The 57,671-nt window shown below is 61.6% G+C and carries 45 protein-coding genes and 2 pseudogenes (1 of these 47 running past the window's edge); 30 read left to right on the top strand and 17 right to left on the bottom strand.

All coding sequences use genetic code 11. The features are described 5' to 3' along the window. Window positions 1-211: the 5' portion of a transposase gene (locus M8523_RS26170; protein ID WP_282587836.1), read on the bottom strand. Its footprint begins 113 nt before the window's first position; the window shows 211 of its 324 coding nt (coding positions 1-211); its start codon is at window positions 209-211; its stop codon lies beyond the left edge, outside the window. A 59-nt stretch (window positions 212-270) separates the two neighbouring features. Here M8523_RS26170 and M8523_RS36850 point away from each other — a divergent pair, with 59 nt between their 5' ends. Next, on the top strand, window positions 271-747 hold the full coding sequence (locus tag M8523_RS36850) for a transposase (RefSeq protein ID WP_428351331.1): 477 nt from the start codon (window positions 271-273) through the stop codon (window positions 745-747). A 321-nt stretch (window positions 748-1,068) separates the two neighbouring features. On the opposite strand, the pseudogene M8523_RS36845 reads toward M8523_RS36850, so the two are convergent. The 5 genes and pseudogenes from M8523_RS36845 to M8523_RS26135 form a co-directional block, all read right to left on the bottom strand. Then, window positions 1,069-1,325: pseudogene (locus M8523_RS36845) on the bottom strand (transposase); the annotation flags it as partial. A gap of 111 nt (window positions 1,326-1,436) precedes the next feature. Continuing rightward, window positions 1,437-2,600 carry a tricarballylate utilization 4Fe-4S protein TcuB gene (tcuB, locus tag M8523_RS26150; RefSeq protein WP_282587834.1) on the bottom strand — a complete coding sequence of 388 codons (1,164 nt, stop codon included), beginning with the start codon at window positions 2,598-2,600 and terminating at the stop codon, window positions 1,437-1,439. Then, on the bottom strand, window positions 2,587-3,966 hold the full coding sequence (gene tcuA / locus M8523_RS26145) for an FAD-dependent tricarballylate dehydrogenase TcuA (protein WP_282587833.1): 1,380 nt from the start codon (window positions 3,964-3,966) through the stop codon (window positions 2,587-2,589). Before tcuA ends, tcuB begins: the two co-directional genes overlap by 14 nt. Window positions 3,967-4,225: 259 nt before the next feature. After that, window positions 4,226-4,891, bottom strand: coding sequence for a GntR family transcriptional regulator (locus M8523_RS26140; protein ID WP_282587832.1), 666 nt, complete (start codon window positions 4,889-4,891; stop codon window positions 4,226-4,228). Between the two features lie 292 nt (window positions 4,892-5,183). Further along, complete coding sequence (locus M8523_RS26135; protein ID WP_282587831.1) at window positions 5,184-6,680, bottom strand: aldehyde dehydrogenase family protein; 1,497 nt, start codon at window positions 6,678-6,680, stop codon at window positions 5,184-5,186. Between the two features lie 189 nt (window positions 6,681-6,869). Between M8523_RS26135 and M8523_RS26130 the strand changes: the two genes are divergently transcribed. Genes M8523_RS26130 through M8523_RS26115 form a run of 4 tightly spaced genes read left to right on the top strand, consistent with a single transcriptional unit; the run spans window position 6,870 to window position 11,122 of the window. Then, a complete protein-coding gene (locus M8523_RS26130; protein WP_345894303.1) occupies window positions 6,870-8,243 on the top strand; it encodes an MmgE/PrpD family protein in 1,374 nt (457 codons plus the stop codon). 55 nt (window positions 8,244-8,298) lie between these two features. Continuing rightward, window positions 8,299-9,405, top strand: coding sequence for an ABC transporter ATP-binding protein (locus M8523_RS26125; protein WP_282587830.1), 1,107 nt, complete (start codon window positions 8,299-8,301; stop codon window positions 9,403-9,405). Further along, complete coding sequence (locus M8523_RS26120) at window positions 9,402-10,283, top strand: ABC transporter permease (protein ID WP_282587829.1); 882 nt, start codon at window positions 9,402-9,404, stop codon at window positions 10,281-10,283. The genes M8523_RS26125 and M8523_RS26120 overlap by 4 nt, the downstream gene beginning before the upstream one ends. 5 nt (window positions 10,284-10,288) lie before the next feature. After that, on the top strand, window positions 10,289-11,122 hold the full coding sequence (locus M8523_RS26115) for an ABC transporter permease (RefSeq protein ID WP_282587828.1): 834 nt from the start codon (window positions 10,289-10,291) through the stop codon (window positions 11,120-11,122). Here the strand turns inward: M8523_RS26115 and M8523_RS26110 are convergent. Next, on the bottom strand, window positions 11,104-12,153 hold the full coding sequence (locus M8523_RS26110; RefSeq protein ID WP_282587827.1) for an extracellular solute-binding protein: 1,050 nt from the start codon (window positions 12,151-12,153) through the stop codon (window positions 11,104-11,106). The genes M8523_RS26115 and M8523_RS26110 overlap by 19 nt on opposite strands. A 388-nt stretch (window positions 12,154-12,541) precedes the next feature. Beyond that, on the bottom strand, window positions 12,542-13,273 hold the full coding sequence (locus tag M8523_RS26105; RefSeq protein ID WP_282587826.1) for a short-chain dehydrogenase/reductase: 732 nt from the start codon (window positions 13,271-13,273) through the stop codon (window positions 12,542-12,544). Window positions 13,274-13,538: 265 nt separating this feature from the next. Here M8523_RS26105 and M8523_RS26100 point away from each other — a divergent pair, with 265 nt between their 5' ends. From M8523_RS26100 to M8523_RS26075, 6 genes and pseudogenes are all read left to right on the top strand, one after another. After that, window positions 13,539-14,951, top strand: coding sequence for an aminotransferase (locus M8523_RS26100; protein WP_282587825.1), 1,413 nt, complete (start codon window positions 13,539-13,541; stop codon window positions 14,949-14,951). Window positions 14,952-15,120: 169 nt separating this feature from the next. After that, entirely contained in the window at window positions 15,121-16,011 is an 891-nt protein-coding gene (locus M8523_RS26095) for a polysaccharide deacetylase family protein (RefSeq protein ID WP_282587824.1), read from the top strand. Between the two features lie 420 nt (window positions 16,012-16,431). Next, window positions 16,432-16,791 (top strand): annotated as a pseudogene (locus M8523_RS26090) (class II aldolase/adducin family protein); the annotation flags it as partial. Further along, window positions 16,785-16,943, top strand: a complete 159-nt coding sequence (locus M8523_RS26085) for a hypothetical protein (protein ID WP_282587822.1) — start codon at window positions 16,785-16,787, stop codon at window positions 16,941-16,943. The pseudogene M8523_RS26090 and the gene M8523_RS26085, both read left to right, overlap by 7 nt. Next, window positions 16,940-17,155: a hypothetical protein gene (locus tag M8523_RS26080; RefSeq protein WP_282587821.1), complete on the top strand. Its 216-nt coding sequence runs from the start codon at window positions 16,940-16,942 to the stop codon at window positions 17,153-17,155. Before M8523_RS26085 ends, M8523_RS26080 begins: the two co-directional genes overlap by 4 nt. Before the next feature lie 2 nt (window positions 17,156-17,157). Further along, window positions 17,158-18,537: an amidase gene (locus M8523_RS26075; protein WP_282587820.1), complete on the top strand. Its 1,380-nt coding sequence runs from the start codon at window positions 17,158-17,160 to the stop codon at window positions 18,535-18,537. Window positions 18,538-18,781: 244 nt separating this feature from the next. Here M8523_RS26075 and M8523_RS26070 read toward each other — a convergent pair whose 3' ends face one another. Further along, a complete protein-coding gene (locus M8523_RS26070) occupies window positions 18,782-19,168 on the bottom strand; it encodes an Lrp/AsnC family transcriptional regulator (RefSeq protein WP_282587843.1) in 387 nt (128 codons plus the stop codon). A 416-nt stretch (window positions 19,169-19,584) separates the two neighbouring features. Here M8523_RS26070 and M8523_RS26065 point away from each other — a divergent pair, with 416 nt between their 5' ends. Then, a complete protein-coding gene (locus M8523_RS26065) occupies window positions 19,585-19,935 on the top strand; it encodes an MDR/zinc-dependent alcohol dehydrogenase-like family protein (RefSeq protein ID WP_282587819.1) in 351 nt (116 codons plus the stop codon). A 203-nt stretch (window positions 19,936-20,138) separates the two neighbouring features. On the opposite strand, the gene M8523_RS26060 is transcribed toward M8523_RS26065, so the two are convergent. Then, window positions 20,139-20,522, bottom strand: a complete 384-nt coding sequence (locus tag M8523_RS26060) for a hypothetical protein (RefSeq protein WP_282587818.1) — start codon at window positions 20,520-20,522, stop codon at window positions 20,139-20,141. Window positions 20,523-20,652: 130 nt separating this feature from the next. On the opposite strand from M8523_RS26060, the gene M8523_RS26055 reads away from it, so the two are divergent. Further along, window positions 20,653-20,871, top strand: a complete 219-nt coding sequence (locus tag M8523_RS26055) for a hypothetical protein (protein WP_282587817.1) — start codon at window positions 20,653-20,655, stop codon at window positions 20,869-20,871. Beyond that, window positions 20,864-21,880, top strand: coding sequence for a glycosyltransferase family protein (locus tag M8523_RS26050; protein ID WP_282587816.1), 1,017 nt, complete (start codon window positions 20,864-20,866; stop codon window positions 21,878-21,880). The genes M8523_RS26055 and M8523_RS26050 overlap by 8 nt, the downstream gene beginning before the upstream one ends. A gap of 113 nt (window positions 21,881-21,993) precedes the next feature. On the opposite strand, the gene M8523_RS26045 is transcribed toward M8523_RS26050, so the two are convergent. Beyond that, window positions 21,994-24,111, bottom strand: a complete 2,118-nt coding sequence (locus M8523_RS26045; protein ID WP_282587815.1) for an EAL domain-containing protein — start codon at window positions 24,109-24,111, stop codon at window positions 21,994-21,996. A gap of 287 nt (window positions 24,112-24,398) precedes the next feature. Beyond that, entirely contained in the window at window positions 24,399-25,460 is a 1,062-nt protein-coding gene (locus tag M8523_RS26040) for an acyltransferase family protein (RefSeq protein ID WP_282587814.1), read from the bottom strand. 66 nt (window positions 25,461-25,526) lie between these two features. On the opposite strand from M8523_RS26040, the gene M8523_RS26035 reads away from it, so the two are divergent. The 15 genes from M8523_RS26035 to M8523_RS25965 all read left to right on the top strand — a co-directional run bounded on the left by M8523_RS26035 (window position 25,527) and on the right by M8523_RS25965 (window position 46,006). Further along, the gene (locus M8523_RS26035; protein WP_282587813.1) at window positions 25,527-26,624 is read left to right on the top strand and encodes an acyltransferase family protein; all 1,098 of its coding nucleotides are present in this window, start codon (window positions 25,527-25,529) and stop codon (window positions 26,622-26,624) included. 37 nt (window positions 26,625-26,661) lie between these two features. Beyond that, window positions 26,662-27,867, top strand: coding sequence for an acyltransferase family protein (locus M8523_RS26030; RefSeq protein WP_282587812.1), 1,206 nt, complete (start codon window positions 26,662-26,664; stop codon window positions 27,865-27,867). Between the two features lie 70 nt (window positions 27,868-27,937). Beyond that, complete coding sequence (locus M8523_RS26025; protein WP_282587811.1) at window positions 27,938-29,176, top strand: glycosyltransferase family 4 protein; 1,239 nt, start codon at window positions 27,938-27,940, stop codon at window positions 29,174-29,176. Window positions 29,177-29,261: 85 nt separating this feature from the next. Further along, window positions 29,262-30,110: a glycosyltransferase gene (locus M8523_RS26020; RefSeq protein WP_282587810.1), complete on the top strand. Its 849-nt coding sequence runs from the start codon at window positions 29,262-29,264 to the stop codon at window positions 30,108-30,110. 40 nt (window positions 30,111-30,150) lie between these two features. Further along, window positions 30,151-30,750 carry a class I SAM-dependent methyltransferase gene (locus tag M8523_RS26015; RefSeq protein WP_282587809.1) on the top strand — a complete coding sequence of 200 codons (600 nt, stop codon included), beginning with the start codon at window positions 30,151-30,153 and terminating at the stop codon, window positions 30,748-30,750. A gap of 352 nt (window positions 30,751-31,102) precedes the next feature. Next, window positions 31,103-32,653 carry a beta strand repeat-containing protein gene (locus M8523_RS26010; protein ID WP_282587808.1) on the top strand — a complete coding sequence of 517 codons (1,551 nt, stop codon included), beginning with the start codon at window positions 31,103-31,105 and terminating at the stop codon, window positions 32,651-32,653. Window positions 32,654-32,734: 81 nt separating this feature from the next. Then, a complete protein-coding gene (locus M8523_RS26005; protein WP_282587807.1) occupies window positions 32,735-34,384 on the top strand; it encodes a glycosyltransferase family 4 protein in 1,650 nt (549 codons plus the stop codon). A gap of 327 nt (window positions 34,385-34,711) precedes the next feature. Further along, window positions 34,712-35,428, top strand: coding sequence for a coiled-coil domain-containing protein (locus tag M8523_RS26000; protein ID WP_282587806.1), 717 nt, complete (start codon window positions 34,712-34,714; stop codon window positions 35,426-35,428). After that, on the top strand, window positions 35,428-36,726 hold the full coding sequence (locus M8523_RS25995) for a CgeB family protein (RefSeq protein WP_282587805.1): 1,299 nt from the start codon (window positions 35,428-35,430) through the stop codon (window positions 36,724-36,726). The genes M8523_RS26000 and M8523_RS25995 overlap by 1 nt, the downstream gene beginning before the upstream one ends. Continuing rightward, the gene (locus M8523_RS25990) at window positions 36,726-37,490 is read left to right on the top strand and encodes a glycosyltransferase family 2 protein (RefSeq protein ID WP_282587804.1); all 765 of its coding nucleotides are present in this window, start codon (window positions 36,726-36,728) and stop codon (window positions 37,488-37,490) included. The genes M8523_RS25995 and M8523_RS25990 overlap by 1 nt, the downstream gene beginning before the upstream one ends. 107 nt (window positions 37,491-37,597) lie before the next feature. Further along, window positions 37,598-38,713 carry a 2OG-Fe(II) oxygenase gene (locus M8523_RS25985; protein WP_282587803.1) on the top strand — a complete coding sequence of 372 codons (1,116 nt, stop codon included), beginning with the start codon at window positions 37,598-37,600 and terminating at the stop codon, window positions 38,711-38,713. Between the two features lie 167 nt (window positions 38,714-38,880). Further along, on the top strand, window positions 38,881-41,052 hold the full coding sequence (locus tag M8523_RS25980; protein WP_282587802.1) for a type I secretion system permease/ATPase: 2,172 nt from the start codon (window positions 38,881-38,883) through the stop codon (window positions 41,050-41,052). Further along, window positions 41,049-42,554: an HlyD family type I secretion periplasmic adaptor subunit gene (locus M8523_RS25975; protein WP_282587801.1), complete on the top strand. Its 1,506-nt coding sequence runs from the start codon at window positions 41,049-41,051 to the stop codon at window positions 42,552-42,554. The genes M8523_RS25980 and M8523_RS25975 overlap by 4 nt, the downstream gene beginning before the upstream one ends. Window positions 42,555-42,656: 102 nt before the next feature. Next, window positions 42,657-44,012: a sulfotransferase family protein gene (locus M8523_RS25970; protein ID WP_282587800.1), complete on the top strand. Its 1,356-nt coding sequence runs from the start codon at window positions 42,657-42,659 to the stop codon at window positions 44,010-44,012. After that, complete coding sequence (locus tag M8523_RS25965) at window positions 43,955-46,006, top strand: glycosyltransferase (protein ID WP_345894302.1); 2,052 nt, start codon at window positions 43,955-43,957, stop codon at window positions 46,004-46,006. Before M8523_RS25970 ends, M8523_RS25965 begins: the two co-directional genes overlap by 58 nt. Before the next feature lie 6 nt (window positions 46,007-46,012). Here the strand turns inward: M8523_RS25965 and M8523_RS25960 are convergent, their stop codons facing one another. Then, window positions 46,013-46,348 carry a hypothetical protein gene (locus M8523_RS25960; protein WP_282587798.1) on the bottom strand — a complete coding sequence of 112 codons (336 nt, stop codon included), beginning with the start codon at window positions 46,346-46,348 and terminating at the stop codon, window positions 46,013-46,015. 889 nt (window positions 46,349-47,237) lie between these two features. Between M8523_RS25960 and M8523_RS25955 the strand changes: the two genes are divergently transcribed. Continuing rightward, entirely contained in the window at window positions 47,238-49,148 is a 1,911-nt protein-coding gene (locus M8523_RS25955; protein ID WP_282587797.1) for a glycosyltransferase family 2 protein, read from the top strand. Window positions 49,149-49,247: 99 nt separating this feature from the next. Here the strand turns inward: M8523_RS25955 and M8523_RS25950 are convergent, their stop codons facing one another. From M8523_RS25950 to M8523_RS25935, 4 genes are all read right to left on the bottom strand, one after another. Next, entirely contained in the window at window positions 49,248-50,285 is a 1,038-nt protein-coding gene (locus M8523_RS25950; protein ID WP_282587796.1) for a glycosyltransferase family 2 protein, read from the bottom strand. Window positions 50,286-50,460: 175 nt separating this feature from the next. Beyond that, window positions 50,461-52,707, bottom strand: a complete 2,247-nt coding sequence (locus M8523_RS25945) for a hypothetical protein (RefSeq protein ID WP_282587795.1) — start codon at window positions 52,705-52,707, stop codon at window positions 50,461-50,463. Window positions 52,708-53,210: 503 nt separating this feature from the next. After that, the gene (locus tag M8523_RS25940; RefSeq protein WP_282587794.1) at window positions 53,211-54,962 is read right to left on the bottom strand and encodes an HAD family hydrolase; all 1,752 of its coding nucleotides are present in this window, start codon (window positions 54,960-54,962) and stop codon (window positions 53,211-53,213) included. Between the two features lie 86 nt (window positions 54,963-55,048). Next, a complete protein-coding gene (locus M8523_RS25935; protein ID WP_282587793.1) occupies window positions 55,049-56,800 on the bottom strand; it encodes a glycosyltransferase family 2 protein in 1,752 nt (583 codons plus the stop codon). Between the last annotated feature and the right edge of the window lie 871 nt (window positions 56,801-57,671).

Genomic DNA, 57,671 nt, shown 5'->3' with positions numbered 1-57,671 from the left:
GAACCAGTTCGTCCCGCTCGGCCACGCCCAGAGCAGGCACCACCTCTTCCCGCCGACTCTCTTGTCGGTCCGGCGCCGCGGTCCAATTGCGGATCGACTGCCCGGTCGGCTCGAACTCTCGGGCAAGATCATCAGGATCGCGACCTGCACGAACAAGATCGATCATCTGACGACGAAACTCAGGCGAATACGCCGCGCGCGTCTTGGGCATCGGGAACACCTTTGGCAAAAGCTTCAGGGTGTCCACCAAACCGGGGCAATCCCAATCCCATGCTGCTTCTGCCGGAAGCGGTGGACGACTATGTCGGAACGGACAATCCGGTCCGGTTCATCGAGGCCTTTGTCGACGGGCTGGATCTTGCGGCAGCGTGGTTCGCCCGTGTCCTGCCGAAGGCGACGGGACGCCCCGGCTACGATCCGGCCGACCTGCTGAAGCTGTACGTCTACGGCTATCTGAACCGGGTCCGGTCGAGCCGGCGCCTGGAGGCCGAAACCCATCGCAACGTCGAGGTGATCTGGCTGTTGCGGCACCTGAAGCCGGACAGCCCCGACATCCTCGATCGCCGGCGCGAGACCGTCGAGCATCCGTTCGGCACCATCAAACAATGGATGGGGCAAGGTGCCTTCCTGATGCGGCGGCTGGAAAACGTGCGTGGCGAGTTCAGCCTGACGGCGCTCGCCTACAACATCCGGCGGACTATCACCCTGGTCGGGGTGCCGGACCTGATCGCTACCGCAAGGGCATGAGACACGCCCGTTTTGTTCCTAGTCACGCGCTCGCGGACCGCTATCAGGCTTCCAGCGACCTCACGACGCCCAACAGTGCAATCAGACGCCGAATGCACCTCCTCGCGCAAATGCCGAGCCGTGCTGCACCCAAAACCTCAGGATCAGGAGTTTCCACACGGTCTGCAGGAATTTCGCACGGGATTTAGGCTGTTTTGCATCAATCGTTTACCCTGGGCGTAATTCACGTGCGAATAGGAGAACGACTCAGGTGGCGATCGTCGGCTACGCCAGGTGTCCACGGACGGCCGATCGGTCGAGGCACAGGTGGTCGAACTAGGGTCCCAGGAACCGCATGAACGACAGCGTGACCTTGATCAGGGCCTCGGTCAGCTCGTCCGACGGCGAGCGGCTCGCCTGCAGGATCAGCATCTTCCACATGATCGAAAGGGGGACGGCCACCCTTGCTGCCATCCGAGCGAGCAAATCGAACCGAACGCCTCGAAATCGACGATCGCGTTGAGCTGCACAAGATCGTCGCCTTTGGCCGAGATTTCCTTCAGGCGCTCGTCAATATTGAAAGAACCTAGCCTGGCCACGCATCGCCCTGCCTCCAGGCCGGATCGGTCGCGGCGAGCACAAAGGGGGGGGGGTGGGCCGGCGGCTCTATAACTTGACGTGGCGCCCAAGATCGCCAGCGGGGGCTTGGCTTATGGAACTGTCCCGTGCAGTGCTTTTCGCTCTTGGGCATAGCGCACAAGCGCCGCATAGCGGTAGATGCCGTGCACGAACTTGCCGTACGGCATCGTGATGAAAAAGCCGAACACGAAGCCGAGATGGATCGCCAGCAGCGTTCCCATGGCAGGTGTGGCCCTCAGCGGAAGCAGCACCAAGCCGGTAAGCCCGAGGCCGAAAAGCATCAGGGTAAAGGCGGCTTCCATGCTGCGGCCACTCGGCTCGCGCATCACCGGGTCGCGCACCGCCTTTTGTCGCATCAGTCCGAGAGGCCCGATCAGGAGCCCGATGCCGCCGAGCGTTCCGAGCACCACGGGCAGGTCCCACCACGGGTACGGCGCCTCGCGCGCGAGAACGTAATGGTAGAGCGTCGCGGTCGAGGTCGAGCTGAAGCAGAGCAAAAAACCGTAGAAGGTCAGGTGGTGGTAAAGCTTCCGCCGATCCTTCTCAGGCTGGCGGTCCTCGTTCATGCAGCCCGCACCGCCACCGTCGAGGTAGCGCAGGCTCGCCGTATCCTGCGCCGCCTGCCAATTATCACCGGGATCGCGCATCATGCCGCTCGGCGCGCCTATGTCCTGCCGGAAGGCGCGTAGGCCGAGCCCGATCGCCAGGATCGCATAGAGGAACGCGGCGCCGAACAGCAGCGCCATCACGTTGTGCGGCATCAGTCGATAAAAGGCGCCTTCGCCAGCCTGGACCCCAAACATCACCGCCCGATCGTTGAGGGCCATGAAGCCGAACAGGAACGCCGCCACCGAAACTGCCGCCGCAATGGCGATCGCCATGCCGTTCCGGGCAAAGAGGGGCGCCAGGGCGCGAGGCCAGACGTATTGGGCGTAGGACTCGTTGCGCACCTCGGCAAGGACGCGGGGCACGTTCACCGCGAAGGCGTGCGGTGGCGAGAACTGACAATCGGAGTAGCAGGCGCCGCATGAATGGCAGAGGTTGGCGAGGTAGTTCAGATCGCCGTCGGCGAAAGAGCGCCGCATCTCCATCGCGGGAAACACCGCGCAAAGGCCCTCGCAATATCGGCAGGAGTTGCAGACCGTCATCAGTCTGTCCGCCTCGGCCAGGGCGGCGCTGGCATGGGCGGCGGTCGTGCCCGACGTCTGGGCGGGTGCGAGCTCAATTGCGGGCATTGCGCGCGGCCTCCCGTCCTGCGATGCGTCCGAACACTGCTCCTATGGTCATGCCGATCCCAGCGGCGTAACCCTCTCCCAGCACGTTCCCGGCCATGATCTCGCCTGCCGCAAACATGTTGGCGGCCGGACGGGCATCAGCCATCACCATGCGGGCGTCCTTGTTCACCCGCGTACCCAGATAGGTGAAGGTGATCCCCGGCCGGACCGGATAGGCGTAGAAGGGACCCGTTTCGATGCGGCGCGCCCAATGCGACTTCGGCGGCGTCAAACCGTCCGTGCGGCAGTCGTCGAGAATTTTGTAGTCGAACGTGCCGGGGCGAACCGCCTCGTTGAAGGCCGACACGGTGCCTTGGAGCGCGGCCGGGTCGAGGCCGAGTTTCTGCGCGAGTTCCCCGATGGTGGGCGCCTGGATGGGCGGATAAAGCGACGGCATGAAGAGTGTCAGCGAGGATGCGTCGAAAACGATGTAGGCGATCTGGTCAGGCTGTGCAGCCACTAGGCGCCCCCAGATCGCGTAGCGCTTGGGCCAGATATCCTCGCCCTCGTCATAGAAGCGCTGGGCGTTCTTGTTGACGACGATCCCGAACACGACGCAATCGAGCCGGGTGATGATCCCGCCGTCATACTTCGGCGCCCGGGCATCGATGGCGACGGCATGGCACTGTGTCGGATCGCCTACTTCCTGAACCCCGTTGTCGAGCAGGAGCTTGAGGATCGTGCCCTTGTTATTGCTCGTGCCACGGATGATGAAGTTGTCGGCGGCGTCGCCCCAATAACGTTTGAGCCACTCGATGTTGGACTCGAAGCCGCCAGCGGCCGCGACGAGCGACCGTGCCTCGATGCGCTCGGCCGTCGATCCGATGGTAGCGGAAAGAAACATGCCGTCGTCGATCTCGATGTCTGTCACTTCCGCCTCGTACCGGATCTCCACGCCGAGCCGCTCCGCAGTCGCGTAGAGTGCGTTCAGCATGGCGCGGCCACCGCCGAGGAAAAACGCGTTCGTGCGTCCCAAGGAGAGCGTACCGCCCAAAGAGGGCTGCCAGCGCACCCCCTGTTCGGCGATCCACGTCAGCATCTCCTTTGATTCGTGGATCATGTGACGGGCCAACGTCTCGTCCGTCTGTCCGTTGGTGACCCTCAGGAGGTCCTCGAAGAACTCATCCTCGAAGTACGGTCCCGTGAGGATTTCAGTCGCCTGGTCATGCGCGCAACGCATATTGCGCGTGTGTCGCGTATTGCCGCCTCGCCAGAACGCGTTCGAGGCTTCGAGGACCAGAACCCGCGCCCCTTCCCGACTCGCGGCGATCGCCGCACAAAGAGCCGCGTTTCCACCTCCGATGACCAGAACGTCCACCGCCGACATGCAACAGCCTCCCCCAGCACCGGCATACGATCGTATACAAAATCGTGCAAGCGATGTCTTGGTCGGCGAGGTCGCAGGTCATCAGCAGGGGCCGATTAGCCGATCGGTATGCGAAATCTTCCCGCTGCCGGACTGGCTATCAGGATGCACGCGGCATGCGCCAACGCCGCTCCCTGAGTTATGATATTGACGCGAGGCTCTGGCCCACCCGAGGCGGGCGCAGCCGATTGCGCGCTGGCGGCCCCTCGGGGCCATACCGTCAATGATGGGTGCCTTCGTCGGCGCGGATCATCGTGAGACGGGTCCCCAGCGACGACTTGATGTGATTCCGGGCGGCTTCAGCCGCCGCGGGTGCGTCCCTCAGGGCGATAGCCGCGAGGATGGCGATATGCTCCTCCGATGCGACCTCGACCCGCCCGTTTTGCGTGAAGGTCGTGCAACGCAGGAGCGTGATGGTCTCCTGAAGATCCTCCACGGCGGCCTGCAAATATCGATTACGCGCGGCCGCGTAGAGGAGGGCGTGGAAAACCCTGTTCAGCTTCGCCGCATCGTTTGGGACACGAGCGGCCCCGAACTGAAGGTTGACCCGGCGCATGTTCTCGATCTCGGCGTCGGTTGCGTGCTGTGCAGCGAAGCGGGCCACCACGGCCTCAAGTTCACCGCGCATCGCATACAGCTCAAACACCTTTTCCGTCGTGAGGGTGGCAATGGCGAGGCCCCTGCCCGGCGCGGCCTCCAAGAGCCCTTTTTCCTGAAGGCGTCCCATGGCCTCGCGCACCGGCGTGCGGCTGACCCCCAGATGCTCTGCAACCTCCTGTTCACGCAGGTGGTCCCCCGGAGAATACACGCCTTCGCGGATGGACTCGAGAATGGCGCGGTAGGCGTTCTGCCCTAATAAATTGCGCGACGCCGTTGCCGCCATCATCCTGCTCCTTGCACGCCCATTCACGCGCCTGAGAAGCGTCTTAGCAAAGGCTGGCCGGACCGTCTTGCCGCTTGAGGCAGGCCCACCGTCGCAGATGCCGCAGAAGAACAGAGCGGTGTTGCCTGTGACGGCTGCGTCCGCGATGGGTGCGCGGCGGGGCCTGACGAGCCCCGACGCCCCATCGACTATGCGGGATCAGATCCGAACCTGCGGATTACGTTGGCAGGACGTCAGCGCCGCAACAGGCACAATCTCAAACAAGCATCGCGGCTCATTTGGCAGCACATCCGGTCTAAGCCGTCTTGATCCAAACCGACTTCACATTGAGATACTCGTCAACGTGCTGCTTGCCGCTTTCGCGACCATAGCCGCTCATCTTGTAGCCGCCGAACGGTACGGCCGGATCCATCGCCTGGTAGCAGTTGATCCAGACGGACCCGGCGCTGATCCGCGCGGCCATCCTGTGCGCTCTGGAGAGGTCGCGGGTCCACACCCCGCTGCCGAGGCCAAACGTCGTCTTGTTCGCCCGCTCGATCACCTCGTCGAAGTCGGTGAACGGGATGGCGGAGATGACGGGGCCGAAAATCTCTTCCTGGGCGATGCGCATGTCGTCTTTCACGTCCGCGAAGACGGTGGGTGGCACGAAGAAGCCCTTCGCCATGTCGCCTTCGGTCAGTTGCGCGCCGCCTGACAGGGCGCGTGCGCCCTCCTGTTGGCCGAGCGACAGATAGCCGGTGACGCGGTCCAGCTGCTCGGACGACACGAGCGGACCGATTTGCGTTTCCGAGTCCATGCTGTTGCCCACACGAAGGGTTCGGCTGAAATCCGCCACGCGGGCCGTAAACTCCTCGTAGATCTTTTGCTCCACAAACAGCCTGGTGCCGGCGCTGCAGATCTGGCCGGAATTCGCAAACACCGCCATGGCAGCGCCCGGCACCGCAGCGTCGAGATCGGCATCCGCGAAGACGACGTCCGGCGACTTGCCGCCGAGTTCCAGCGACAAGCGCTTCAGGTTGCCAGCCGATGCCTGGATGATCTTCTGGCCGGTCACATGCGAGCCTGTGAACGCCACCTTGTCCACATCGAGATGCCGGGTCAGGGCCGATCCGGCCGTCTCACCGTAGCCGGTGACTACGTTGACGACGCCGGGCGGGATCCCCGCTTCCTGGCACAGCTCGGCAAGGCGCAGCGGCGACAGCGACGCTTCCTCGGCAGGCTTCAAGACCACCGTGCAGCCCGTCGCCAGAACGGGTCCGATCTTCCAGACGCTCGAGATGAGCGGACTGTTCCACGGGATGATCGCGCCGACGACGCCGAGCGGCTCCTTCAGCGTGTAGCTCACATACTCCCCCGGCAACGAGTTCTCGATCGTTTCGCCGTGGATCGATGTCGCCTGTCCGGCGTAGTAGCGCAAAAGACCCAGCACACGCTGGCGGCTGCCGCCCGTGCGCGCGATGGGCGCGCCCATGTCGAGCGTGTCGAGCGTCGCCAGTTCGTCTAAGTGGGCCTCGATCAGATCGGCCAGCTTCAACAGCAGCGCTTGACGTGCATAAGGCTTGAACTTGCGCCAGGGGCCATTGAAGGCGCGCCGGGCGGCAGCCACAGCCCGATCGATGTCCGCGCTATCGCCTTCGGCAACCGAGGCCAGCACGTCGCCCGTGGACGGGTTGTGGGTCTCGAAGGTCTTGCCGGACACGGCTTCGACCCACTTGCCATCGATGAAAAGGCGCTTCGGCTTGCCGGTGAGGAACGGATGGCGATCAGCAATCATGGGACTGATGACATTCATGGCAGCGTTTCCGTGTGGGTCATCGACCGAGACCAAAAAGACCTCGTCACGCCCCTTGAACCTTTCGTATATTTATGTGTACATTCGTATTCAATGTCAACGGAAGCTCGCTAGGGCTTCACTCAAACTGCGGTTTGGATGGGTCGTCGCTTGTCGACGCGAGCCGCTGCAACGTAAGGAGACGACAAACTGGATCGCACTCAAGATGGCTCCGCGGACGACTACCTGACCGTTCTCGCCAACTTTGCGTGCACGACTCAGATTGCCGACTTGCCAGACAGCTTGCTGCAGCGCGGCCGCTGGATCATTGCGGACTGTATAGGTGCGGTCGCTGGCGGCATGCAGACTCCTGAGATGCGGGCCTTCGTGGCTCGACACTTGACCGGGCGTGCCGCGGGGGCGGCGTCCGTGATCGGCGCCGGGGTTGCCGCCGACCCACGCGACGCGGCGCTTCTCAACGGCACCGCAGGCACCTGGCAGGAGCAGGACGAAGGCAATCTTCACGCCAAGGGCCATCCCGGAATCCAGGTCGTCCCTGCCGCCATCGCGGTCGCGCAGGCCCGGCGTCTTTCGGGCGCCGACACGCTGCTCGCGGTGCTCCTCGGCTACGAGATCTCGGCGCGCATCAACCGCGCATCCAACTCGCGGTTCGCCTTTCATCCGCACGGGACTTACGGCGTGCTCGGCGCCGCGGTGGCGGTCGGCAGGCTGAGTGGCTACGACCCTGACCGGATGCGCCAACTACTGAACGTTGCAGCCACGTGCGGGGTGGCGACCAGCCGCAATACGATCATCGAGGGCGTGACGGTGCGCAACATCTACACCGGGATGAGCGGCTTCAACGGGCAGCTCGCCTGCGAGATGGTGGAGAGCGGCTTCACCGGCGAGCGCGATGGTGTAGGCTCGGTGTTCGGGAAGATCTATGGCGACGGCTTCGACAGCGCCGCGACAGTCAACCTGCTCGGTAGCGAATACCTGACGGCGCGCAATTACTTCAAGATCCACGCGTGCGGGCGCTACGCCCACTCGGCACTCGACCTCATCGAGGATTGGCTTGCCGAGGGTGGAGACCGCGTCGATCCCACGTCGATCGAAAGCGTCCATGTGGTCGGCTACAGCTTCCTCGCAAGCCTACACCGCACGGAATGTCGCACGAGCTTCGATGCGCGCTTTTCCGTGCCGTTCGCTATCGCGTCGCTGATCGTCCACGGCAAGCCAGGCCTCGAAAACTTCGAACAACCGGCCGTCGATAATCCGGCCATCCAGGCGCTGGCACGGCGCGTCGTCGTTACGGAGAGTCCAGAATTCACGAAGGCCTTCCCCGGCAGGCAGATGGTTGAGGTTACCGTGACGCCGTGCGGTGGAAAGACGTGGAAGGGCAGAGGCGAGCACACTAAGGGCGAGGCCGAAAGGCCTCACAGCCCCGCGGAATTGCGTGACAAATTCCTCGCGCTGACCGCCGGAGCATGGACGCAAGAACAGAGTGCGGGGTTTCTCGACGGACTGCTGACGATCGATGCGGTGCCCGACATGGCATCGTTCCTGGGTCAGCACGGCATATGAAACCGTTGATCCGGTGCTGTCGCAGGACTCCGATGTCGAACGGCGCGGCCCTTCCATGAAGAACGATCTCGCCCTCATCGGAGTGGCCAAGACGTTCGGCCCACACGTCGCTGTTCAAGACGTCTCGGTCGATATCGCCGAAGGCAGCTTCTTCAGCTTTCTCGGCCCGAGCGGTTGCGGCAAGACCACAATCCTTCGCATGATCTCGGGGTTCATCGAACCCAGCGCCGGTTCCATCCGGCTCGGCACCCTTGACCTTGCGGGCATCGTGCCCAATCGGCGGCCCACCGCACTCATTTTCCAGAACCTTGCGCTTTTCCCGCTGATGAGCGTCGCTGAAAACATTGGCTACGGCTTGAAGGTGCGCGGCGTGTCGGCAGCGGCACGAGGCCGCAAAGTCGACGAGATGCTCGATCTCATTGCCCTGAGCGGTTTCGCCGGGAAGCGGATCGAGGAGCTGTCCGGCGGCCAGCGCCAGCGCATCGCCATCGCCCGCGCGCTCGCGGTCGAGCCGAAGGTGCTGCTCCTCGACGAACCACTGTCTGCGCTTGACCTCAAGCTGCGGCAGCACATGCGTGCGGAGCTGCGGACCCTGCAACGGCGTGCCGGAATCACGTTCATCTACATCACGCACGATCAGGGCGAGGCCCTCGCGATGTCCGATCGCGTCGCGGTGATGTCGAAAGGCCAGATCGAGCAGATCGGCGGCTCAAGCGATATCTACGATAATCCAGGGTCCGCCTTTGTCGCCTCGTTCGTCGGCGAAAGCAATATTCTGGTCGGCCGCATCACCGCAACCGACGGACAATTCGCGGTGATCGAAACGGCCGTCGGAGACCTGCGCGGCCGCAATCCCAAGCACCTCACCACCGGTGATGCGGCCATGCTGTTCGTCCGGCCCGAGCGGCTGCGGATTGCGGCCGCAGAAGATGATCTCGTCGTCAACAGCCTGACCGGCGACATCAACGAGGTTATGTTCGAAGGTCTGACGTTCATCATCACGTTGCGCCACGTGTCGAGTCGCTTAGTGACCCTCTCGCTCGCGAACGACGGTACGGGGCTCGCCTTTGCGCCAGGCAGCCGGCAGACGGTCTCCTTTTCTCCAGCGGACGGTCTGATCCTGCCTGCGGGTCCGATCGCCCGCCTGGATGTCGTGCCGTGAGCAGCGCCCTGACGCGCTTCGGCCGCCTCGGCCTCGCCTACATCTTCACAGCCACCGGGCTCTGGCTCCTGGTCCTCATGCTTCTACCGCTCATAGTAACGATCGATTACGCCTTCCGGCCGTTTTTGCCGCCGGTCGACTGGGGCGGTCCCAACGACCGCTATACGTTCGACAATTTCGCGGTCGTGCTGCTCAACAAGTTCAACCAGACGATCTTCCTCAAGACCATCTGGGCGAGCGTCCTCGTCACTGTTCTGTCTTTAGCGGCTTGCTATCCGGTCGCGTATACGCTGGCGCGCGAAAAGCGGAGCGGCAGGGCGCGGTGGCTCGCGATAGCGCTCATCATCCCGTTTCTGGTGAACGAACTCCTCCGTGCCTTCGCCTGGCAACTGCTGCTTTCCTACAAAGGCCTGTTCAATCAGGTCCTCATGAGTCTCGGCTTCATCTCCGAACCGTTCGACTTCATCAACAAGAACGTCGGCGTGATCGTCGGCCTCGTCTACACCTACCTGCTCTTCATGATCCTGCCCCTCTACACCGCATTGGAAAGCCTCGACCCCAATCTGGTGGACGCGGCGCGCGACCTTGGCGCGCCGTGGTGGCGGATCCATTGGGACGTCGTCCTTCCGCACGCCAAGCCAGGACTCGCCAACGGCTGCATCGTCACGTTCATGCTTGCCGCCGGCTCGTTTGCCGTGCCGCAGTTGCTGGGGGGAACCGGCAGTCTGTGGTTTACCCAGCTCATCTACAACCAGTTCAATGCGATCAACTGGAACATGGGCGCGGCCTATGCCTTCTGCCTCGTGATCCTCTGCCTCGTTTTCATCGTCATCGTCATGTGGCTGTTGCGCGTTCGACTGAGCGACATCGCGCGATGATGCTGATGGAACGCCTCGGTCGGTTTTGTGCGCGGGCCTACCTGGGGTTGTTCTTCGCCTATCTGTTTGCCCCGCTGTTCTATATGATAGCGGCAGCCTTCAACCGCAGCTCCGTCCCGACGCTGAGCCCTTGGCGGGGCTTCACGCTCCACTGGTTTGCCGTCGCCTGGCAGGACGACAGGCTCTGGCAGGCGCTCGGAACGAGCTTTCTCGTCGGATGTGCCGTCGTTGTGCTGTCGATCACCCTGGGCCTGGCTGGCGCGCTCCTGATGTCGCGGCTCAAGGCGCGTGGGCGCGGCCTCCTCTATGCGCTTCTCGTTGCGCCGGTCTTGATGCCGGGCATCGTTATCGGGCTCTCGACCGCAATCTTCTGGGACCGCGCCGCCCAGGTGAGCGGCTTCTGGGGTCTCGCGGTGCTCGGCCAATCGAGTTTCATCAGCACGTACTGCATGCTGATCTTCATGGCCCGCCTTCAGCGCTTCGACGAGACGCTCGAGGAGGCAGCGCTTGATCTGGGCGCCTCACCGCGTCAGGTCTTCTGGACCGTGACCTTGCCGTATCTACGCCCAGCGCTGTTCTCGGCCGTCGCACTCGCGTTCATTCAATCGTTCGAGAATTACAACACGACGCTCTTCAGCATCGGGATCGACGAGACCCTCCCGATCTACATCGCCGGCAAGCTTCGGGTCGGGGTCACACCAGCCATCAATGCGGTGGCGTGCGCCATGATCGCAGCCACGCTGCTGGCCGGTCTGTCGTTCGAACTCGCTCGTTTGTACCGACGGAAGCGGAGCCGAAGCCGCTCCCGCCGGATCGGTCATCAGGCGGCGAGCAGTTGATCGACCATCTGCTGACGCGCCGCGATGAACCAGGGGCGCTCGGTTCCCTGGATGAACAGCTTGGACAGCGCGTCAGCCGGGAACGTCGCTGCAAAGAAGCTCTTGTAGGCATCGTCGTAGAACGCCGGGGCGCCCGAGACGACACTGTTGTACCCGATGTTGTTGGTCATCAATGCGCCGGTCTTGGCCTGCAGGCTCCAGTTGATGAACGCATAGGCCTGCTCGACGTTCTTGGCGCCTTTGGCGATCGCATGCGTGTCCATGACGGTCAGCGCACCTTCGGCCGGCGCGGCGTACTTGAGGGGATTGCTCTCCTTCATCAGCCCGAACATGACGCTATCCCAGGCGAGGCCAAGAACGCAGCCGTTCTGGAGAAGCGCGGCCTTCTGTTCGCCGCCCCCCAACCAGAACTGCTTGATCTGCGCCTTGTTGGCGATTGCATAGGCAAGCGCGGTGCCGTAGGCCGCCTTCATCGTCGCCTCATCGTCGAAGGCGCGCAGCATGGAACCCGGCGCCAGCTTGCCCGATCCTTCCATCCACAGCCCCGTCGCGAGCAACAGGGTGCGCGCCCGCGCCATCACCTTACCCTTGTATTGCGGGTCCCACAGAATTCCGTAGGAGGTCTTCCCGGCCACCAGCGGAACCTCGGCCGCTCCAGCAAGCGCCTCGTTGGACCAGGTAAAGGGGATCGCGTAGGTCTTGCCGTCGCGCGTTCCACCGAGCTGGCCCGCTCGCTCGCCGAACGCCTTGTCGATGTTGCCGTAGTTCTGCACCTTCGCCAGATCGATCGGCTGATACAGCCCGAAATCGACACCGGCACTGACCCAGGCAAGACCCGGCGTCACCAGGTCGTATCCCTCGCCGCGGGCCGCACGCAGCTTGTTGAGACCGTCCTCGTTCCCCGTGAAGATCTCGAGCTTCATCTTGATGCCGGTGTCTTTAGTGAACTGTTCGACAAACGGCTTGGCATTGTAGTCGTCCCAAGTGAACCACGTCAGTTCACCCGACGATGACCATGCGTCACGCACCACCCATGGCCCAGCCGCCGTAACAGACCCGACTACCGCCGCCGCCTGTAGCAATGTTCGCCGGTTAAATTGACGCACCGCTAGAATTGTCGCGTCCGATGATCTCTGACTAACAGTATCTTTCACGTTAGATTCCCTCTCATGATTCCGAACGAGGCATCATATAAATAGAAAATTGTAGAATGTCCAGATGTAAGACTTGACTCTTCAATATATCTGCGGTTTTTAGTACGAAGTTATTTCCATACCTACACGAGTCGTCCTATGTTGTTTGTCCTCGGCTTGAAGATGCGACAGAGAACTCGTCCGACGCATCGGCGAAGCCGGCTCGCCTCCAGCACAGCCCTCGCGCTGCATCTGGAGACGCCGATGGTGGCCGAGGACGGTCGATCTACGACCGTCGCGCGCCAAGCCCGCCGTCGATCGTGTGGATCGTACCGGTGATGGAGGCGGCGCGCTCGGACACCAGGAAGGCAACGAGGTCGCCCACGTCCCTTGCGGTCACCGCACGGGGACCCGCCGATTGCTGCGATAGGGCCGGATCACTCAATCCGCCGCTGGTATCCACCGGGCCGGGATTGACGGCGAGAACGCGAACGCCGTGGTCGAGGCTGGTGCTGCCGACAGCGCGTGTGAACGCCATCAGGGCGGCGTTGCCCGCCGTTCCAGCCACGAAGCCTGCATCCGGCCTTTCGCCCGCAAGTCCAATGATATTGAGAATAACACCATGACCTCGCTGCTGCATCAGCCCGAGAAACGCGCGCGTCATGTTGACGTAGCCGAAAACCTTGAGATCCCATGCGGCGCGCCAGCTCTTTTCGTCGAGTGTGTCGAGCGAGCCGTCGGGAATGGCGCCAGCGTTGTTGACCAGGATGTCGATGTCACGACAGCGCTCGGCGAGGGTTTCGACCGACTCGCTTCGGGCGAGATCCAGCGCATGCAGCGTAACCGGGACCGGGTAGCGCGCCCGGATCGCCTCCCGCGCCGCGGTGAGTGTGGCCTCGGTGCGAGCCTCGAGATGTATAGCGCAGCCCTCGCTGGCGAGCGCCGCCGCAATCGCGAGCCCGATCCCCTTGGATCCACCTGTCACAAGCGCGGTCTTGCCGCGAAGATTGAGTTCCATGCAAATTCTCCAGATAGTGTTGTGGTTCATGTATTGTAATATATTTCGTTAATCAAGTTTTATTATTCATTATAACCTGATACAACCTGATTTTTTAGATTATTACTACAGATTGATGCATTAGATACTAAGTATAAACCTCATGGTGAGGCCATCGATATCTTGGTCAATATGAATGTAAGTTGAGATCGCGTTCAGAGACGCAGGTTAGCCCACCTTCAGGGTGCGGGAACGTCCCATTGGTAGCTAAACAAGGAGACAAGTGATGACTGAGATGCCGCGAAACTTCTCGCTCGCCGATATGGATCGCGAGGCTCTGTTCCATCCGGCGACCTCCATTGCCGACCACCTCAAGAATGGGCCGCTGATCCTGTCGGATGCGCACGGGGCTCGGATCAAGGATCAGACGGGACGCGTGCTGGTCGATCTCGGGGCCGGCCTATGGTGCGTCAACGTCGGCTATGGGCGAACCGAGATTGCCGAGGCTGCCGCTAAGGCAATCACCGATCTGAGCTTCTACCACCTCTTCGGCTCGTCCTCCAACGAGAGCGCCATTCGATTGGCAGACCGGGTTTTGTCATTGCTGCGCGAAAAGGCCGGCGCCAGACACCTGTCTAAGGTGTTCTTCGGCACTTCCGGCTCAGATGCTAACGATACGAATTATAAGCTGGTCCGCTACTACAACAATCTTCGCGGCAAGCCTCAAAAGAAGAAGGTGATCTCGCGCCTGGGCGGTTATCATGGAACGACTCTGGCATCTGCCAGCATGACGGGTATTCCGGCCTACCATGTTGCCTTCGACCTCCCCGTGGAAGGTGTCTTCCACACGTCCTGCCCGCATTACTTCCGTTTTGGCCACGAGGGCGAGAGCGAGGAGGCATTCACGGAGCGCCTCATCAATGAGATCAAGGACCTGATCCGGCGCGAAGGTGCGGAGACGATCGCCGCTTTCATCGCAGAGCCCGTGATCGGTTCAGGCGGCGTCTGCCTGCCGCCGGTCGGCTATTTCGCTCGCCTGCAGCCGATCCTTGCCGAGAACGATATCCTGTTCATCGCCGATGAGGTCATCACGGGCTTTGGCCGGCTCGGCTCGTGGTTCGGCACCGCTCATTTCGACCTGAAGCCCGATATCGTCACGCTCGCGAAAGGCCTCACGAGTGCCTACTTCCCGGTTTCCGCTTCGGTGATCTCCGAGGAGATCTGGGCGGTGCTTGAGGCGGCATCGCCCCAGTACGGCCCCGTCATGCATGGGTCCACCTATGCGGGGCACCCGGTCGGCGCAGCCATCGGGCTCGTGAACCTCGACATCATCGAGCGAGAGCGCCTGGTCGAGAACGCCGCGGAGCTCGGCCCCTACATGCTGGCTCGCCTCACCGAAAGAGTTGGCGATCACCCTTACGTCGGTAACGTTCGTGGCACAGGTCTCATGCTTGGGGTCGAGTTCGTCGCCGACAAGAAGACCAAGCGCGCCTTCGCCGCCAAGACCGGACCTCAACGGGTCGTCGCGAAGAACGCCATAGCCGAGGGGGTTCTGGTGCGCGGCCTGCCCTACATCGACGTCAACGCCTTCTCGCCGCCCCTTTCGATCACGCGGGACGAAATCGATGAAGGTGTCGAACGCTATGCGCGGGCGCTCGAATTATCGACACCAGCCATTCGCGATCTGGCTGCGCAATGATCGCACGATGATCGTCTCGAACCGGCGCTTCTTGTCGCTGGTCAGAGAGTGCCCGGATCGCTAGGGCGGCGTCGAAAACGGCGCTGCCTCAGTGGAGAAGCTAGCGGGCAAGTCCGCGGTGAAGCTTAGTCTCGACGGTCCCCGATTAATGTGCTGATGCAGGAATCCCATGCCCCTCATCGACCTTATCAAGCATGGCCGGTACGCCTACTCGCCAATTACGGTGCGGCCGCACTTCTCCTGGCCGGGGGGCAAGCGGTTAGCGCTTGCCATTTGTAATAATATTGAGGTGTTCAGCTTTCTGAGTGGGCTGGGTAGTGACAACACCACTCCGAACGCGACTCAAAACACCCGCAATTATGCCTGGCGCGACTATGGCAACCGCGTCGGGCAGTGGTACCTGTTCGATCTGCTCGATGAGTACGAATTTCCGACGTCGCACAACATCAATTCACTGACCTTTCAAGAATGCCCCCAGCTGATTGAAAGAATCATCAGTCGCGGCGACGAGCTGATCGGTCATGGTCGCACCAACGCCGAACGACAGGACACGCTTTCCGAAGCGGAGGAGCGCGCACTGATCGCGGAGACGACCGACACGATCAGGAAGGCGACTGGACAGCAGCCACGCGGCTGGATGGGCCCCTACTTCGCGCAGTCCCCCGTCACGCTCGACCTCCTGAAGGAGGCTGGCTACACCTACGTGCTGGACTGGCCGGCGGACGATCAGCCGTTCTGGCTCAGCACCCGTTCTGGGCCGCTCCTGTCCGTCCCCTACTCCTTGGAGGTGAACGACTCGCCAGCCATCGTGTTTCGCCAGCATGGCGCCACGGAATACGAACGGATGATCATCGATCAGTTCGACGAGATGCTGCTTCAGTCCGAAAAGTGGCCGCTTGTGTGCACCATCATCACCCATCCTTTCGTCATCGGTCATCCGTTTCGGCTTCGCGCGCTGCGTCGGGCGTTTGCGCATATTGCGGCCTGTCGCGATGACGTCTGGCTAACGACTCCGGGCCAAGTGGCCGCCCACTTCGCGAGCGTCCGACCGGCCGCCTAGTCGGAAGTCCAACTACTCTCGATCTTTGCGTGAAGAGACGCTGGCGGTCTGAGATAGTGTTCTTCCGCGGCGTTGGTCTCGCTGGTCTCAGTGAAAAGACTGCGTATGGCAAGCAGCACGATCCTGAAAGGAACTTCAGTGACGCCGGACCTTCCCCCCGCGCAGCCCTCGTCCAGGAGCTCGTCGCGGCCAACCACATCCTGGCCGACCAGGGCATCGTCGACGGATTCGGCCATATGAGCGTTCGGTTGCCTGACGAGGCGAGCCCACTTCCTCCCGGCGCGGCCGATGGCACCGGCCCTGGTCGAGGCGGGCGACATCATCACGTACGACCTCGACGGCAACGGGCTGAACGCGGGAGGGCGGACTGGCTACCTCGAGCGGTACATCCACAGCGAGGTTTAACGCTCGCTCCCCGACGTCATGGCGATCGTCCACAGCCACACGCCGTCGGCTCTGCCGTTCTTCGTGTCGCGGACGCCCCTTCGGCCCGGCTATCACATGTCGGCTTTTCTGGCCAAAACCGCCCGGTGCGAAATCAGCAAGGATTTCGTAGACGCCACGGACATGCTGATCAGCAACGCTGTGATGGGCAGGAGCCCCGCCAAGGCGATGCACTGCGCCTGCGTGACCCTGATGCGCGGCCACGGCTTGGTGGCGGTGGGACGGAGCCTGCAGGAGGCGGTCTATCGTGCGATCTGCACGTACGTAAATGCGCGCGTTCGGACCCAGGCGATGGCGCTGGACGATATGCCGGCAAGCGCAGGCCCGACATGGTGACGGCCTGCTACGACGATTTGTTCTCGCTCTACGATGCGGGGCGGATCGAGCCCAGGACCCTCTCGCTGTATCCCCTCGATCGCGTCGGCGACGCGATCGCGAGCCTGCGGGACAGGACCGCGAGCGGCCGGCCCGTGTTGGTGATGCGATGATGGCCAAGCGCGCCCCTGCCGGACCGGACATGAGCGAGGTCGAGCGCCAGGTGCGTGCGGCCGGGCTCGACCGCGCCTGGACGCAGTTCCGCGACGACGTGCTCGCGGCCGCCCGCCAGGTTGCGGCGCAGCGTGACGCCGCCACGGGCGTCGCGGCGGCGTCGGAGCCCTGGCCTCCCATGATCGTCACTCCCGTGCCGACAGAGCGCTGATCGTGGACAATCTGCAGTGGATGTCGGCCGCGGCGCTCGGGGACGCTTTCCGGAGCGGCCACCTGTCGCCTGTCGAGGCCCTGGAGGCGACACTCAAGCGCATCGCGGCCATCGACCCGCTGGTAAACGCCTTTGTGCACTGTGACGCCGCCGGTGCCGTTCAGGCGGCCCAGGAGGCCGAGCGCGACCTTCGGGCCGGCCTCGATCGTGGTCCGCTCCAGGGCATTCCGGTCGGCATCAAGGACATTATCGACGTCGCCGGTCTGCCGTGTACCTGCCACTCCAAGATCCTGCGCGACCATGTGGCGGCCAGCGACGCGGCGGCGGTCGCGGCCCTGCGCCGCGCTGGCGCGATCATCGTCGGCAAGCTGGCGACCCATGAGTTCGCGCTCGGCGGCCCGAGCTTCGACCTGCCTTTCCCACCTGCCCGCAATCCGTGGAACCGCGAACGTCATCCTGGCGGCTCCTCCTCAGGGGCCGGCGCAGGCCTCGCGGCGGGGCTGTTCCCGCTGGCGCTCGGGACCGACACGGGCGGCTCGATCCGCAACCCTGCCAGCGCGTGCGGTGTGGTCGGCCTGAAGCCGACCTACGGGCTCGTGTCCCGCGAGGGCGTCTTCCCGCTCGCGCCGACCCTGGACCATGTCGGACCGATGGGGCGCACAGTCGCGGATGTCGCCGCCATGCTGGCCGTTCTGGCCGGACACAGGCCGGCCGGCCCGCATGGCGGCTCATCTAAGGGTAAGCATGGCGATGTGCGCGGCTTCCGGATCGGCTACGTCCGCCATTTCCACGAACGCGACATGCCCGCCCACCCGGACGTCGCGGCTGCGCTGGACGAGGTCGCGGCGGCACTCGCCCGGGAAGGGGCCCTAATCGAGGAGGTCACCCTGCCCGCCCTTAACGGCTTTTCATCGGTCAACCGAATCTTGCTGCAGGCCGAGGCCTGGACCATTCATGCGCGGTGGCTGCGTGAGCGTCCGGAAGATTACGCGGAGTCGACGCGGCGCCGTCTTCTCGCCGGGGCGTTCCTCACGGCCGAGGACTACGTGCTGGCGCAGCGGCGTCGCCGCACCCTGATCGAGGCTGTCGAGGCTGTGATGGGCACCGTGGACGTGCTGCTCACCGCAAGTGCCATGGATCCGCCCTGCAGGATCGACGACGCTGCGGAAATGGCGAGGACCTACCCCCGGCAGGCGCGGACGCCGTTCAACGTCACTGGCCACCCGGCCCTGGCCATGATGGCCGGGTTGTCGTCAGATGGCCTTCCGCTCTCGGTGCAGTTCGTCGCGCGCTACCACGCCGAGGCGACGCTTCTGGCAATCGCGGCCGCGTGGGAGAGGATCGGCGGCTGGCAGGACTGGCATCCTGCGGCGCTGGCTTGAGACTTGGTCAGACTGTGGGCAGGGGCGCTCTGGTGGCTCGCCTGGTCAGAGGCCCGGTCGGCCGTATCCAGCAGGTCGCGCAGGAAGCGCACGGCGTCCGAGCCTTTCAACGACGGTTTCCAAAGCTCGGTAATAAGCCTGCGGTGCAGGGTCATAGCCTCCTGCGCCGATGTGATCATCGCGACGCCAATCCGAGCGTAACGGCACATCTAACGATGCTTGCTCAACGGCTCACACCGCGCGGTCAGACTGGAAGCGCCGTCGACTTTTTCACGGTGCGAAGTACGAGCGTGGATTGCACACGCACCACGCCCGGTAATTGGGTCAAGATCGCCGTATGGACGCGTTCGAAATCCTCTGCGTCGGCGTAAACGATGCGCACCATGTAGTCAGCCGCGCCGGCCAAGAGGTAGCATTCCTGGATTTCACGGTGATTCCCGACTGCTGCTTCGAACCTGTCGAGCGCGAGGCGACCTTGCTGATCGAGAGTGATGAGAACGAAGGCGACACCGGCAAGCCCAGCGGCACGGGCGTTCAGCACGGCAGCGTAGGCCTCAATCAGATTGGCCTCTTCCAAAGCACGGACGCGGCGCAGGCACGCTGATGGCGACAGGCTGACGCGCTCGGCCAAGTCAGCGTTGCTAAGTCGTCCGTCGGCCTGCAGGAGCCGCAGGATGTAAATGGGCGCGAGGGTTTGACCCCAGTTCGGCTTATAAGGTTCACCCCAGCGGAACGGCCGGTATCTCAACGTGATCCGTACCTTAACAGCCGGAGTTTGGGGTCATTGTTCGGAGCCGATCAGGGGTTCAAACCCAATCCGATTTACACTCTCGGTCGGCATCAGGCCCCTCGTGTTCGAAACGAGCGGCTGAGTACCCGGTCAGATTGTCGGTCGAGGCTGCATCACCGCCCTAAAACGGGTGCCCGCGATGCCGTGAAATCACTGCCCATGATCCCGTGAAATCCGTGCCCATGATGCTCTGAAATACGCAGTGCCACGGCTATGGGCCGAGCAGCACAGGCAACCAAGAGGAAGCCGTCATCAACATGCTGATGAAAGTGGTCAAGCCGGTCGGTGCCATGGGCATCCCAGGAGTTTACACCAATCTGGACCCCGGAGCGCCGAATGAACTCGGCAAGCTGGGCAAGCTGGCCTGGAAACTCCCCAAGGCCTGGGTCAAGTCGCCATCGCTGACGGCCGGGCAATGTCCCATGATGCGGTACAACCGCGGCCTGATGATGGCGATCCTTTGGGACCGGATGCCGTACCTAACCCCCCTGCTGAACACCGAGGTCATTCCGCTGGAGAAGGCGCCGGAGGCGTACAAAATATTCCGTGAAGGGTCATCCAAGAAGTTCGTCATCGATCCGCACAACACCACAAAACTGGCGGGCTAAGCGCACGGCTCCTGAGTACCGATCGGCGGTCGGTGCGTCGCGCGGCTCGAGGGGCGGCGCGGCACCGGCATGATGAGTTTTCTAGCTGTATCTACATCATGGAAAGCGCTCGAGCTTTCGGCCGAGATGGGCCACGTTGCGACAAGCCGTTCCAGCTCGTGAGGTCGAGCACCGCGCCAAAGGTGCTCGCCAATCAGCGCGCCTCAGCCGGGCGTGAGTTGGCGTGCCGCCGCCTCCGCAGTGTCCTCGGGACGCGTGTTGAAGGCGATCGCCGCATTGGGCGCTGCTCGGTGGACGGCGTTCACCACGGTCTCGAACAAGGCCAGGCTCTTCGGCGGAAGCCTGAGGCCGCCGCCGATCACCACGCAATCGTAGCGCGCGCTCTGCAACTGCTTCTCGATGGCGGGCCCTGCCGTATCGTCGGGAGTGACCATGCAAAGGTCGCACTCCCATCCACGTTCTCCTATCTTTTCGACCGCCACCCTGATGCCCGCGTTGATCTTCTGCGCGTCGAAGCCCGGCGGCAGGGACGGATCGGAGAAGTCAACGGTTTCCGGTTTCTGGCCAACGAATAAGATGCGGGTCATTGCTTGTTCTCCAATCGAGGAACGGTGCGCCTCCGGGACAAAGCGATCCATGATGCCTTTGCGGTCAGGATGTCGCGTGATATCCGGATCACATCGCTCAACGACTCTAACGCTTTGTGATGGCACTGACATGCATGCGGCTCTCGATGACCTTCGCGGGTTGATGATGCCGCGCCTCTCGGTGCTGCCGACGCTCGCCATCAGGCGTGTCGCGGCGCTCTCCGGCTATCATCCGCTCGGCCGCCTCCTCACACGGGGAGGTCACAGCATCGCGCGCCGGATCGTCCGGTGGCCATCGACCAACCGCGGCGTCGCGCCGCGCGCGCAGGTCTGCACAATGCATGCCTGACCAGGAGATGGTGTCGAGCGCTCTCCGCAAAACAAGACTTGAGCCGATCTTGGCCGGCGTGGTGGTGTTCAATCCCAACCCGGTCCAGTTGCGCACGCTCGTTGACGAGCTCCGGAAGCAGGCGACGGGCGTCGTGCTCTTCCTCAACAGTGCCTTGCCTGAGGATCTGCGCCACGATTTTGCATTCCTGCCGGATGTGAGCATGATCGAGGCGACCTCGAATCTCGGCATCGGCGTCGGGCTCAACATCCTCGCCCTGGCGGCCTGCCTCAGAGGTGCCGGTGGCATCGTGTTCTTCGACCAGGATTCCACCCCTCCATCGGGACTCATTGGACGGCTCGACGCGGCATGGGCCGACCTCGTCGATGCCGGGGTGCGTCCGGCTGTCGTCAGCCCGGTCCTCGTTCCAGAACCGGGGACGATCAGCAAGGCGCCGACCTACCAATACCTCAATCGCCCTGCCCTCGGCTCCGCGCGGCAGGTCTCCTTCGTGCCGACGTCCGGGTCGCTGGTCGCGACGGACGTGTTGCGCCGCATCGGGTTTTTCCGGGCCGACTACTTCATCGACGGCATCGACCTGGAATGGAGTTTCCGCGCGGTGCGCCAGGGGTACTCCTGCTGGGTCCAGACGAGTTGCGCGATGCCGCACGCGGTCGGATCCGGGGTGATCGGCAGCCGGCGGTTCGGGTGGCGCATGCCGAAACAGCGCCCCTTCCGCATGTATTGCGTGGTCCGGAATACCGTCTACGGCCTGCGTCTCGGGCATATTCCCCTAAGTTGGAAGCTGAAGCAGGTTGCCTATCTTCCGGTGCAGACGGGCGCCTTCCTGCTCCATCACCGATTGAAGTGGTCCGTCCTGAAGCTCTTACTGCTCGGCGTCCGTGACGGACTCGCGGCACGCCTCGGACCACCACGAGGTCTCGAAGGCGGCGACGACCATTCTCATGGCCGACGGAGCGGCCAGCTTGTCCCGAAACGTGTGTGTGGCAGCGGGGCAAAAGAGATTTGAGCCAAGCCAGCATGCGTCGGGGAATCGCATGAGCAGATGGCCATTCTCGCCCTGTCGGAATGAGAGATCCTGCACCGCAACTCGACACCCGCTTTCCTCTCGCTTGGGCTGCATTACGCCGCCGAGGTGAGAAGAGCGGGCGGATTCTGCTTGGTGAGTAGATCGCTGGCCGCGCCGGCTGGCAGAGGCTTGCCAAAATGGTAGCCCTGTCCGAATTCGCATCCCTGGTCCACAAGGTGGCGAAGGTGACCAACGTCCTCGACGCCCTCAGCCAAAGTATCGATGCCGAGGCTCCGACCCAACGCCAAAATAGTCTCGACGATCTTCATGGACTCCGCGTTGGTCGGCATCGATTGCACGAACGACCGGTCAATCTTGATCTTGTCGAACTTCAATTCGCGCAGGTGGTGCAGGCTGGAGTAACCCGTGCCGAAATCGTCGAGGGAGATCCTCACGCCATGTTGGCGCAGGATGGCCATGACGTTCTTGGCGCTCGCGATGTCACCAATCAATGCGTTCTCGGTGATCTCCAATTCAAGCCGCGAGGGTGGGAATTTCTCTTGCTGCAAGATTTCGAACAGGGCTCCGGGCAAACCCGGGTCAGAAATTTGCGCCGGTGTCACGTTGACGGCGAGCGTGAGGGTGTTCGGCCACGCCAGGGAGTCCCGGCAGGCCTGTCGAAGCACCGAATAGGTCAATTGCGGCATCAGGCCGGCTTCGTCGGCGATTTGAATGAACTCGTCTGGGGACCGCAACAACTCGCCGTCGTGCCAGCGCGCCAGAACCTCGAAACCCACGATCGTATCCGTCCGCAAGTCGACCAGCGGCTGGTAGTGCGGCCGGATGTCGCCCTTTAAGATCGCATGGCAGATCCTGGCTTCCAGATCGGCGCGGGCGCGCAACTGCACGTCCATTTCCGCCTCGAAGAAACGAAAGCTTCCACGTCCTTCACGCTTCGCCTTGAACATGGCGAGGTCAGCCGCATGCAGGAGGGTCTCCGCGTCATCCCCGTCTGTGGGAGATACGGCGATGCCAATGGATGTGCCGACAGAGACGCTACGCCCGTCCAACAGGATGGGGGCGTTGATGCATGCAAGGATGCGTTTGGCGACGCGGTGCGGCGTATCTGAGCCGGGTTCAAATTCCAAGATGATTGCGAACTCGTCGCCGCCGAGGCGTGCGGCCACATCTCCGACACGGAGAATTGCACCCAGCCGTGTTGCCACTTCGCACAGAACCTTGTCGCCCGCACTGTGACCGTGAATGTCGTTGACGGGCTTGAATCGGTCGAGGTCGAGAACCAGCACCGCCGCGGCGAGGCTGCGGCGAGCACTCCGCTTGATGATATCGTTCACCGCCGAGGCGAGCACGCGGCGATTGGGCAAGCCCGTCAGAACATCGTGACGGGCAAGGGCATCCGCGCGGCTGTGCGCCGCCTTGGTTTCCTCATGCGCCTTGGCCAAGGCGACCGCGTTGTTTCGGTAGATGTCCAGTGCCTGGGTCATCCTGTCGATCTCGCGATTGCGGCCGGAGGGCGGGAGGACGACATTGAGGCGCCCCTGGGAGAGGGCGATCAGGGCTTCGGTGATATGTGCCATTGGCCGGAAGACGCCGGTGAGCAGCACACCCATCATGATCACGCCAGTAGCCATCGCGATCCCTGCCACGACAAGCACGGTGCGGCCAGCTCCTTGGGCGATCACAATGGCGTCTTGGCGGGCCGCTCTCGCTTCCGTTTCCGCAACGAGGGCCAGACCCTTGGTTTGGCGCTTCACCTGGTCGAAAGCGTTGGCTAGCCTTGCCTCATCGTCGGCGACTTGTCTGTGTCGGCCCTCGGCTGCTGTGCCCAGGATGTCTTGTTGGAGCCTGGAATACACGGAGCGACTGCGCTCGAGGTTCTGGAGCAGGCTGCGCTCCAAGGGCGAGTCCACAAAGCGCATGTAGCTGAAGATCTGCGAGTCGACGGCTTTGTTGCGACTCTCGATAAGGTCCCGCGCGAGCTGGTCCTGGTCCGGATCACTTGCCTTGAGGAGGAAGCTGTCGACGAAGCGGATCTGCTGCTCAAGATCGGTGATGTTCGCGGCAATGCGTGTTTTGTCGACAACCCGCCCGTTCAGATCACCCGCAATTCGCCCGATCTGCCCCATTCGCTCGATCGAGACGCCTGCGACACCCGCCAGCAACAAAAACATAAGCGCGAAACTGAGGAGAAGTTGGGTCTTGATCCTCATACGCGTAGTTCCTGGACGACGGTCTCACTTACCCGAGCCATGGAATGCTGAATATCTAAACAAAGGGTGCGCCAAAGGACTGATAAATTTAAGGGAAAAAACAGACGCTTTCGCCGGCTAGACACGACACCAAGATTGGATCGGCGCGGGAAGCGTAACTTGCTGTCGGCGGCAGGATCGGTTTATCGGCACGCCGGCAGAGTAGCGGACATCGTGTCCAAACGAGACGCCGCATCACGCCTTGTCTTTGCCCACGCATTACCGATCAGAACAACATAGGGCCGGGGTCAAACCGTTAGGCGCGCTTCCCTGAAAGGCGTCCTGCTGTGGCGGCGAAGCGTCAATGCAATAGGCTTCTCCACCCCGTAATGGATAGCGGCAGCCAGTGAAAGAGACAATGGAATCGAAATTAGTACCGCAGCAGGCTTAGAAATAATGCCGCCGAGAGCAACGACGCATAGGTTTGCGGCCGTACAATGAACCAAGTACAAAGGATAAGAGATGATCCCGAGCCATCCAATGGCTTGAAATGCAACCCCCGGAATCACCGACCGGGAAGCGGCCAATAACAAACACACCGAAATGCAAGCGAATCCAGCGTAAACCGTTCCCGGGATTTCGGCAAAATCGCCGCGACCTTGCGCCGTAAGCAGAAGGGCCACACCGATCGCCACGGCGCCGATCCAGCCAAGTTGTTTTCGGTAAGCCCGATATGTCAACATGCCGAGAACGAAGAAGGGTGCGAACTGCGGTGCGACGATGATGTAGCTCGCCTGCACCAAGGGCCGTTGCGGATCGAAACTCATCCAGCCAGGAAGGGCGAAGCGATAGAGGGCCGCAAGCAGCAGCCACCCGAGTGCCAGCCTTTCGATATGGCGGAGGGAATTGCAAGCCAGGACGACCGCCATCGCCAGGTAGAAGCTGATTTCGAAGGCTAACGTCCAGTAGGGATTGGCGATGTTGGGAATATCGAAAAAGGATTGCAGCATGGTGGTATTCAGCAGCACCGTGCGGGCATCGTATTTGCCGACGCCAAGAACATAGATGGCCGTCAGAAACACCGACAGGAGATAAGCGGGATAGAGCCGAACGACTCGCGCACTCAAAAAGTCCTGCACGGACGTTGTGCGTTCCGCCACCATCAGAATGACGAAACCACTGATGAGGAAAAACAGCTCCACGCCGAGCAGGCCGAAACGAAAGAACTGCGTGCTATTGGGCGTGTCGAGGGCGATATGTTCCCAATGGAACAGACACACCGCAACGGCGGCTATTCCCCGCAATGCGTCCAAGCCAGCCAAGCGGCGCGGCTGATGCCCAAGGCCACCTGGTGCGACGACGCGATCCAAAGACACCCTCCCGGTTCGATGTCTTGTACCTCCCTCGCCCCTGCCCCGCAATCCGTCGACCGGCCGTTGAGCACGGTCGGCGTCAGGGCGTCTCATGAACGCCTCGCAGGAATACAATATGCGCGCGCTTTTGCGGCCCTCGCGGTGATGCTGTCGCATGCGGTGGGTGACGTGGCCTCCCACGGCGGGTCTGATCTCACCGCCTTCTTCAATATCGGTGCGGCCGGCGTGGACCTGTTCTTCATCATCTCGGGGTTCGTGATGGTGCACAGTTCAGCGCATCTCTTCGGACAACCCGGCAGTCGACGTGTGTTCCTCGGCAGACGCCTGCTGCGTGTCGTGCCACTCTATTGGCTCGCGACGACGGGTTACCTGTTGTTGCTGATGGCCCGTGGCAACTGGCATGGCTTGGACGCGAGCGGGCTCGCCGCATCGCTGGTGTTCTGGCCCGTGCGCAATCAGATGGGGTCAATGCTGCCGACCTACGGGATCGGCTGGACGCTCAACTACGAGATGTTCTTCTATGTCTGTTTCGCGGTGGCGCTCGGCTTTCGGCTGCAACGGGGATTGTGGTTGATCGTAGCCTCTCTCTGCGCATTCGTCCTGTGCGGGCGTTTAATCGACCTCCCGGGAGCGCTGAGGTTCTGGGCGCATCCTGTGCTGCTCGACTTTATCTTCGGCCTTCTGCTTGGCATGTTTTACCGCCACAAAGGGCGGCTTCCCCGGGCCGCCGCGATACTCGCCATCATGGCCGGTCTCGTGGCCCTCATTGTCGTCGCCCGCGCCAACATCGGCTTCTCGCCGGACGACCCGGAGCACGCGGCGTGGCGCTGGCTGTTCTGGGGCCTGCCCTGTGCGGCCGTTTTCGCCGGGCTCACGCTCAAGCGCGGTCCCGCTGCGTCTCCGCATCGGCTTCTGGGCTTCCTGGGCGACGCGTCCTACGCGCTTTACCTCGTCCACCCGATCGTCATCATCCTGCTGCGATCGACCCTTCCCTCTTTGGTGGCGGCCTTCTCGGGTGACGTTCGCGCCGCGAGTCTTGTCCAACTCATGCTGATCACGGCGAGCACGGTGATCGGCGCTGCGCTCATCCACCTGGCTGTCGAGAAGCCGATTTTGCGGCTGGGCAGACGATCACCGCCTCAAGTAGGATCCGCCGCATGACCCGACTCCGATCCGGTGACCTGTGAGGCCAAGACTCTTGCCGGCTACGTCCACAGATACGCGTCCAAACGGCAACGCATCCCTCACAGAAGAGGCCGCAGTAACGGCCCAGACGATTGATCTCGCGACCGATCAGAAGCCACACCTTCCTCAGCCCGCGAAGGCCGATCGCCGCAACTCTTTCGACGCGATCAGGATGTTTGCGGCCTTCTGCGTGTTTTACAGCCATGAGCTCGGCATGGCCGGTTATCTGGAGCCTCCGCTCGGTCCGCTCGGCATCACTCTATCCAGCACAGGCCTCTATATCTTCTTCGGACTGAGCGGCTATTTGGTTGCCCTCAGCCTTGCGCGCGATCCACGCATCTTGCGCTTTTCCGCCGCGCGGCTTCTGCGAATCTACCCGGCATGGATCGTCAACATGCTGTTTTGCGTCGTTCTCGGCTCGGTCGTCACGTCGCTTTCTCAGATGGATTTCTGGAGCGACGCTCAGACCCACAGCTTCCTGGTCCACGACCTGCCCATCGTGACAACGCCGACACAGTTCCAGCTCCCGGGCGTCCTGGCCGATGCGCGCTGGCCGGTCATCAACGGCTCGATCTGGACGGTCAAATACGAGCTTCTGTGCTACGCCCTGCTGCTCGTCCTGCACAGGCTCACGCCTTTGCGCCTCCTCGGCCGCCCGGCCGTCCCGGCCATCGCGGCGGCATTGTTCGCAGGCGCCTACATCCACCACATCTCCACCACGCCGAACCCCGACCCCGCGGTGTTCTTCTCGCGATACAATAGTTTCAATCTTCTGCGCTTCTTCATGACCTTCCTGGCCGGAGCCACCTACGCGGCTTCGGAGCCCCTCACCGAGCGCGTCCGTCTGATCTTCCTCCTCGTTCCCGCGGGGCTGATCACCTTCGGTCCCTCGCCGGCATTCGGCCGCGCCGGCATCATCCTGCTGCTCACGTTGTCGGTGATCGAACTCGGCAAGACGCGCTGGCTTTATAGCCGGACCTATCGCCGGATCGGCGATCTCTCCTATGGCACCTTCCTTTACGCCTATCCGATCCAAAACCTCGTGACGACGCGCCTCTTCGATGGCCACAATTTCCATCTCGTCGTCGCCCTATCCGCCGCCGGAACCCTCGCCTGCGCGCTGATGTCATGGCGTTTGGTGGAGCAGCCGGCGCTAAGCGTTCTGCGTCGACTCGATAGGAGCACCCCACAGCTTGCCGGCGCCGGCGAAGCCATATAGGCGAACAAGAAGGATCATCCTATAGGACGGGCGGTCTTAACCGATCCTGTGAAATTCAGCTGTCTGCGGCATGACCAAGAGATCCTACCTTTTTATCCACCAGAACATGCCGGCGCAGTTTCTGCACCTTTGTCGATACCTCAAGGCACACGGCCACGACGTGGCATTCATCACGAAGAACCAGATCAACCAGATCGCGGGCGTGACGAAAGTCATGTATCCGACGCCGAGGGAAGCCCATGAGGCCAGCCATCCTTATGTGAAGAGTTTGGAATCGGCGGTTCTGTATGGCCAGGCAGCTTTCCGGTCGGTCAAGAACCTTGAGAAGCACGGTTTTAAGCCCGACATCATCGTCGGACATGCCGGCTGGGGCGAAACCCTGTTCGTCAAGGATGCGGCGCCTCGGGTGCCGCTGTTGACCTACTTCGAGTTTTTTTTCAAAGCGATCGGGCAGGACGTCGGATTCGATCCCGAACAGCCACCCTCGATTGACGCCTGGCTGTCCCTTCGAATCAGGAATTCGGTGGCGTTGCTTTCGAATCATGCCACGGACTGGGGGCTGACGCCGACCCAGTGGCAGTTCAGCACCCATCCGAACGAATTTCGTCAGAAGATGTCGGTGATCCACGAGGGGATCGACACCAACGCCATCCGACCAAACCCTGAAGCCCGCTTCATCCTGCCCGATGGGCGGGAACTTCGACCGGGCCAGAAGATCGTGACATTCGTGGCTCGCAACCTCGAACCTTATCGCGGCTTCCATATCTTCATGCGGGCACTCCCCGAGATCCAGCGTCGCCATCCCGACGCCGAGATCCTGATCGTCGGTCAGGAAGGAGTGAGTTATGGCCGCAGGTTGCCCGAGGGTGACAGTTACAAAAAGCGCATGTTGGCTGAAGTGTCGCTCGACCTCAGCAAGATCCATTTCACAGGCCATCTGGCGACACCGGAATTCCGTGCCGTCATGCACGTCTCGGCCGCCCACGTCTACCTGACTTACCCGTTTGTATTGTCTTGGTCGATGCTGGAAGCCATGGCGAGCGAATGCCTCGTCATCGGGTCAAGAACGGCCCCCGTAGAGGAAGTGATCGAGGATGGCCACAATGGCCTATTGGTCGATTTCTTCGACGTCGCAGGCCTCGCTGACCGCGTGAACGAAGCCCTGTCGAAACCCGAACGCTTTCGGGACCTGCGCCGGGCTGCGCGCAACACGGTCCTGGCGCGCTATGACCTCCAATCGGTTTGCCTTCCGCGGCAATTGGCGCTGATCGAGAACCTCATCGCCTCCGGACCAGGGCGAGGCGATTGACATGGGCAAGCGCCGCATTCGCTACATGCTACGATCCTTTCCGGAGCCATCCGGCGGGTGTCACCAGACCAGGCGTCACGTGAGGATGCTTGTCGAGGCCGGCTTCGATGCCGCGCTTGTCACGAACGATCTGTCCGACGCTCATTTCTACAATTTGGGTGTCCCGGTGGTGCTGGAACGGGATTTCCATATTACCGGTGACGACATTCTGGTGATCCCGGAGGGGTGGCATCAACACTTCACCCGGCTCAATGGGACGGCCGCCGAAAAGGTTTGCTTTTGCCAGAATCACTTCAATGTGCATCGTACTTTCGCACCGGGACAGGACTTCAGCACGTTCGGAGTAGAATCCGTCCTCTGCTGCAGTCGCATCGTCGCGAATCACCTCGAACGCTACTATGGCGTGAGTGACGTCCGGGTCGTTCCGTGCGGGATCGAACTCCCAGCAGCGATCCCGCAGGATAAATCCCTCGTCGTCGCGTTCATGCCCCGCAAGGCCGGCGCGGATGCGGGGATTATAAGGGATCTCTTCCGGCGCAAGCACAAGGATCTGAAGGATATCTCCTGGCGCTCCATCGACAAATGCGCCCATGCCGACGCCATGAAGGCCCTGGGCAGCGCGGCGATGTTCCTTTCACTGTCCCATCGTGAGGGCTTCGGTCTTCCCCCTGTCGAGGCGATGAGCTACCGAACGTTGGTGGTCGGCTTCCACGGCGACGGTGGCCGGGAATATGCCACGTCCCGCAACGGCTACTGGCTCGCGGAAGGCGATCTATTGGGATGCGCCGACGCGCTCGCGCTGGCATGCCATATGCTGGCCGCGGGAAGCCGCGAGGTCGCCGATGTTCTCGACGAGGCCCAGGCAACCGCCGCCCGCTTCAATATGGGGAACACCCAAGCCAAGCTTGTTGAATTCTGGTCGGAACGCGTCTGATCTCGGCGATCGAGCCGGTCTGAGCGGGAAGGGGAGCGAGATGCCTGTTGTGCTGCATGTGGGCTGCGGACCCAAGGACATCCGGCGAATGCCGGCCTATTTCCAGGATGGGACTTGGCGCGAGATTCGTCTCGACATCGACGCCGCGGTGCGGCCGGACGTTCTGGGAAGCATGACCGACATGGGGGCGGTCGAGAGCGGCTCGGTCGAAGCCGTCTTTTCATCGCACAACATCGAGCACCTGTTCCCTCACGAGGTGCCGGTCGCACTCGCCGAATTCCAGCGTGTGCTCGGCCCGACCGGCTTCGCACTGATCACCTGCCCCGATCTCCAGACTGTTGCGAGCCATGTCGCGAACGGCCGCCTGCTCGATCCGCTTTACCAGTCTGGTCTCGGTCCGATCACCCCATTGGACATCCTCTACGGCCACCGCGAATCGATCGCGCGCGGCAATCACTTCATGGCCCATCGCGGCGGCTTCACCATGCGGACTCTTGGCGCCGCGCTTCAGGAGACCGGTTTCGGCCGTGTCGTGATTCATCGCCGGCAACCGCATTTCGACCTCTGGGCCGTGGCTATGCGCACCGACCCGGGTGAGGAGGCCGGAAACGCCTTGGCCGGTCGGCTCTTCCCGACATGACGCTGCCGCGCAGTACACCTTGGCCCGCTCCGATTCAGCATCGCTTAACGACGCTTTCTCGATGCGCCGCGGCTCAGAAGATTCTTGCAGAGCTTGAAGCGGCTCCGTTTCGACTCAACGGCTTAGCCGTAGAGGTCGGGCTGTTGCCGATAAACCACGAGCCGAAGGTTGCTCTGCGTGCATGCACAACCGGCTTGCGGGAAATGAGACGGTCAGCTACGAAATTCTTCATCTCGTAGCGGACCGTCGAAGGCCGACTTTGAGAACCGATTTGTTGGCTTTGCCGAGATACGATCTTTGGTTGAGCAGGCTTTCGGGCCTTCAGAAACGCGATCCCCCGGGGGTATAAAAAATGGCATTTTCTTTTACCGGCACGCAGAACAACGACACTTTCACGGGCGGCGCGGGCGGCGGCACCGCTACAGGCGCTGCTGGCAGTGACAGCCTCACCGGCGGCACCGGCAATGACACTCTCCTCGGAAACACTGGCGCCGACACGCTAACCGGTGCCGGCGGAAGTGATCTGATCTACGGCGGCACTGACGACGATATCATCAGCTTCGGTGTAGCGGGCGACGCCGGTGCATCGCTGATTTATGGCAATGCCGGCGCAGATAGCATCACGTCGCAGGGTAGTTCGGGAGCCAACACGATCGTCGGTGGTGACGACTCGCTCGACGGCAACGACACGATTAACCTGGCGATCGATACCGGCACAGATTTGGTTCTGGGCAACGGTGGCGACGACTCCATTACGGTTGGCACGGGCGTCTCGTCTGTTGTTGGCGGTTTCGGTAACGACACGGTTGCTCTGGGCGCTTCGAACGCTTCTGACCTCGTGCTCGGCAACCAGGGCAACGACAGCATCACCGGGACGGGTACCGGGGCGAACACCGTCTATGGCGGCATTGGCAACGATGTGGTGAACCTAAGCGGTTCGGGCGCCAACCTCGCGTACGGCGGCGCAGGTGCAGACACGATTACGCTGAGCGGCAGCGGCAGCAACACGATCGTTGGCGGTGACGATTCGACCGACGGCGCTGATTCGCTGACCGGCGGCTCGGGAGCTGATCTTATCCTCGGCAACGGCGGTAACGACACGATCATCGGTAGTACGGGCGCTAACTCGCTGGTCGGCGGCTTCGGCAATGACTCGGTCACATCGACCGGCAACGACCTGATCCTGGGTAACCAGGGTGCCGACACCATCTCCATTGCAAATACGGCGCTGGATACCGTTTATGGCGGGGCTGACAACGACGTGATCACCACTGCGGCAGGCGGAACGACCGCCCAACTGCTGTATGGAAATGACGGCGCAGATTCGCTGACCGGTGGTAGCGCCAACGACACGATCTATGGTGGTTCGGACTCGACGACAGGTGGTGGCAACAACGACGGTGCTGACACAATCGGTGGCGGCGCTGGCAATGACCTGATCTTCGGCGGCGCTGGCAACGACTCGATTACTGGTGGCGCGGGTATCGATACGATGTCCGGTGGCACGGGTGCCGATACCTTCGCGTCTGTTGCTGGCCAGACCTATACGGCGGACGGTACCAATGTGACCGGTGTCGACTCGATCACCGACTTCAGCGCAACCGATGCCGACAAGCTGGTCCTTGGAGCCACGGTGGCTTCGTTCACGGATTATCGCGCCAATGCGACGGTCTCGGGCCAAGCTACGCTAGCCCTTGCAGCGAACTCGGCGGTCACCACTGCCGGCACCGCGCTGGGTGCAACGACCGCTGTGAACGCAGTGGAGTTCACATATGGTGGGACCAACTACGTTGCGGTGAACTTGGACGGAACCGCTGGTTTCAATCTCACCAACGGTGCGACAACCGACGCGCTCGTCAACGTTGGTTCTTCGGTCCTGACCGGAACGTCGAACTTCGCATAAGGCTGATTTGATTTAAAATTAGGAGGGGGGCAGCTTGCTGCTCCCCTTTTTTGCGTTTGAGACGCGGTCCGCTTCGAGCCCATGCAATTTGCCCTGACCTACGCACCCGCTGTCTTCGACACCCGTACCCGCATGATGGGGCGGCAAGCGGCTGGAGAAGGGTTTTTGCGGGCCGCCTTGGCGGCCGGTCCGGAACGCATCTGGTGTTACGCTCGGACACGCGCGGAAGCCGAGGCATTTGGGCGAGACGCGCGCCGTCTGCATCCTCATCCGCCCGAAATACGTTTCATTTCCTGGGGCCAGCCGGCCCGCCTTCTTCAGGCTGGAACGCTGTTTCGCCCCGATCCAGGTCTGGCCGACGATGCGTGGCGACGCCAGCGTGCCGCCGAGGCTCGATCATGGAGCATCTGCGGCATCACCCATACCCTCTCCAGCAAAGCCGCCATGGATTGCGTGCCGGCGCTGGTCCGCGCGCCGCTGCAATCCTGGGATGCCCTGATCTGCACCTCGACGGCTGCCCGCGATGTCCTGCGTCATGGCCTTGAAGCCGAGATCGAGTATCTGCGGTCGCGGTTTGGAGCTGCTCACATCCCGATGCCGCAGTTTCCGCTCATCCCGCTCGGCGTTCACCCAGAGGCTTTCGCGTTCCCGCCAGGCACGCGGGACGCGGCCCGTGCCCATCTCGGCCTTGCCGAAAGCGATGTGGCGGTTCTCTTCGCAGGCCGTCTTTCATTCCATGTGAAGGCCCACCCCGCTCCCATGTTCCTCGCGCTTGAGGCTGCGGCGTCGCGTTCACACGTCCCTTTGCACCTGATCCTCTTCGGACTGTTCCCCTCGGAGCCCGTTGCGGCTGCGTTTCGGGAGGAGGCCGCACAGCTCGCCCCCTCCGTGCGCCTGCACGTGCTGGACGGGCGCAGCGACATCGATCGTGACCGGGCGTGGTCAGCGGCTGACATTTTCACATCCCTGGCCGACAATCTGCAGGAAACATTCGGGCTCACGCCAGTCGAAGCCATGGCCGCGGGACTCCCGGTCGTTGTCAGCGACTGGGACGGTTACAGGGATACGGTTCGCAATGGCATCGATGGTTTTCGAGTGCCGACACTCATGGCGCCTCCAGGCACGGGTGAGGACATCGCGGATCAGTATGAAGCCGACTCGATCGACTATGATCGCTACGTGGGCTCGGCTTGCCTCCTGACGGCTGTCGATGTGGAAGCGGCGACGGACGCCTATGCGAAACTCATCGAATCGCCGGATCTGCGTCGCCAGATGGGGGAAGCTGGTCGTAGACGGGCGAAAACCACCTATGATTGGTCACTGGTGTTCCGTCGCTACGTCGCGCTTTGGGACGAACTCGCTGAACGGCGCAGGGCTGATGTCGCGACACCGGGCGAGCGCATTCGCGCGCGACGACCTGAACGTCCCGACCCCTTCACGCTGTTTCGCACATACCCCACCGCAGTACTGCGAGACGAGAGCCAGATTTCCCTGATCGGTCAACTCGGACCACGGGACGCCATGATGCGTCGCGACCTGAAGTCCGTCGCTTTCGCGCAATCGCTGCTTCCAAGCGATCGGTTGGTTCACGACCTTTTCTCGCAGTTGGCTCACGAGGGCACGGCAACGCTAGTCAAATTGCGCGTAAGCCTACCCAATCATACGCCGGCCAGCGTTCTTCGGGCTGTCCTCCTACTCGCCAAGATCGGCGTCCTGCGGGTGGTGCCGTAAGGCCCTCTCCAGGTTCAAGCCTTCATGAGGAAGTCGCTCCGACTTCGATCCATCCCGGAAGGTGGACCCGTACGGTGCATGCCTGTGCGTCGCAACGATCGTCGTTCGAGGACGTACCCGGTCCGCCCTGGGAGGATACCCCAACCCTAGACGGTTCCCGGCCTTCTGTTCTATGGAAGTCGGGTGAACGCACCCAACCGCAACTCAGTTTCGTCGCCTCAGGTCGATGGAGATCTCCGACAACCCGGGGATGTGCGAACGTCGACACATGATCCGTTGGATGCGTCTCCGGCGTCCGTCCCGGAGCAAAGCATCGCGAGCGAGCCGGTGACCGAAGACCTCGCCGCATCGATCACCCGTCTGGAGGAGGCCCTCGAACAAGCCCGCCTCGCTGGCGAGAGCGCTGAACGGCGACTTCGGTTGCAGCGAGACCAGGTCGATGATGAGCTTGCGGCGGCTCTCTCGGCCTGTCGGCGCCTCGAAGAGGAAAAGCTGGCGGCATTGGGTCTCGACCGGGTGAGGGATGCCGAGGTGTTCCAGGCGGAACCATCCAGCCCCGCGTCCGCCCTAACCTTGATCGGGTTACGCGAGGAATGGGCGTCCGCGCATCGCGCCGCGATGACGGAGCTGCAGGTTGCGCATCAGGAACGGCTCGAAGCGCAGGCGCACGAGCTCTCGCAACGCTATTTCCAGGAGTTGCAGGACATTGCCGTCAAAAACGCGAAGGCGATGCAGCATCAGGCGGAGCACTATCAAGCCAGGGCCGATGAAGAGGCGCGACGGCGCGCGCATGAGCAGGCTGTTTTAGCATCCAATCATGCAAGTGGCCTCGACTCCGTGCGGCAAGAACTTTCCGCCCGCTTGGTCGATGAGGCGGCCTTGAGGCAGCAGATTGCAGCCCTGACGTCGGAGCTGCACGTGATCCACGCCGAGACTGCCGCAGCCCATAGACGCATCCACGAACTCCTGTCGTCGACGAGTTGGCGGGCGGCCCGCCCGCTCAGGGGCGTGGGCCGCGTGCTTCGCTGGCTGAGCCGAAAGTGATGCAGGCGCTTGCGGAATCGATTGCCGCATCGGCCTCTCCGGCCGAAGCGGACGGTGAGACCATGAAGGCGCTGCTCGACCAGGCGGTCTCCCGGCTGGTTCGGCTCCCGGTGTTTTCAGCGTCCGACTATGCCGCATTGAACGCGGATGTCGCGCAAGCCGGGATGAATTTGGCCGAGCATGCCCTTCTGTACGGGTGTGCCGAGAGGCGGCAGATTTTCCGGCGTGATCAGCTTGCCCGTTCCTGGGGAGAAGCGATCGCGCGGACATCGCAATCTCCAGCATCCGCCGGCGCAGAACAGCCTGCGGCAGACCTTCCGCAATCCGTTTCGGTGTTCGTCAGTTCCTGGAGTGAACCGGCGATCGGCGATCTCGCCAAATGCCTCGTCCAAGACCTGACGCATCAGGGTGCCACGGCGACAATCGAAACCGAACGCACAATACCGGGATCCGAACTTGGAGCTGCGATCGTTGTCGCTCCACATGACTTCTTCCGGCTCGGCTTCGGACCGGCCTGGCGTAAGACCGCCTTGCCTCGTTCGGCGCTGATGCTCAACACGGCATCTCTGGCCTCCGATGCATTTGCGGCGGCACTGCCGTATCTGCTCGCCAGCCGCGGCGTACTGGATCTCTCGCCGCAGATCGCCGACATCATCGCACAAGCCGGCATTCCGGCCCTGCAGATCCGGCCCCGGATGCCGCCGCGGGATCGTTGGCTCGAAGACCGGGACGCAGATCACCCGCTCGTGCGTGCCTTGCCGGCAGAAGCGCGTCGGCCCGAACTCGTCGCGACCGATTCACGTCCAATCGATGTCTCCTTTGTCGGACGCCATACACCGACCCGAAGTGCATTCTTGGCGCGGATCACACCAGAATTGAGGAATTACAAGACCTTCTTCCAACTTCAGTTGGCCGCCGCCGAGCTGATCGATCAACTCATCCTCACGCGCGCCCACTATCGATTTGCGGGCCACCTCGCGGCCCGTAGCAAGATTGCCCTTCACGTCGCAGAGGACGAATTCGACAGCCTGGATTGGCAGATGACATTCCAGGCCATGGCGGGGGGCGCCGTGGTGGTGACCGATACTTGTCCCCCGCATGGCGAGTTCAAAGCGGGCGTTCACCTGTTCCAAGACGATTCCCGGCATCTTCCAGACGTCATCCGCTGGCTCTTGGAAGATCCGGACGGGCGCGCCGCCGCCGATGCCGCCCAGGCGGCGAGCCAGGGCCTCCTTGCGGACTTTCAGGCGGCGGCGCCCTGGCCCTCAAGAGCGGCCGCCTTGTGGGCCACACCGTGATGCCGGCATTCTCCCGCTACGACACGCTTTGGGAGCAGCCGTCGCGTGCGCCCGTGCATCCGCAAGCCGTCACGGTGGCGATCAGCCTGTTCAATTACCAGCGCTTCCTCGAAGCCTGCCTCGATTCGGTTTCGGCGCAGTCGCATCCGCGCCTTGAGTTGATCGTCGTTGACGACGATTCGCGGCTCGATGACTCGACCGGGGCGGCGCGCGCCTGGATGGAGCGCCATGCGGATCGTTTTGAGCACTCCCTGCTGCTGAAGCATGTCCACAACCGCGGTTTGGCAGCGGCCCGGAACACGGCATTTGCGCTGGCGCGAACCGATTACGTGTTCGTGCTTGATGCCGACAACGTGGTTTATTCCGATGCCGTGGCACGGCTGTTCGCGATGGTCACGGACGAGCCGTATGATGCCGCCTATTCGCAGATCGAGATTTTCGGCGACAGGCAGGGGCTGGGAACCGCCGATGTCTGGAGCCGCCGCCGGTTGGCGCTTGGCCCCTACATCGACGCGATGTCGCTCGTGCGGCGCCGCTCATGGGAGCAGGTTGGCGGCTATGACCACATCGAGGGCGGTTGGGAGGACTATGACTTCTGGTGCAAGTTCGCGGAAGCAGGGATGACCGGACTTTTCGTGCCGGAGGTGCTGTGCCGCTATCGTGTTCACGGCTCTTCCATGACGCTCGAACACACCTCCAAACTGCTTTCGCAAATTCCCATCAAGATGACGGCCCGTCATCCCTGGCTTCGACTGCCGCGCTGACCTGCCGAACCAGCCGCAAAGCTGAACCGACTCCGAGTCTCGGTCGGGATTGCTTCGGCGGCCTTGGTGCCCTAAAGGCCAAGCGTTCCTTCGACCACGGTCCGCAGATGCCAGAACTCTCCTTCGTTCATCTCACCGCCGGGGATCCTCTGCCGCGCTTTACCCAGCTCTGCCAGGGGATCCAATTCCATCCCGACGCAATGGCGGGGCGCTTCCTGGTATTTTGCTTCTACGGATCCTGCGCAGACCCGCGGGGACGAGCTGCTTTGAAGGCCGTCATGGCCCATCGCGATCGGTTCGACGATGCCCGCATGAGCCTCTTCGCCATCAGCACCGACCCCGAGGATGAGCGATCGAAGCGTATGAGCGACGTCCTCCCGGGCATCCGGGTCATGTGGGATTTCGACCGCTCCGTGAGCCGGCTACTCGGCGCTGCTCCTCGGGAAACCGAAGATGAAAGCACATTCAGGCAGTTCTGGCTTGTGGTCGATCCTTCGCTGCGTGTCATGGCAGCGATCCCCTTCGCACCGGATGGGAGCGACCAGGAACAGGTGTTCGACCTGCTCGATCGGCAGCCCCATCCGGCTCGCTTCGCAGGCTTCGAGATCCCGGCTCCCGTCCTTGTGATCCCCAACGTCTTCGATCAGGATCTTTGCCGCCATCTCATCGGACTCTACAACGCGCAGGGTGGCGACGAGTCGGGCGTGATGCGCAACAACACCGGCGTGTTCGATCGCAGTTTCAAAAGCCGCAAGGATTACACGGTCGAGGACGCCGGTCTGATCGGCCGCATTCAGGGTCTGATCGCGCGCCGTGTGCTGCCTGATATCGAGCGGCTCTTCTTTATGAAGATCACGCGTATGGAACGCTATATCGTGGGCTGTTATGCCGCCGAGGACGGTGGACATTTCCGACCGCATCGCGACAACAATTCGGGCATCACCCAGCATCGACGCTTCGCGGTGTCAATCAACCTCAACGGCGATTTTGAAGGGGGCGCGGTCAGCTTCCCGGAATATAATCCGCGGGGGATCAAAGCGCCGCCCGGTTGGGCCGTGGTGTTCCCTTGCGCTGCCCTTCATATGGTGTCGCAGGTAACCTCGGGGCGCCGCTATGCTTTCTTGCCCTTCGTGTATGACGAAGCGGGTGCAGCCTTGCGTCAGACGTATCTTTCGAGCGAGAATGCACGACAGACGGCGCCGGCTTCCCAAGCTGCCGAGTAAGTGCAGCCTCTTCGACACCACAACCGGGCTTCGCGGTCCCGCCACAATTCTCGATCATGTGAAGTCTCTGTCGTAGACGGACTCTCTCCTGCTCGAAGAAGGACATTTACAATCTTGATCGGCTTCTCACCCTGGCGCGGCTTTTTCCTCGGAAGGTACAGTTCTCTGTGAGCCTTGCGGAGCCCTCGACACCGAAAGACGCTCAGGCGCCGCAGGTGGACACCGGTCTACCAGCGCTGGCTTTGATCGCCAATTTCCACCGGATCAGTTGCGACGTGGGCCAGATCCGGCATGAACTCGGATTCGGTGAGCGGCTCTGTACGGGCCTGGACGTCGTACGCGCCAGCAAGCTGGTGCAACTCAAGGCACGGCGCCTCCAGCGTCAGAACTTGAAGACGCTCGCCGACGTGCCCCTCCCGGCCGTGGTGGAGATGAAGAGCGGCGAACTGCTGATCTACGGCCGGCGTCACGAAGACGGCAAGATGCGCCTCGTCAACGCCGTGACCCGGGAAGTGCGCAATCTTACGCCCGAGGAAATGACGGCGGAATGGGCCGGTGCGGTCCTTCTGTTCGCGCGACGCGTGTCGCTGAAGCAGGAAGTGGGCAACTTCTCGCTTGCCTGGTTCCTGCCGTCGATGTGGCGTTACCGCCGGCCGCTCGCCAGCGTGGTTGTGGCGTCGCTGTTCATCCAGCTTTGCGTCCTGGCAACGCCGCTCCTGTTCCAAATCGTTATCGACAAGGTCTTGGTTCACAAGGGGATGTCGACCCTGTACATGGTCGTGCTCGCCATGTGCCTCGTGGGCCTGTTCCAGGCGCTGCTCACGTGGCTGCGCACGTACATGCTGACCCATACCACGAGCCGCATCGACGTCGAACTCGGCGCCAAGCTGTTCGACCACATGGTGCGGCTACCGCTCGCCTACTTCGAGGCCCGCGCCGCGGGGCAGACAGTGGCCCGTATGCGCGAGATCGAACAGGTCCGCAACTTTCTGACCGGTCAAGCACTGCTGACGGGTCTCGATGTCATCTTCTCCTTCGTTCTCATCGCGGTGATGATTGCCTACTCGCCTTTGCTGTCGGCCATCGCTCTCGCGTCCCTGCCCATCTACGTGCTCATCGGCATCGCGTTGCGACCCATCCTGCGGCGACGTATGAACGAAAAGTTCAACAAGAGTGCGTTGTCGACGCAATTTCTGGTTGAATCCGTTGTCGGCATCCAAACCATCAAGGCCATGGCGATCGAGCCGGTGCTGCGGTCGGAGTGGGAAGAGAAGCTCGCCTCCTATGTTGGCTCGTCTTTCGATGCGGTCTCGGTCGCCAATGTCGGGCAGAACGCCTTTCAATACGTGAGCCGGCTCTCGTCGGCCGCGGTGCTGTTTTTTGGGGCCGAGGCGGTCATCAACGGCGACCTCACGGTCGGTGGCCTCATCGCCTTCAATATGATCTTCGGCCAGGTCACCGGCCCCATTCTGCGCATCTCGCAGCTCTGGCAGGATTTCCAGCAAGTTCAGATCTCGGTCGACCGGCTCGGCGATATCATGAACAGCTTCCCCGAATCGACGCCTATGGCACAGGCGCATCTACCGCCCGCCAAGGGCCAGGTCCATATTCGAGGTATGACGTTCCGCTACGACTCGGGCGGCCGCGAGATCCTCAAGGACATCAACCTGCAGATCCCTGCTGGACAGGTGATCGGCATCGTTGGCCCGTCGGGATCGGGCAAGTCGACCCTGACAAAACTCATACAACGGCTCTACAACCCCGAGCGCGGGCAGATCTTGGTCGACGGCATCGACATCGCCCAAGTAGATCCGGCTTGGCTGCGACGCCAAGTGGGCGTCGTGCTGCAGGAAAACTTGCTCTTCAACAAGACGGTGCACGAGAACATCGCTCTCGTAAACCCGGCGATGTCGCGCGCCCAGGTCATAGCCATGGCGCGGCTTTCGGGTGCCGACGAGTTCATCAATCGACTACCGCTGGGCTACGACACGATGATCGTCGAGCGCGGCGCGAATTTGTCAGGCGGCCAGCGCCAGCGCCTCGCGATCGCTCGCGCGCTCGCCGCGAACCCGCGCATCCTCATCCTCGACGAGGCGACCTCCGCTCTTGACTACGAGAGTGAGCGCATCATCCAGGAGAACATGCGGCATATCGTGAAAGGCCGCACAGTCATCATCATCGCGCATCGTCTCGCGGCCGTGCGGGAGTGCGACCGCATCATCGCGGTGCAGGACGGCCGGATTATCGAAGACGGGTCGCATGGCGAACTGCTAGCGCTCCCGACCAGTCTTTACGGCCGCCTCTGGCGGATCCAAGCCGGTGAAAGCGAGGCAGCATGAGCACGCAGACCGATCTTACCGTGCCGCCGCAGCCGAACCGTCTGCCGGCATTGGTGTCGCGGCTTCCGGCCCTCTTGCGGCGCAATAGTGCCCCTGCCCGCACTCCGGCGCTTTACACCGAGTTTCTACCCGCTCATCTCGAGATCCTCGAGAGGCCAGCCTCACCGAAGATGCACCTGATGCTGTGGACGATCTGCGGCATGCTGGCCGCAGCGATTGCCTGGAGTACGTTTGCCAGGATCGACATCTTCGCTGAAGCTCAGGGGCGGATCCAGCCAAGCGGTCGCTCGAAGGTCGTGCAGCCACTCGATGTCGGACGCGTATCTGAAGTTGCTGTCCAAAACGGCTCCGTCGTCAAGGCGGGCGATCTTCTTGTGCAGCTCGATGCGACGCTGAGCCAAGCCGATCGCACTTCCGCGCAGGCGGAGCTGCAATCGCTGCATGCAGAGATTGCCCGTCGCGGAACCGAGATCGCTGTTGTTCAATCCGGCGGTGCCAATGCGAGTATCAATTATCCCGGAGATGTCCCCGAGGCGCTACGCAAGCGAGACGACGCGCTGTTCCAAGCAGAGATAAGCCAGTATCAGTCGCAAGTGGATTCCCTGAAAGCGCAGTTGTCCGAGAAGACGGCACACAATCAGCGCCTCAAAGACAATATAGTCGCTCGCCAGAAGGTCATTAACTTCATGGCCGAGCGACTGAACATGAAGCAGACCTTGGAGGACCGCCAGTCGGGCAGCCACGCAGCCGTGATCGACGCGAGCCAGCAACTGGAGAACGAGCAGCGCAATTTAATGGACGATCATGGGCAGGTTCTTGAGAACGACGCCGCGGTTGTATCGCTGCAGCGGAAGCTCGATCAGGCCATGCGCGAATTCCTGGCGACACAGAACCAGAAGCTAAGCGATGCCGAGCGACGGCGCGAGGATGTGGAGCAGAACTACATCAAGGCGAACAATCGGGTACAGCAAGCGCGCATCGTTGCGCCGATCGACGGCACAGTACAGCAGCTTGCGGTGACCACCGTCGGGCAGGTGGTCACCTCGGGCCAGCCGCTCATGGTGATCGTCCCTTCGACAAAGGCGCTCGAAGTCATGGCGCTGGTACAGAATCAAGACATCGGTTTCATCAAGGTGGGCCAAGAAGTGGTTCTCAAGGTGGATGCCTTCCCGTTCAGCCACTACGGCACGCTGAAGGGCACGGTGAAACGCATTTCGAACGAAGCCGTGGACTCGCAGGAGGCCACAGCCTCTTCGGACGCAAGCACGCTCGCACGTCCGATCAACAACTCGGCTTTGAGCGGAAACCAAAAGGTGCAGAACCTCGTCTACCCCGTGACCGTGGAAATGGATAAAACCATCATCAACGCCGACGGAAAGAATGTACCTTTGCTGCCGGGTATGATGGTGACGGCGGAAATCCAGACCGGCGATCGCAGGGTTATTCAGTATGCTCTGGCTCCCATATGGGAAGCGTCGTCTCAGGCCGCCCACGAACGATAATGCCTGGACGGCCGAGCCTCGCTTTGCCAGACACTTGCATCAGTATGTGCGTGCCTTCGTCGAACCGGTGTGCTCGCCTTTTCGTATGAGAAAGTGAAGCAGATGCCGCTTCAAGCGCAGGCCGTGCCATTTTCCCGGAGTCCCCTGCGGGATGGGTCGGGTGCCGGCGGTCCAGATGCCGATACGCCGACGGCTATTTTGATAAGCGGCATGCACCGCAGCGGAACGTCTGCACTGGCCAGGACCTTGTCACTGTTGGGGGCTTCGCTTCCCGAAGATCTCGTTCCTGCGAATGCCGGTAACCCGCACGGGCATTGGGAACCGAGCGGTATGGTGGCGCTCAACGATCGCATGCTCGCCGATGCGGAGTCCGACATCTATAGCGCGGTCGAGATTCACCCGGATTGGTTCACTTCGCCGGCCGCGAAACTTTTCGAAACGGAGGCTGCGGATTTTGCGAGGCGGTCCATTTCGGGTGACATCGTCGTCTTAAAGGATCCCAGAACAGCCTTGCTGGCTCCGATCTGGAACCAAGCTTTGTCCAACTGCGGATATCGCGTGGTGCATGTCATTCCCCTGCGCCACCCCGTCGATGTCGCTGACTCTTTGCGGCGACGTCACCTCAAAGACTTTCCCTATGATGCCTGGGTTTCCCCGCGCGGCGAGGCCGTATGGCTGCGCTATATGCTGGCTTCTATTCGCGGAGCCCAAGGGCATGCCAAGGTCTTTGTGCGCTACAGCGACCTTCTGTCCGATTGGCGTTCGGTTGCGGGGCGGATCAGCAGCGCGATGGGTCGCATGTGGACCCGGGATGTGTCCGACGCATCCGTCGAGGTGCAGACCTTTCTCCATGCAAACGCCAGATCTGACTCCGGGCATGTAAGGAGAGCAAAGTCCTCGACCCCCGACGCGCTAACCACCGAGGATCTCGCCGGAGAGCTCTATCATTGCCTTTGCGACGGGGATGAAACCGGCATCGCGGCCGTTGAGGCCAGCTTTCTTCGGAGGATGGCCGGGACACGCGACCTCATCGTGACGTTGGAAGGTCTGTATCCCGTTGTTTGGCGCTTTTACCAAGAGGCTGAAAGTGCGCAGCAGCGCCTGGGTGCCGCGAGCCTCGCCGAAGCCGACATTCGTGCAAATCTCCAGCGAACCTGGGTGGCACTGACACGAGCCAACAGCGACAAGCTCGCCCTGCAGCAAACAGTCGACTCTCAGGAGGCTCGGATCAGGAGTATCGATGGCGAGCTCGCCCAACACAGGGCGGCGATTGCGGCCGAGCAGGCACGGGCGGCGGCCGACGAAGCCGAGCGAACCCGGTTGGCCGATGCCCTTCAGCGCGCGGAGCTCGGTCTTGGGGCTGCTGAGGTCCGCATTTCGGCCATGGAGCGGTCGACATCGTGGCGTCTCGCTGCCCCGCTGCGCTTGTTCGCCCGCACTTTTCTGGGTCGCTCGTGACCGGCCCATCCCTGCGCATCTGTCTTGTCGCGAGCGAGCTCCTTGGCGCGCATAAGAATGGCGGTATCGGAACGGCCACGACTCACTTGGCGTTGTTCTTGGCCCGATCGGGCCACCGGGTGACGGTTCTCTATACCGGTGCCGCCGCCATAGACTATATGGACGTCTGGCCGAAGCGTTGCATTTCCGCCGGGGTCTCGCTGATCCACCTCGATGCGCGCAGAGGCGAGATGCATCCGGTCTTGTTGCGCGAGACCTGCGTGATCTTCGAACACTTGCGCACCCGCGATGACGACCTGGTGCTGTTCCAGGATTGGGAGGGCCCCGCTTTCAGCAGTATCGTCGCCAAGCGCACGGGGCTTGCCTTCGCGCAGACAGTCCTGGGCATTTTCGCCCATGGACCGACAGCCTGGCTGCTCGGCGCCAACCAGATGCTTGTGCGGGACCAGCGGACGCTGGCGCAGCTTCACACCGAGGGTGAGGCTTTCAGCGGCGCCGACGTTGTGGTGAGCCCATCACGCTATATGCTTGATTGGCTTCGTACATCCGGCCAGGTCCTTCCGCCGAACAGCACTGCCTTGCCGCTGTATCTTTGGTCGGATCCGGAGGACATCGCTCAGGTTGACCCCTCAGGTTTGTCATCCGTCAACACGCTCGCTTTTTTCGGCCGGCTTGAGACCCGCAAGGGCGTCGACCTCTTCCTCGAAGCCATCCTCTCAGAGCAGTTGACGGGGTCCGACTTCGACGTTGTGTTCTTGGGCAAACCAGCTTCCCACACGCCTGACATGATCCGGGGGATCGTCGGGCAGCGTCGCCCGGATCTCCTGCCGCGCATCTCCTTCGAGACGGACCTCGACACGGATGGCGCGCAGCGGTTCCTGCGTGAAAGCGGTGCCTTGGCGGTCATTCCCTCGCTGACGGACAATGCGCCTTGCGTGATCTCGGAGTGCCTTCGAAAGGGCATTCCCTTCTTATCGACGTTGAGCGGTGGCATTCCGGAGCTCATCTCCGCAGTGGATGTCGAGCGGGTGTTGGTTGAGCCTCGTCCGGCCTCCCTCGCCAAGCGGCTGGCCAGCTTGCTGGGCCAGCCGTTCGCGCCGGCGCAAGCGGCTTACCATGAGCCCGAGGTGGCTCGGAGCTGGCTGAGCTGGCTCGATGGCTTGCCGCGTCCGAGGCGCACGCCTGTCTCCGACGCCAAGGCGGAGCGACGCCACGAAGATCGCATTGCCGTGATCGTCACCCACTACGAACGGCCCGTGCTCCTGAATCAAGCTTTGGAAGCGCTGGCGGCTCAGACCTACACCGACTTTGATTTGATCCTGGTCGACGACGGCAGTCCATCGCTTGAAGCGGAGCGAGGTCTTGCGGCGGCAGAAAACCGTCTGTGGCCGTTTCGCCTCAAAGTGATGCGCGAAACCAACCGCTATCTTGGCGCGGCTCGCAATGCCGGATTGCGAAGCACGGATGCGGAGCGCCTCATCTTCATGGACGATGACAACCTCGCCTTTCCCGACCTGGTTGAAACCCTTGATCGTGCGATGACGATGAGCCAAGCCGACATCGTGACATGCCAGATGGCCTTGTTCCGCAATCCGCTGCATCCTGCGGATCCGGCCGAGCTTCTCACGACGGACCGGTGGGGGTTTCTCGGCGGCCCACTCGAACTCGGACTTTCGATCAATTGTTTCGGCGATGCCACCGGGATCTATCGTCGCGAGGTTTTCGAGGGGATCGGTCCCTTCCATGAGGAGCACGGGGTGGGTTTCGAAGATTGGCATCTTCACGCCAGAGCCGCGCTCGCAGGGTTCAAAACAGTCTCGCTGCCTGTCCCGCTCTTTTGGTATCGGCGGCTGCCTACGGGGATGTCAGTCTCGACCAACCTCTTCGCCAACACGGCGAAGATCTGGCGTGCTTACGCCGATCAGCTCCCACCAGGCTTGCAACGCTTGGTCGATCTGTCCGTGCGCAACGCTCTCACGGGAGATCTCGCCTAAACTGGCCTATTCGCCGAACAGATCGCTATTGTCGTTGTCGTCATCGGACGCGCTTACGATCGCCCTGGCCTGCAGTGCATCGTCGATCTCCGCGAAGACATGATCCACCTCTCCAGGACGCATCGCTTCCACGGGAGAGTACACAGGAGAAAAACTGCTGCCTTTGGTCGCGTCAGACTGAGCCCTGTCCAGAGCATCAAGGTCGTCCAGCAGCGCCAAGGCGGCTCCGTCGATCGCTTTGATCCAAGTTCGATAAAGGTCTTGAGCAGTCCGAAAAGATGTGCTGCTCCGGTCAGAAAAATCTTCTACATCCGCACAGGCCGCGTCGAACTCGCTCTTCAACCGACGCAGATGGTCCCGATAGGCTGGCGTAATCAGCGGGGGTCCCTCATAAAATCGCCACGCTCGACGACAGGATTACCGAAGAAGTTGACGTGAACCGACTCTGCCCACTCACATCTTGGACGACCAGTACGTCGACCAACCGATCCTTGGACATCTCTAGATTTTCCTAGCCCTGCTTACATCCTTCGGCAAGTGTAAGCGTGATCCGCGGACGGCGACGGGCATGCGGCCTTGAGTCTGTTGATTGTCGACCCACTCGGTTGATGGACCCGTTTTTTCGCCGGGACAGCTATGGATTTTCGCGGTCTGTGAGACTTGAAGACAATCAGACACAAATTTCCGTTCACGATCCCGAACCCAGGAAAAACTCGATCGCTGATGACACGAGCGGGTCCCAACGAAAGCAAAGCCCGAAAATGGGGACGAACAGAACGTGTGTGGCAGCCCCGGCACGGTGGTCGCAGCTTGTCCGGAAAGGTCTATCGAGGCATTCGTTTCTGCATTATGCACGAAAGAGCGAGCGCGTGAGCTTAGCTAGCCCGGTCATGAGGGACATTTGCAAGAGCGAAGTGGATTTAGGTTGCCCCATGGTGATGTCAAACACTTCGAGTCATCGGCGCTCGTCGGCCCTTCGGTTCGTGCTCCATCGGTGGAACTTCGTCGTGTCTCCACGCCGGAGAGGACCGGCATGGTTCCGCTTGACGAACACGAATCGGGTCGGCCTCCCGCGGTAAGCGCCAGCCCGCGCGTTCAAGCGACGATGTCATCAAAAGCGTCCAAGGTCGCCCATCGCACGACGAATGGTGGTGTCATGCGGCGGATCATGAGGGTGGTGCAAACAGTCTGGGAAGCTCGAAACCAGCCTCATTCGACCCACAAGGGGTGGATGCGCTTGCTGTATTGGCTGCTCACCCCGCATCGACTGCCGATGCGCCTGCAGATCCTGCGGCGAATGAATCGGCGCAATCGAATTGGGGTTTGGACGAACATTCAGCGGATCATGTTGAATGCGCCCACCGTTTCACCACGGGATCGCACGAACGACCAAGCCTACGGCCGCTGGGTGAAACAACTGGATCGGCTGACCGCCGCCGATCGCGGGGCGATCAAAGAGCATGTGGCTCGGTTGGAGTATCGACCGAAGATCTCCATCATCGTTCCGGTCTACAATACGCCGGAGTCCGTCTTGACCAGCACGGTGCAATCCGTGTTCGACCAGCTCTACCCTGATTGGGAACTCTGCATTGTCGACGACGGCTCGACAGAACCTCATATCGCCAAGCTGTTTGATCGTTTCGCTGAAGCCGATGCGCGCGTAAAGCACTTGCATCGGCAAGAGAACGGGCACATCGCGGCGGCTTCGAACAGCGCATTGGGGCTCGCCACGGGGGCATTCGTGGCTCTGCTCGATCATGACGATCTGCTTGCCGAGCAGGCACTTTATGAGATCGCGGTCGAACTCAATGTGCATCCGGCCGCCGATATCGTCTTCAGCGACGAGGACAAGATCGACGAGAACGGGCGCCGTTACGACCCCTATTTCAAGTCCGATTTCAGCCTGGACCTTCTGCTCGGCCAGAACATGTTCAACCACCTGACGGTGTATCGGAAATCGCTGGTCGACAGTGTCGGCGGATTTCGTCCGGGCTTTGAGGGCAGTCAGGATTACGATCTTGCGCTCCGTATCGTGGCCATGACGACGCCGGAGAAGATCCGGCATATTCCGGCCGTGCTCTACCACTGGCGTCAAACCAGCGGCGGCGAGTCGTTTTCTCAGGCCTATCTTGACCGCTGCATCCAATCAGCCCAGCGGGCCGTGGCCGAATTTCTGAACCGAGACGGAGCGAACCCGATCGCGACGGTCGGTCGTGTGTCTGAACACGTCCCCTGGAACCGTGTCCGCTGGGTCCTTTGTCAGCCGGAACCTCTCGTCAGCATCCTCATCCCGACGCGAGATCGCGCGGATCTGATGCGGCAATGCCTGGAGGGCTTGCTCAAACGGACGGCCTATGGGCGATTCGAAGTCATCATCGTCGACAATGGCAGCGTCGAGAGGGAGACGCATGACTTGTTCGCTGAGCTGACTTTGGACCCAAGGGTACGCGTCTTGTCGCAAGCCGGGCCGTTCAACTACTCGGCTTTGAACAACGCGGCCGCCCGTGAGGCACAAGGCGAGATCTTGTTGCTTTTGAACAACGACATCGACGTCATCAAACCAGACTGGCTTTTGGAAATGGTCAGCCTACTGCAGCGGGCCGACGTGGGGGTCGTCGGCGCCAAGCTCATCTATGCCGACACACGTATCCAACACGCCGGTGTGAGACTTGGGGCAGGAACTTTTGAGGGTGGCCCGGGCATCGCCGGCCATTTCGGGTGGTTTCAGGACCGTGACGATCTCGGCTATTTCGGCTCCCTGGCGCTAGCCCGGGACGTCAGTGCGGTGACGGGCGCCTGTCTGGCCGTGCGACGCAACCTCTACGAGCAGGTAGGTGGACTTGAGGCGGATCATCTCGGGGTCGCGTTCAACGATATCGATCTGTGTCTCAAGGTCCGGGCGGCCGGCTATAAAGTGATCTGGACACCATTTGCCGAGCTGTACCATCTGGAATCGGCTTCGCGCGGATCGGATCTCGCGGGGGAAAAAATGGACCGCTTCCACGGCGAGTGCCGATTTATGCGGGACAAATGGGGTGACCTGCTTCAGCGCGATCCGTTCTACAACCCCGCTTTTGATAATTACGACAATGATTACCGCTTATCCTTCCAGCCGCAGCGACAAAAACCTTGGAAGGTCTAGCCGCAGTCCCGCCCGTTTAAACCTTGGCGTCACATTGCTGAGCGAGATCTTGCAATCGCCAATCTGCATGCCGGCACGTCAAAGTTCGTCTCATCCCGCTCACTGGTGATCCTTCGGGAGCGGCAGTCCCATGACTCGTCGAACGAGCAAGAGAGCCTGCGGGAACGTGACCAGCCTGCCAAACCAGCGGAACGACATAAACAACACCGCAGTTTTCACGGCCCAACGCTTGCGCGCGGACGCATAGGGTAGGACCAACCTTTGCAGCTCTTCCAAAGTCTGAGCGACCCGTGCATCGTCCCGGCTTTGCACGGCCCGGACATACTCGCCCAACAGGCTTACGGTGAAGCGGGGCACGATCGCTACCGAGGCTAAGGTTCCGCTGTCGGCCTCAACTGAACCAAACCGCTCAAGAAGCTTGTTGGCATAGATCATCCGCGATCGCGACATTGACGGAAGCGACGTCGCCGAGGTGCTGTGGATGCACCACATCGACAAAGGGCGATCCACATAAGCATGTTCGAAGCCGGCCGCGAACATTCTGAGGAAGAGGTCATCATCCTCATAGCCGGATAGTCTTTCATCAAATCCCCCCACCGCGTCGAACGCCCACCGGGCCACGAGCGAGGCCGAGGGAAGAATGAACATGTCCCTGGCCAAACATTCACGGATCGATGTCTTCGGATGCGGTCCCGGCCGAGAGTTCAGGAAGTTCGCTGTCTTCAACTGTCCATGAAGATCACCATGGTCCAGGTTTGAATAGCTCCACGCAAGCGTGTCCTGATCGGCGAAGGGCTTCGACAATTCCGCAATGTGTTCGGGGTACCACAGGTCGTCCTGATCAAGAAAGGCGATCAGCGACGATGACGATTTGGCAACGCCCAGATTGCGAGCGGAGGACTGTCCTCCATTGGGCTTCCGTAGGATCCGGAGTGGGAAATGGTTGGACAAGCTCTCGGCAACCGAGACCCCCTTGTCCGTGGAACCATCATCAACGACAAGCACCTCGTTAGGGCGCTGCGTCTGCGAAAGAACACTCTTCAGCGCCCTCTCTATAAAATGCTCGCCATTGTAGAGTGCAATAACGGCAGCAGTATTGTTTTGGCTACGCTTATCGGATACGTTATCTTTCATCATATATGCACTGAAACTCAGAATTGAGCGTGTGAAATCTCGGCTTCATCAGACTATCGCGCTTTCCGAAAATAGCCGAATCTCAATCTAGATTCTAATTGTTCCATTTGTTCCAGACCTTCCGTCGTGTTCGATCTCGATCGCACCCGGATGAAGCACATCCCTCGAAAGGAGGGCTTCAGCCCCCTCCTCCATCCTTATGCAGTACGATGACGGGCTTTCCACAGGCCGCAGCCCCATCTTGGCTATCCTGGACGACCCGCAGGGTGATGGCTCCCTTCAAGGCCTGCAGATTGAGCTGGGATACAAATCCTGCTTTAGTGGGATGCTGCAGTTTGAAGTATGCATCGACGTCGGGCCGGGCCAATCGGTCAGCTGGGGAATAAAAAGTAGGGCCTCCTTCAGGCGTCATCGAGACCCGCAGCCGACCTCCGTCTTGCCCCTTAGCTGATGAAACCAGACCCCACCCGCTCGCTGTGGCGGTGGAACCCGTGATTGTGATGGGAGCGCCGTCTACCCTCTTGTTGCCCACGAAGTCGATCACGCAATCCCCGGCGGTCGGCAAATCGCCAGAAGGGGTTCCTGGATCCAGATGCCCGAGCGCGACCTCGTCCACTCCAGCGTCAGGCTGAACGAGCAGCGGAGCCAACCTCAGTTCAAAGTTCGATCCCCATGAGCCGAAACCGGAGCCTTGGCGCACCGAAATCGACGTCACACGGTTCATGGCCAAGGGATCGGCGGAGGTTGAACGCAGGGCTACGAAATTGGCGACGGACGTCACGGAAGGTGACATCAGGAAACCGGCGCTCGCCATGCCGGCTATCAACCGGTAGTCTTTCGTCTGACCATCGGTCGTGGTCACCGACATGGTGAGCGGTGGAAGCTTGTACAAAATTGACGCGAGACTTCCGAGAAGCGTGGGGTGAAACGTCATGGTCGCCCACACGAACGGTGCCGTCAGCGGCACCTGGACAGGCTTACCGAACGCGAAGGAGCCGCTCGTCATCACAGCCCCGATCGAGGCCGGCGAGGCGCCGTTGATGCGGTCAAGAACGGCGTATCCCTTCGCGAATGATCGAAAACGATATTGGCCCAATAGAGCCGGCCAGCTCGGCCCGTCCTCCAGGGCCGGATAGCGATTGTCGATCGGCTCGTGAGCAAAAAATATAGTCTGAGGTGCTTGCGGCCCGGTCAGATGATCGGCGTTGAGTTGCGCAAGCCGCGGAGTATAGGCTGAATAACTCTGAAAGATCGGGCGAGGGTCATAGTCCCTGTCCGATGCCAGGACGGCGCTTTGGCTGTTCGAGTAAAGGTCCACTGTCCCGGTGGTGGGCGGGAGGGCCACGTCGGCCGCTATCCGGGCTTTCCGTTCCTCGAACGATCGGCGGTATGCGTCGGGATCGGCGATTGTCGCCGCGACGGCACTCGAAGCACGCCGCAACTCTTCTACAGCGTTTGCCAGCTGAGCAGCGGGGTTGACCGGGAAATAATGGGCACTGATGAACGCCCAGCCGGCGACGCCTACGACGAACCCGGCGCCTCTCGCCAAATCGGCAGAGTAGAGAAAGAGTAGAAAACTCACCAATAACAGGGTCGAGGAGGCGATGACGGCATGGCCATCGTGTCTGACAAACCCGGCCTTGAAGGCGACGAAAAGAATGAGCGCTGCGGCCAGCGTCGGCATGATGGGAGCGCGCCGCGGGACAATCTGGGCGACGATCAGCGCAACAGAGGCGGCGATGTAGACGTAGATCTCGCGGGAATTCCCGCGATCCGACATGGCATCCGTGTAGCCCGTGGCTATAGCGAACACACCCCGTAGATAGGCAGGCAGATCAGATAGGTGCTGACCGACCGTAAGCCAGACGGCGATCACGGATGCAATTGCCGCGCAGGGGACTGCCAGGGCCTCGACCAGACTTCGGCGCGCGATCACGAGCGACGCCGCGCCGATCGAACCGACAAGCGGGATCATCATGGTTCCCTTGACCAGAAGTAACGGGCCAAGCACGACCGAGAGAGCCAGGACGGCGACACTTCGCCAGCGCTCGCCACCGCGCGACCCTTCAGCCATCGGGACAACCAACCAAGGGAGGGTCAGAAAGAAGGCGTCAACGAGGGTGAAGTTGCTGAATATGAAGGGAAGCAAGAGGACGAGAAGGCGGAAGCGCGGGCGCGTTATCACAATGGCGCACAGGCAGAACGTCGTTACAAGAACAGCGTTCAGTATGAAAACCTCACCTCGTTGGCTGGGCAGGAAGACATGTGAGTACAGAGAAGACAAAGGTCCAAAGGTGAAGATTACCTCTCGCCCGAAGGCCCGATGGTGTTCAGCCGCATCGGCAAGCACATAGCCCCAAGAAGCATCAAGACCCGTCTCGGGGAGAATCCCATCAAGAGGCACCAGGATAAGGATGGATGCCACACTAACCGCGACGGCTATGCAGAGATCTCTAAAAAGAGCCGAGGTTAGCCTTGAACGCCGGCCCTTAGCGTCTAGCCGCTTTGCAATATCAAACATCATCGAATGCTAGGTTCCTCGGCTATGCCGCCTTTAGCTTGCTTAAGGGACCTTCAATCGCCTAGGCAGGTTTTCATTAACCGCTACCCATCTTCATTTCCGCAGCATCCCCTGCAGGAAGCTGAATTGCTATCGTAAACCCTCACTGATTTGAAGAGGTTAGCCCACGGAATAAGAGACTACCACTCGCATCCAGGCATCGCGGAGCGTTGAAATCGGACATTGAGTTGAAAGCCGCTGACCGCGCAGCATTCGCTCCAAAGCGGCTGCCGGAGTGTCGGACCCGGAAGAGGCTGGGGACGAAGAGTCTCATCGGGAAGCTCTCCCACCAATACCGGCGACGAAGTCTCGGCCAAAAGAAACTTGCGTGCCGGGCACGCCGACCACAACGAGCGATATCGGCATGCTTAAGGCAGGTAGTCGCGCACGCGCATCACCCGATTGCGGGTGCTGCCCCAACAGTCGAAATTCTGGATGTCGTTGATGAGATGCAAATCTCGATCCCGGGCCGTGACGAGATCGAGGAAGGGCGTGACCGTGTCGAGCGGCCATGGCACAAAATCTGCCGCGCGGCAGATCTCTCGGAAGCGCCCGGCAAATTCTTGCGCGCCCGCGACCATGTCCTCGCTGGCCTGGCGCGTGTCGGTGACGTCACCGCGCCCCCTGTCCTCGACGAAGGTGATGTGGCCCGCGGCATCGGCGTCGTAGCCGATGACCGCGTCATGCGGGGCCGAGAAGAACAGTTCGGCCATGGTGCGGTTTAAGTAGATGTCGTCGACCACTTGGCGCGACAGCGTCTTGCTGGTGATCATCGCCTGCATGTTCATTGTCGCCTGTCGCCGAAGGCAATCGGGCATGTCGGTCAAGCAGAAGTAATAGCCCGTGACGTCGATGTTCAGCATGCCCTTGACGGTGAGCTCGAAGGCTTCCTGGGTCGTGCCGTTCCAGCCGATGTCGACGAGGCCGAGATGCATGCCGGACCGGATCTCGAGCGAATGGAGATACTGGAAGAGGCCGCGCCTGTTTCGCCGGCAGACCTTCAGGATCTCCGAGCGAGTCGCCGCGATCAGATCCCGTACCGACTTGACATTAGCGTCCGAAACCACCGAGTCGGGCTTGAACCCCAGGTCGGACAGGACCCAATCCGCTGGAGGAGCGACGCCGATGCGGTCGAAGAGTTCCGAAGGCGACAGGCCGTAGGCACCACTCACCAGAAAGTCGATGGAGGTGTCGAAATTGCCCTCGTTCATGTTTGAGAGGATGAAGGCCGTGCGCGATCCCTTGAAGTAGACATGCCGCGGCAGCAGAGCGGGGTCCTCCTGCTCGGCCAATCGGTGAAGGATATAACCGTCGCGTGAGACGAACAGCAGAAGGTCGATGCCGTCCGCGAGCGCGCGCTGTTCGATCCAATGCAGGAAACCGACGGCGGCGGGACCGCCATAGTGAAAGCCGAGCTCGTAGAACGTTCCTCCCACAATGTCCTTCTCGTGGATCTTCGCGACGGCGCTGGCCAACGAGGCGGAGGGAGTCGAACGAGGGAGCGGGCGGTAGAAGCGTGAAGAAACGTAATGGAAGATGCTGAACCCGGCTTCCCTCGCCCGTAGCACGTCAGAGACCGGATTGTCGCCAATATGGAGAATGCGGCTTGGCGGCAGTCCGAGGTCTCGCGCCACGATGGCGAACAGCTCGCCGTGATCCCGCTTCGTCGCGTTCCTGTCCGATGAGATGAACATCGGGACTTCAGGAAGGCCGTGGCGTCGCAGCAAATCCTGGAAAAACGCCACCGGCATGTACATGTCGGAGGTGAGGACGACGGACCGCTGCTGCGCCACCAGGCTCGAAAACAGGTTGATGATCTCGGGATTCGGCAACGTGAGCGCGAGTTCGAGATCGTATTCGGCTTGCTGCATGATCGCTGCTGGCACCGGCAGCTCGTCGAAGCCGGCGTAGATGCCCGCGAGCGTGATCTCACGACCACCCTCCTGGTGCATGCGGGCGAATGCGCGTTGCTGGGCCTGACGCCTCAGGGCTCGGAAGTCCGGGATGCCGAACTTCGCGCCCAGCATGTCGAAAGCGTCCTCGGGATCCTGGAGGGGACGGACAAACAGCGTATCGAACACGTCGAAGGAGACAGCTGCCGCGTCAGCGATGCTATCCATCAGGATCGTCGGGAGCCGTGGTTCGGCCAGAAAGGCAGTCTGCATGTGAAATGAAAATTCAGTCTGTCGGGTTGGATGTTCGAGAACTAGGCCGCAGGCAGGTCGAAATGCGTGCTCGTCGCGCTCAAATTAGGGCTGTGGAAGGGATCACGCATGAAATGCTGTGGGCATTCCTGGTAGAGGCGCGCCCGCTCCCGCTCCAAGCGCCTCGTCTTTTCAAGCGAATGGGCATCCAATCCGCGCGAATGCGACTCGTAGTGGATCAGCTCGACCGAAGGGCACACGACATTGTAGAAGCCGCGGTCCCGCAGATCGAAGCAGAGCTTGACATCGTTGTAGGCGATCGGGAAGCCTTCGTCGAAGCCACCGACGGCGTCGAACTTGCGTCGCTCGATCATCATGCAGGCGCCCGTCACCGCCGCCCAGTTCCACTCCAGCAAATTGCGCATGAAATATCCGGGGTCGTCGGCAGCCATGTTGTGGAATGCGTGGGTCGGGCCGTCGTCGAGGTTGAGGACACCATTGTGCTGGATCCGACGTGTTCCGGGGTAGAGCAGCTTGGCTCCGACAGCGCCGATATGCGCCAGCTGCGCATATCCACCCATGCGGTCGAGCCAGTCTTCGGACATCACCTCCGTGTCGTCGTTGAGGAAGAGAAGAAGGTCGCCGGCCGCGTGCCGGACTCCGGCATTGTTGATCTCGGAATAATTGAAAGGCTTGCGATGGACGTGGACGCGGGTCTTCGGCTGGCGCTCCAGTTTTCGCAGGACCGCAAAGGCGTCGGCCTCCGTAGAGCCGTTGTCCATGACGATGATCTCGAACTGCGCGTAGCGCGTCCTCTCGTAGATCGACTGGATGCACCGCTCCAGCACGACGGCATTGTTCTTGGTCGGGATGATGATGGAGATCGTCGGCGTGTGGCGCAGAGCGTAGTTCACCCGGAAGTAGACCGGCATCTGAGCGACCGGCTCGACGGTGCCGGGCAATCCGCGGCGGTGCAGGGCAGCTTCGCGGGCACGGCGGGATGCGTCGATGGCGTAGGGCTTTGCGTTCATATCCGCGGCCACCGATGCCGGGATGATGCGCCAATGGTAGAGAATCTTTGGAATGTGCGCGATGCGGTCGGTTTTCTCGACCAATCGCAGCACGAAATCGTAGTCCTGCGACCCGTCGAACTCGCTCCGCAACCCACCCACGACGTCCAATATCGCCCGCCGCACGCACATGACGTGGCACGTGAACATCGTGCTCATCATGGTGTCGGGAGACCAATCCGGCTTAAAGAAAGGTTGGATATAACCGCCGTCCGTGTCGATCTTGTCTTCGTCGCTGTAGATGAAGTCGGGATCCTGCCTTGCGATGCAGAGGGCGAGCTCATGAAGGCAGTCGGCCGTGAGCTCGTCGTCGTGGTCGAGGAAGACGACGAAGTCGCCCGTCGCCAGATCGAGGGCCGCATTCGTCGCGGCCGAAATGCCGCCGTTCCGGGCCTGACGTTCGACACGGATGCGCGGGTCGCTGAGTTGGGCGAGTGCGACCCGTGTCCGCTCATCCGGACTGGCGTCGTCCACGATGATCAACTCCCAATCAGCATGCCATTGCACCAGCACGGAGGCCACCATGCGGTCCAGCAAGTCAGGCTCGGTGTTGTAAACCGGAACCACGATGGAGAACTTGATTTTATGGGTTGCCGGCGAGAAAGCGTCGGGGCCGCGATCCGGTCGACGCGGCGGAATATAGACATACCGGCCGCGAGCGCTTTCGAACGCGTATTTACCGTTGCGATCGACCGTTTGGCGGGGGTTCTGCTTTCCATTCGGCAACGGATTGAACGCGATCACAGCGCGACGATTCTTGTGCGACAGGTCTGCTGGCGGCGGCGTAATAGCTGTCCGCGATCCTGTTTCCAAGTCGCTCGACCGATCCAGCCGCAGTCCTTGCGGGCCGGCTAGCGAGGCAACAGATGCAGGCTGAGTGAATCCAATCTGATCGGGCCCGTTTTGCTCAATGGCGTTCCATCGCGAGGCGAGGTGAGGCGTGATCGCCCACCAAGCACCCTTTGCGCTGTGACGCAGCAATGCTCGCGCGGGAAGCGGGAGTCGGCGCAAAAGATCTTGGAGCACACCCGCCGCGCGTGAGATCGTCCCCGTCCGCAGCGCTTGATTTTGCATTCTTTCCGCTTCAAGCGCGGCAGAAAGGACCAGGTTGGCGGTTTTGATCTCCGCAAGATCATCGCGCAACTGCCGTTCGACAGACCGAAGATCAATCAAGGTCGCTTCGAGCAGTTCTGACGTTATTTCCGTCGCATCGAGTTTCGCCGCAAGCTGCTCGCGCAGCCTTCCGGTACCCGCAGGCTCTGCCGAGTCGTCTGCCAAACGACACCCCTTCAATTCCGCTCTAGTGACCCAAATTGGGCCTTGTAAGGGGTTTCCCGCCCAGCGGTCCAGTCTTATGCGGAAGATCGTGTCACCGCTCGCCGGCATGACGGACCCTGTCGCCAAAAGCGTTTCAAGCTCACCATCATGAGCGACACCCGGGTGGCACGGCTGTCGGCAGTACGAACAGTCCCGGCGTTCCGGCATGAAGGGGTTGCGCCATTGGCTTGTGCGTTACTGTGGCGTGTTAGGGATGTTGTCTACGGGAACCAGCCTGCGCACGCCGGTAGGTTTCCGCTAGGGTAAACTTGCGTTATGGCTGGGCCGGAGGGCTCGC

It is taken from the genome of Lichenifustis flavocetrariae, from assembly GCF_026130545.1.
In the GTDB taxonomy this organism is placed as follows: domain Bacteria; phylum Pseudomonadota; class Alphaproteobacteria; order Rhizobiales; family Beijerinckiaceae; genus Lichenihabitans; species Lichenihabitans flavocetrariae.
The sequence above is the reverse complement of the archived record's forward strand: the minus strand, read 5'-3'. Positions and strand labels throughout refer to the sequence as shown.

Excerpts from the sequence above, each read along its gene's own strand:
- M8523_RS36850 (WP_428351331.1), top strand. The coding sequence starts at position 271 with ATGCTGCTTCTGCCGGAAGCGGTGGACGACTATGTCGGAACGGACAAT.
- tcuB (WP_282587834.1), bottom strand. The coding sequence starts at position 2,600 with ATGCCCGCAATTGAGCTCGCACCCGCCCAGACGTCGGGCACGACCGCC.
- tcuA (WP_282587833.1), bottom strand. The coding sequence starts at position 3,966 with ATGTCGGCGGTGGACGTTCTGGTCATCGGAGGTGGAAACGCGGCTCTT.
- M8523_RS26140 (WP_282587832.1), bottom strand. The coding sequence starts at position 4,891 with ATGATGGCGGCAACGGCGTCGCGCAATTTATTAGGGCAGAACGCCTAC.
- M8523_RS26135 (WP_282587831.1), bottom strand. The coding sequence starts at position 6,680 with ATGAATGTCATCAGTCCCATGATTGCTGATCGCCATCCGTTCCTCACC.
- M8523_RS26125 (WP_282587830.1), top strand. The coding sequence starts at position 8,299 with ATGAAGAACGATCTCGCCCTCATCGGAGTGGCCAAGACGTTCGGCCCA.
- M8523_RS26115 (WP_282587828.1), top strand. The coding sequence starts at position 10,289 with ATGGAACGCCTCGGTCGGTTTTGTGCGCGGGCCTACCTGGGGTTGTTC.
- M8523_RS26105 (WP_282587826.1), bottom strand. The coding sequence starts at position 13,273 with ATGGAACTCAATCTTCGCGGCAAGACCGCGCTTGTGACAGGTGGATCC.
- M8523_RS26100 (WP_282587825.1), top strand. The coding sequence starts at position 13,539 with ATGACTGAGATGCCGCGAAACTTCTCGCTCGCCGATATGGATCGCGAG.
- M8523_RS26095 (WP_282587824.1), top strand. The coding sequence starts at position 15,121 with ATGCCCCTCATCGACCTTATCAAGCATGGCCGGTACGCCTACTCGCCA.
- M8523_RS26085 (WP_282587822.1), top strand. The coding sequence starts at position 16,785 with ATGGTGACGGCCTGCTACGACGATTTGTTCTCGCTCTACGATGCGGGG.
- M8523_RS26080 (WP_282587821.1), top strand. The coding sequence starts at position 16,940 with ATGATGGCCAAGCGCGCCCCTGCCGGACCGGACATGAGCGAGGTCGAG.
- M8523_RS26065 (WP_282587819.1), top strand. The coding sequence starts at position 19,585 with ATGCTGATGAAAGTGGTCAAGCCGGTCGGTGCCATGGGCATCCCAGGA.
- M8523_RS26060 (WP_282587818.1), bottom strand. The coding sequence starts at position 20,522 with ATGACCCGCATCTTATTCGTTGGCCAGAAACCGGAAACCGTTGACTTC.
- M8523_RS26055 (WP_282587817.1), top strand. The coding sequence starts at position 20,653 with ATGCATGCGGCTCTCGATGACCTTCGCGGGTTGATGATGCCGCGCCTC.
- M8523_RS26050 (WP_282587816.1), top strand. The coding sequence starts at position 20,864 with ATGCCTGACCAGGAGATGGTGTCGAGCGCTCTCCGCAAAACAAGACTT.
- M8523_RS26045 (WP_282587815.1), bottom strand. The coding sequence starts at position 24,111 with ATGAGGATCAAGACCCAACTTCTCCTCAGTTTCGCGCTTATGTTTTTG.
- M8523_RS26025 (WP_282587811.1), top strand. The coding sequence starts at position 27,938 with ATGACCAAGAGATCCTACCTTTTTATCCACCAGAACATGCCGGCGCAG.
- M8523_RS26020 (WP_282587810.1), top strand. The coding sequence starts at position 29,262 with ATGCTTGTCGAGGCCGGCTTCGATGCCGCGCTTGTCACGAACGATCTG.
- M8523_RS26015 (WP_282587809.1), top strand. The coding sequence starts at position 30,151 with ATGCCTGTTGTGCTGCATGTGGGCTGCGGACCCAAGGACATCCGGCGA.
- M8523_RS26010 (WP_282587808.1), top strand. The coding sequence starts at position 31,103 with ATGGCATTTTCTTTTACCGGCACGCAGAACAACGACACTTTCACGGGC.
- M8523_RS26005 (WP_282587807.1), top strand. The coding sequence starts at position 32,735 with ATGCAATTTGCCCTGACCTACGCACCCGCTGTCTTCGACACCCGTACC.
- M8523_RS25995 (WP_282587805.1), top strand. The coding sequence starts at position 35,428 with ATGCAGGCGCTTGCGGAATCGATTGCCGCATCGGCCTCTCCGGCCGAA.
- M8523_RS25990 (WP_282587804.1), top strand. The coding sequence starts at position 36,726 with ATGCCGGCATTCTCCCGCTACGACACGCTTTGGGAGCAGCCGTCGCGT.
- M8523_RS25985 (WP_282587803.1), top strand. The coding sequence starts at position 37,598 with ATGCCAGAACTCTCCTTCGTTCATCTCACCGCCGGGGATCCTCTGCCG.
- M8523_RS25975 (WP_282587801.1), top strand. The coding sequence starts at position 41,049 with ATGAGCACGCAGACCGATCTTACCGTGCCGCCGCAGCCGAACCGTCTG.
- M8523_RS25970 (WP_282587800.1), top strand. The coding sequence starts at position 42,657 with ATGCCGCTTCAAGCGCAGGCCGTGCCATTTTCCCGGAGTCCCCTGCGG.
- M8523_RS25955 (WP_282587797.1), top strand. The coding sequence starts at position 47,238 with ATGCGCTTGCTGTATTGGCTGCTCACCCCGCATCGACTGCCGATGCGC.
- M8523_RS25950 (WP_282587796.1), bottom strand. The coding sequence starts at position 50,285 with ATGATGAAAGATAACGTATCCGATAAGCGTAGCCAAAACAATACTGCT.
- M8523_RS25940 (WP_282587794.1), bottom strand. The coding sequence starts at position 54,962 with ATGGATAGCATCGCTGACGCGGCAGCTGTCTCCTTCGACGTGTTCGAT.